The organism is Sphingobacterium sp. GW821-FHT03E03 (assembly GCF_059420745.1).
On sequence record NZ_JBWKUH010000029.1, the window covers coordinates 1 to 57,205 of the forward strand.

At 35.9% G+C, this 57,205-nt stretch carries 62 protein-coding genes and 2 pseudogenes (1 of these 64 cut by a window edge); 36 read left to right on the forward strand and 28 right to left on the reverse strand.

Annotation, left to right across the window (positions count from 1 at the left end; translation table 11 throughout):
• Positions 1–246 precede the first annotated feature (246 nt).
• The 15 genes and pseudogenes from AC07UV_RS21880 (at position 247) to AC07UV_RS21950 (ending at position 16,355) form a co-directional block, all read left to right on the forward strand.
• Positions 247–495 carry a class I lanthipeptide gene (locus tag AC07UV_RS21880; RefSeq protein WP_495185287.1) on the forward strand — a complete coding sequence of 83 codons (249 nt, stop codon included), beginning with the start codon at positions 247–249 and terminating at the stop codon, positions 493–495.
• Between the two features lie 126 nt (positions 496–621).
• A complete protein-coding gene (locus tag AC07UV_RS21885; RefSeq protein WP_495185288.1) occupies positions 622–957 on the forward strand; it encodes a class I lanthipeptide in 336 nt (111 codons plus the stop codon).
• Positions 958–981: 24 nt separating this feature from the next.
• A pseudogene (locus AC07UV_RS21890) lies at positions 982–1,053 on the forward strand (hypothetical protein); the annotation flags it as partial.
• Between the two features lie 94 nt (positions 1,054–1,147).
• Entirely contained in the window at positions 1,148–1,324 is a 177-nt protein-coding gene (locus tag AC07UV_RS21895; protein ID WP_495185352.1) for a hypothetical protein, read from the forward strand.
• A 27-nt stretch (positions 1,325–1,351) separates the two neighbouring features.
• On the forward strand, positions 1,352–1,753 hold the full coding sequence (locus tag AC07UV_RS21900) for a hypothetical protein (RefSeq protein WP_495185289.1): 402 nt from the start codon (positions 1,352–1,354) through the stop codon (positions 1,751–1,753).
• 22 nt (positions 1,754–1,775) lie between these two features.
• Entirely contained in the window at positions 1,776–3,980 is a 2,205-nt protein-coding gene (locus AC07UV_RS21905) for a peptidase domain-containing ABC transporter (protein ID WP_495185290.1), read from the forward strand.
• Positions 3,958–5,241, forward strand: a complete 1,284-nt coding sequence (locus tag AC07UV_RS21910; protein ID WP_495185291.1) for an HlyD family secretion protein — start codon at positions 3,958–3,960, stop codon at positions 5,239–5,241. The genes AC07UV_RS21905 and AC07UV_RS21910 overlap by 23 nt, the downstream gene beginning before the upstream one ends.
• Entirely contained in the window at positions 5,231–6,010 is a 780-nt protein-coding gene (locus AC07UV_RS21915; RefSeq protein WP_495185292.1) for a hypothetical protein, read from the forward strand. Before AC07UV_RS21910 ends, AC07UV_RS21915 begins: the two co-directional genes overlap by 11 nt.
• Complete coding sequence (locus tag AC07UV_RS21920) at positions 5,988–7,154, forward strand: glycosyltransferase family 4 protein (RefSeq protein ID WP_495185293.1); 1,167 nt, start codon at positions 5,988–5,990, stop codon at positions 7,152–7,154. Before AC07UV_RS21915 ends, AC07UV_RS21920 begins: the two co-directional genes overlap by 23 nt.
• Complete coding sequence (locus AC07UV_RS21925) at positions 7,123–8,328, forward strand: lanthionine synthetase LanC family protein (RefSeq protein ID WP_495185294.1); 1,206 nt, start codon at positions 7,123–7,125, stop codon at positions 8,326–8,328. The genes AC07UV_RS21920 and AC07UV_RS21925 overlap by 32 nt, the downstream gene beginning before the upstream one ends.
• A 3-nt stretch (positions 8,329–8,331) precedes the next feature.
• Positions 8,332–11,337 (forward strand): lantibiotic dehydratase, encoded by a 3,006-nt coding sequence (locus AC07UV_RS21930; protein ID WP_495185295.1) that lies wholly within the window; start codon positions 8,332–8,334, stop codon positions 11,335–11,337.
• Positions 11,334–13,460, forward strand: a complete 2,127-nt coding sequence (locus AC07UV_RS21935; protein WP_495185296.1) for a S41 family peptidase — start codon at positions 11,334–11,336, stop codon at positions 13,458–13,460. Before AC07UV_RS21930 ends, AC07UV_RS21935 begins: the two co-directional genes overlap by 4 nt.
• Positions 13,457–14,755 (forward strand): TolC family protein, encoded by a 1,299-nt coding sequence (locus AC07UV_RS21940; RefSeq protein WP_495185297.1) that lies wholly within the window; start codon positions 13,457–13,459, stop codon positions 14,753–14,755. Before AC07UV_RS21935 ends, AC07UV_RS21940 begins: the two co-directional genes overlap by 4 nt.
• Before the next feature lie 2 nt (positions 14,756–14,757).
• Positions 14,758–15,633 carry a glycosyltransferase family 2 protein gene (locus tag AC07UV_RS21945; protein ID WP_495185298.1) on the forward strand — a complete coding sequence of 292 codons (876 nt, stop codon included), beginning with the start codon at positions 14,758–14,760 and terminating at the stop codon, positions 15,631–15,633.
• A gap of 80 nt (positions 15,634–15,713) precedes the next feature.
• A complete protein-coding gene (locus AC07UV_RS21950; RefSeq protein WP_495185299.1) occupies positions 15,714–16,355 on the forward strand; it encodes a glycosyltransferase family 32 protein in 642 nt (213 codons plus the stop codon).
• Positions 16,356–16,364: 9 nt separating this feature from the next.
• On the opposite strand, the gene AC07UV_RS21955 is transcribed toward AC07UV_RS21950, so the two are convergent.
• From AC07UV_RS21955 to AC07UV_RS21965, 3 genes are all read right to left on the reverse strand, one after another.
• On the reverse strand, positions 16,365–16,517 hold the full coding sequence (locus AC07UV_RS21955; RefSeq protein ID WP_495185300.1) for a hypothetical protein: 153 nt from the start codon (positions 16,515–16,517) through the stop codon (positions 16,365–16,367).
• Between the two features lie 126 nt (positions 16,518–16,643).
• On the reverse strand, positions 16,644–16,796 hold the full coding sequence (locus tag AC07UV_RS21960; RefSeq protein WP_495185351.1) for a hypothetical protein: 153 nt from the start codon (positions 16,794–16,796) through the stop codon (positions 16,644–16,646).
• A 19-nt stretch (positions 16,797–16,815) separates the two neighbouring features.
• Positions 16,816–16,965, reverse strand: a complete 150-nt coding sequence (locus AC07UV_RS21965) for a heavy metal-binding domain-containing protein (RefSeq protein WP_495185301.1) — start codon at positions 16,963–16,965, stop codon at positions 16,816–16,818.
• 431 nt (positions 16,966–17,396) lie between these two features.
• On the opposite strand from AC07UV_RS21965, the gene AC07UV_RS21970 reads away from it, so the two are divergent.
• On the forward strand, positions 17,397–18,578 hold the full coding sequence (locus AC07UV_RS21970; RefSeq protein WP_495185302.1) for a transglutaminase-like domain-containing protein: 1,182 nt from the start codon (positions 17,397–17,399) through the stop codon (positions 18,576–18,578).
• A gap of 218 nt (positions 18,579–18,796) precedes the next feature.
• On the opposite strand, the gene AC07UV_RS21975 is transcribed toward AC07UV_RS21970, so the two are convergent.
• The 6 genes from AC07UV_RS21975 to AC07UV_RS22000 form a co-directional block, all read right to left on the reverse strand.
• Entirely contained in the window at positions 18,797–19,960 is a 1,164-nt protein-coding gene (locus AC07UV_RS21975; protein ID WP_495185303.1) for a transposase, read from the reverse strand.
• 161 nt (positions 19,961–20,121) lie between these two features.
• Positions 20,122–20,502: a DUF7674 family protein gene (locus AC07UV_RS21980; protein WP_495185304.1), complete on the reverse strand. Its 381-nt coding sequence runs from the start codon at positions 20,500–20,502 to the stop codon at positions 20,122–20,124.
• A 9-nt stretch (positions 20,503–20,511) separates the two neighbouring features.
• Complete coding sequence (locus tag AC07UV_RS21985; RefSeq protein ID WP_495185305.1) at positions 20,512–20,733, reverse strand: polymorphic toxin type 28 domain-containing protein; 222 nt, start codon at positions 20,731–20,733, stop codon at positions 20,512–20,514.
• Positions 20,711–21,253 (reverse strand): DUF6443 domain-containing protein, encoded by a 543-nt coding sequence (locus AC07UV_RS21990; protein WP_495185306.1) that lies wholly within the window; start codon positions 21,251–21,253, stop codon positions 20,711–20,713. Before AC07UV_RS21990 ends, AC07UV_RS21985 begins: the two co-directional genes overlap by 23 nt.
• A gap of 11 nt (positions 21,254–21,264) precedes the next feature.
• A complete protein-coding gene (locus AC07UV_RS21995) occupies positions 21,265–24,444 on the reverse strand; it encodes a hypothetical protein (protein WP_495185307.1) in 3,180 nt (1,059 codons plus the stop codon).
• A gap of 403 nt (positions 24,445–24,847) precedes the next feature.
• Positions 24,848–25,213, reverse strand: coding sequence for a hypothetical protein (locus AC07UV_RS22000; protein ID WP_495185308.1), 366 nt, complete (start codon positions 25,211–25,213; stop codon positions 24,848–24,850).
• Between the two features lie 272 nt (positions 25,214–25,485).
• On the opposite strand from AC07UV_RS22000, the gene AC07UV_RS22005 reads away from it, so the two are divergent.
• Positions 25,486–26,034 carry a hypothetical protein gene (locus AC07UV_RS22005; RefSeq protein WP_495185309.1) on the forward strand — a complete coding sequence of 183 codons (549 nt, stop codon included), beginning with the start codon at positions 25,486–25,488 and terminating at the stop codon, positions 26,032–26,034.
• 24 nt (positions 26,035–26,058) lie between these two features.
• On the forward strand, positions 26,059–26,835 hold the full coding sequence (locus AC07UV_RS22010; protein WP_495185310.1) for a DUF4241 domain-containing protein: 777 nt from the start codon (positions 26,059–26,061) through the stop codon (positions 26,833–26,835).
• Between the two features lie 12 nt (positions 26,836–26,847).
• Here the strand turns inward: AC07UV_RS22010 and AC07UV_RS22015 are convergent, their stop codons facing one another.
• The 6 genes from AC07UV_RS22015 to AC07UV_RS22040 form a co-directional block, all read right to left on the reverse strand.
• Positions 26,848–27,258 carry a hypothetical protein gene (locus AC07UV_RS22015; RefSeq protein ID WP_495185311.1) on the reverse strand — a complete coding sequence of 137 codons (411 nt, stop codon included), beginning with the start codon at positions 27,256–27,258 and terminating at the stop codon, positions 26,848–26,850.
• Positions 27,255–27,872 (reverse strand): hypothetical protein, encoded by a 618-nt coding sequence (locus AC07UV_RS22020; protein WP_495185312.1) that lies wholly within the window; start codon positions 27,870–27,872, stop codon positions 27,255–27,257. The genes AC07UV_RS22015 and AC07UV_RS22020 overlap by 4 nt, the downstream gene beginning before the upstream one ends.
• Before the next feature lie 13 nt (positions 27,873–27,885).
• Positions 27,886–28,650: a hypothetical protein gene (locus tag AC07UV_RS22025; protein ID WP_495185313.1), complete on the reverse strand. Its 765-nt coding sequence runs from the start codon at positions 28,648–28,650 to the stop codon at positions 27,886–27,888.
• 25 nt (positions 28,651–28,675) lie between these two features.
• The gene (locus tag AC07UV_RS22030) at positions 28,676–29,176 is read right to left on the reverse strand and encodes a hypothetical protein (protein ID WP_495185314.1); all 501 of its coding nucleotides are present in this window, start codon (positions 29,174–29,176) and stop codon (positions 28,676–28,678) included.
• Positions 29,177–29,257: 81 nt separating this feature from the next.
• Positions 29,258–29,644 (reverse strand): DUF7674 family protein, encoded by a 387-nt coding sequence (locus AC07UV_RS22035; protein ID WP_495185315.1) that lies wholly within the window; start codon positions 29,642–29,644, stop codon positions 29,258–29,260.
• A gap of 37 nt (positions 29,645–29,681) precedes the next feature.
• A complete protein-coding gene (locus AC07UV_RS22040) occupies positions 29,682–30,077 on the reverse strand; it encodes a DUF6896 domain-containing protein (protein WP_495185316.1) in 396 nt (131 codons plus the stop codon).
• Between the two features lie 183 nt (positions 30,078–30,260).
• Here AC07UV_RS22040 and AC07UV_RS22045 point away from each other — a divergent pair, with 183 nt between their 5' ends.
• The 7 genes from AC07UV_RS22045 (at position 30,261) to AC07UV_RS22075 (ending at position 34,549) form a co-directional block, all read left to right on the forward strand.
• On the forward strand, positions 30,261–30,707 hold the full coding sequence (locus AC07UV_RS22045; RefSeq protein WP_495185317.1) for a hypothetical protein: 447 nt from the start codon (positions 30,261–30,263) through the stop codon (positions 30,705–30,707).
• Complete coding sequence (locus AC07UV_RS22050; RefSeq protein WP_495185318.1) at positions 30,697–31,467, forward strand: tRNA(His) guanylyltransferase Thg1 family protein; 771 nt, start codon at positions 30,697–30,699, stop codon at positions 31,465–31,467. The genes AC07UV_RS22045 and AC07UV_RS22050 overlap by 11 nt, the downstream gene beginning before the upstream one ends.
• Positions 31,468–31,519: 52 nt before the next feature.
• On the forward strand, positions 31,520–32,254 hold the full coding sequence (locus AC07UV_RS22055; protein WP_495185319.1) for an energy transducer TonB: 735 nt from the start codon (positions 31,520–31,522) through the stop codon (positions 32,252–32,254).
• Entirely contained in the window at positions 32,251–32,997 is a 747-nt protein-coding gene (locus AC07UV_RS22060) for a metallophosphoesterase (RefSeq protein ID WP_495185320.1), read from the forward strand. The genes AC07UV_RS22055 and AC07UV_RS22060 overlap by 4 nt, the downstream gene beginning before the upstream one ends.
• 72 nt (positions 32,998–33,069) lie before the next feature.
• Entirely contained in the window at positions 33,070–33,657 is a 588-nt protein-coding gene (locus AC07UV_RS22065; protein ID WP_495185321.1) for a hypothetical protein, read from the forward strand.
• Complete coding sequence (locus tag AC07UV_RS22070) at positions 33,644–34,132, forward strand: hypothetical protein (protein ID WP_495185322.1); 489 nt, start codon at positions 33,644–33,646, stop codon at positions 34,130–34,132. The genes AC07UV_RS22065 and AC07UV_RS22070 overlap by 14 nt, the downstream gene beginning before the upstream one ends.
• Before the next feature lie 6 nt (positions 34,133–34,138).
• Positions 34,139–34,549, forward strand: coding sequence for a hypothetical protein (locus AC07UV_RS22075; protein ID WP_495185323.1), 411 nt, complete (start codon positions 34,139–34,141; stop codon positions 34,547–34,549).
• Between the two features lie 98 nt (positions 34,550–34,647).
• Here the strand turns inward: AC07UV_RS22075 and AC07UV_RS22080 are convergent, their stop codons facing one another.
• Both AC07UV_RS22080 and AC07UV_RS22085 read right to left on the reverse strand, forming a co-directional pair.
• The gene (locus AC07UV_RS22080; RefSeq protein ID WP_282254640.1) at positions 34,648–35,559 is read right to left on the reverse strand and encodes an Rpn family recombination-promoting nuclease/putative transposase; all 912 of its coding nucleotides are present in this window, start codon (positions 35,557–35,559) and stop codon (positions 34,648–34,650) included.
• A 346-nt stretch (positions 35,560–35,905) separates the two neighbouring features.
• Positions 35,906–36,562 (reverse strand): CPBP family intramembrane glutamic endopeptidase, encoded by a 657-nt coding sequence (locus AC07UV_RS22085; protein ID WP_282254641.1) that lies wholly within the window; start codon positions 36,560–36,562, stop codon positions 35,906–35,908.
• Between the two features lie 637 nt (positions 36,563–37,199).
• Here AC07UV_RS22085 and AC07UV_RS22090 point away from each other — a divergent pair.
• The 3 genes from AC07UV_RS22090 (at position 37,200) to AC07UV_RS22100 (ending at position 39,798) form a co-directional block, all read left to right on the forward strand.
• Positions 37,200–37,754 carry an SMI1/KNR4 family protein gene (locus tag AC07UV_RS22090; RefSeq protein ID WP_282254642.1) on the forward strand — a complete coding sequence of 185 codons (555 nt, stop codon included), beginning with the start codon at positions 37,200–37,202 and terminating at the stop codon, positions 37,752–37,754.
• 131 nt (positions 37,755–37,885) lie between these two features.
• Complete coding sequence (locus AC07UV_RS22095) at positions 37,886–38,698, forward strand: tetratricopeptide repeat protein (protein ID WP_282254643.1); 813 nt, start codon at positions 37,886–37,888, stop codon at positions 38,696–38,698.
• A 311-nt stretch (positions 38,699–39,009) separates the two neighbouring features.
• Entirely contained in the window at positions 39,010–39,798 is a 789-nt protein-coding gene (locus AC07UV_RS22100) for a DUF2711 family protein (protein ID WP_282254644.1), read from the forward strand.
• A gap of 174 nt (positions 39,799–39,972) precedes the next feature.
• On the opposite strand, the gene AC07UV_RS22105 is transcribed toward AC07UV_RS22100, so the two are convergent.
• The 3 genes from AC07UV_RS22105 to AC07UV_RS22115 all read right to left on the reverse strand — a co-directional run bounded on the left by AC07UV_RS22105 (position 39,973) and on the right by AC07UV_RS22115 (position 42,327).
• Positions 39,973–40,623: a hypothetical protein gene (locus AC07UV_RS22105; protein ID WP_495185324.1), complete on the reverse strand. Its 651-nt coding sequence runs from the start codon at positions 40,621–40,623 to the stop codon at positions 39,973–39,975.
• Positions 40,624–40,633: 10 nt separating this feature from the next.
• Positions 40,634–41,677, reverse strand: coding sequence for an SMI1/KNR4 family protein (locus tag AC07UV_RS22110; protein WP_495185325.1), 1,044 nt, complete (start codon positions 41,675–41,677; stop codon positions 40,634–40,636).
• A gap of 335 nt (positions 41,678–42,012) precedes the next feature.
• Positions 42,013–42,327, reverse strand: a complete 315-nt coding sequence (locus tag AC07UV_RS22115; protein ID WP_282254647.1) for a hypothetical protein — start codon at positions 42,325–42,327, stop codon at positions 42,013–42,015.
• Positions 42,328–42,642: 315 nt separating this feature from the next.
• Between AC07UV_RS22115 and AC07UV_RS22120 the strand changes: the two genes are divergently transcribed.
• Positions 42,643–43,491, forward strand: coding sequence for a DUF5694 domain-containing protein (locus tag AC07UV_RS22120; RefSeq protein WP_495185326.1), 849 nt, complete (start codon positions 42,643–42,645; stop codon positions 43,489–43,491).
• 122 nt (positions 43,492–43,613) lie between these two features.
• Here the strand turns inward: AC07UV_RS22120 and AC07UV_RS22125 are convergent, their stop codons facing one another.
• The 3 genes from AC07UV_RS22125 to AC07UV_RS22135 form a co-directional block, all read right to left on the reverse strand.
• The gene (locus AC07UV_RS22125) at positions 43,614–43,751 is read right to left on the reverse strand and encodes a hypothetical protein (RefSeq protein WP_495185327.1); all 138 of its coding nucleotides are present in this window, start codon (positions 43,749–43,751) and stop codon (positions 43,614–43,616) included.
• Between the two features lie 538 nt (positions 43,752–44,289).
• A complete protein-coding gene (locus tag AC07UV_RS22130; protein WP_282254650.1) occupies positions 44,290–45,207 on the reverse strand; it encodes a helix-turn-helix domain-containing protein in 918 nt (305 codons plus the stop codon).
• Between the two features lie 38 nt (positions 45,208–45,245).
• The gene (locus AC07UV_RS22135) at positions 45,246–46,148 is read right to left on the reverse strand and encodes an SDR family oxidoreductase (protein ID WP_495185328.1); all 903 of its coding nucleotides are present in this window, start codon (positions 46,146–46,148) and stop codon (positions 45,246–45,248) included.
• Between the two features lie 339 nt (positions 46,149–46,487).
• On the opposite strand from AC07UV_RS22135, the gene AC07UV_RS22140 reads away from it, so the two are divergent.
• Positions 46,488–47,396, forward strand: coding sequence for an SMP-30/gluconolactonase/LRE family protein (locus tag AC07UV_RS22140; RefSeq protein ID WP_495185329.1), 909 nt, complete (start codon positions 46,488–46,490; stop codon positions 47,394–47,396).
• Positions 47,397–47,798: 402 nt separating this feature from the next.
• On the opposite strand, the gene AC07UV_RS22145 is transcribed toward AC07UV_RS22140, so the two are convergent.
• Positions 47,799–48,545 (reverse strand): SDR family oxidoreductase, encoded by a 747-nt coding sequence (locus AC07UV_RS22145; protein ID WP_282254653.1) that lies wholly within the window; start codon positions 48,543–48,545, stop codon positions 47,799–47,801.
• Between the two features lie 101 nt (positions 48,546–48,646).
• Between AC07UV_RS22145 and AC07UV_RS22150 the strand changes: the two genes are divergently transcribed.
• Both AC07UV_RS22150 and AC07UV_RS22155 read left to right on the forward strand, forming a co-directional pair.
• Positions 48,647–48,985, forward strand: coding sequence for a winged helix-turn-helix transcriptional regulator (locus AC07UV_RS22150; RefSeq protein ID WP_495185330.1), 339 nt, complete (start codon positions 48,647–48,649; stop codon positions 48,983–48,985).
• A 154-nt stretch (positions 48,986–49,139) separates the two neighbouring features.
• Positions 49,140–49,862: an MBL fold metallo-hydrolase gene (locus AC07UV_RS22155; protein ID WP_495185331.1), complete on the forward strand. Its 723-nt coding sequence runs from the start codon at positions 49,140–49,142 to the stop codon at positions 49,860–49,862.
• 87 nt (positions 49,863–49,949) lie between these two features.
• Here the strand turns inward: AC07UV_RS22155 and AC07UV_RS22160 are convergent, their stop codons facing one another.
• Positions 49,950–52,166 carry a S41 family peptidase gene (locus AC07UV_RS22160; RefSeq protein ID WP_495185332.1) on the reverse strand — a complete coding sequence of 739 codons (2,217 nt, stop codon included), beginning with the start codon at positions 52,164–52,166 and terminating at the stop codon, positions 49,950–49,952.
• A gap of 475 nt (positions 52,167–52,641) precedes the next feature.
• Between AC07UV_RS22160 and AC07UV_RS22165 the strand changes: the two genes are divergently transcribed.
• The 3 genes and pseudogenes from AC07UV_RS22165 to AC07UV_RS22175 all read left to right on the forward strand — a co-directional run bounded on the left by AC07UV_RS22165 (position 52,642) and on the right by AC07UV_RS22175 (position 54,876).
• Positions 52,642–53,046, forward strand: a complete 405-nt coding sequence (locus AC07UV_RS22165) for a hypothetical protein (protein ID WP_495185333.1) — start codon at positions 52,642–52,644, stop codon at positions 53,044–53,046.
• A 56-nt stretch (positions 53,047–53,102) separates the two neighbouring features.
• Positions 53,103–53,543 carry a DUF4241 domain-containing protein gene (locus AC07UV_RS22170; protein ID WP_495185334.1) on the forward strand — a complete coding sequence of 147 codons (441 nt, stop codon included), beginning with the start codon at positions 53,103–53,105 and terminating at the stop codon, positions 53,541–53,543.
• 168 nt (positions 53,544–53,711) lie between these two features.
• A pseudogene (locus tag AC07UV_RS22175) lies at positions 53,712–54,876 on the forward strand (IS3 family transposase).
• Here the strand turns inward: AC07UV_RS22175 and AC07UV_RS22180 are convergent.
• Entirely contained in the window at positions 54,873–55,250 is a 378-nt protein-coding gene (locus AC07UV_RS22180; protein WP_495185335.1) for a winged helix-turn-helix transcriptional regulator, read from the reverse strand. The pseudogene AC07UV_RS22175 and the gene AC07UV_RS22180 overlap by 4 nt on opposite strands.
• A gap of 95 nt (positions 55,251–55,345) precedes the next feature.
• On the opposite strand from AC07UV_RS22180, the gene AC07UV_RS22185 reads away from it, so the two are divergent.
• The gene (locus AC07UV_RS22185; protein WP_282254661.1) at positions 55,346–56,170 is read left to right on the forward strand and encodes an alpha/beta hydrolase; all 825 of its coding nucleotides are present in this window, start codon (positions 55,346–55,348) and stop codon (positions 56,168–56,170) included.
• Between the two features lie 135 nt (positions 56,171–56,305).
• Here AC07UV_RS22185 and AC07UV_RS22190 read toward each other — a convergent pair whose 3' ends face one another.
• Positions 56,306–56,581 carry a hypothetical protein gene (locus AC07UV_RS22190; RefSeq protein ID WP_495185336.1) on the reverse strand — a complete coding sequence of 92 codons (276 nt, stop codon included), beginning with the start codon at positions 56,579–56,581 and terminating at the stop codon, positions 56,306–56,308.
• Between the two features lie 292 nt (positions 56,582–56,873).
• Positions 56,874–57,205, reverse strand: partial view of a winged helix-turn-helix transcriptional regulator gene (locus AC07UV_RS22195; protein WP_495185337.1) — the 3' portion only. It continues 16 nt past the right edge of the window; only the last 332 of its 348 coding nucleotides appear in the window; its start codon lies beyond the right edge, outside the window; it ends in the stop codon at positions 56,874–56,876.

Here is a 57,205-nt window from a genome sequence, read left to right on the forward strand (position 1 = left end):
AATTTTTTCAAGTAAAGTATCTCTTGAGGCAATTTAGTTAAAAAAAATTTGCATTACTCAAAAAATGATTTTAACTTTAAGATATTGCAATTATAAACTTTTACAAAATAGATGTTTCTGCTTATTTGAAACTAAAAATAGTTATTTAATATCGAGGATATTTGCCATTTTTTTTAGCCAATACTGATTTTTTTCGCGCGAAGTAAGATCTTATAAAGATAAAAACTTAATTGAACTTCAGTTATTATGATCAGAAAAAAAAAGTTAACCTTCACTCGGCAAGACATTGCCAATTTAACAAAAGAAGAACAGAAAAAGGTAATTGGGGGTCAGACCCCAACCATCATCTGCGGTGAGTCTGAAAACTGTGGTACTATAACCTGTGTAGCGTATGGAGAATGCTTTAATATTACCGCTCCAACTGGATGTGATCCCTATCCATGTGCTCCCGAAACAGAAAATGGGTATCAATGTATGACATTCAAATGCTATTGAACCGATTAATTTTTTCAAAAATCTTCTAAAATTCATTAGAAGGCATGATTTTATTTTTTTTGGGAATTCATTTAGTATAAACAGAATGATATTGTTAACACTTTAAATTAATAATCATTTACAAACATGAAATCAAAAAAAGTCTTAAAATTCAATAAGCAAGACATTGCTGATTTGACAAATGAGGAGCAGAAAAAAGTAATAGGCGGACTTGCTCCAACAATAGGTCCCAATTGTACCAATACTTGCGAGGGGCCCAACGAATGCTGGACAGTTGATTATGTCACTGATGGTTGCCTAAGTCGCTATGGTGGATTCGAATGTGATCCCGCTTCACATTATAAGAATATTACCTGCGGGATGTCAGCTCTTCAACAGTGCCATACGGATCAGGAATGCACCTATGGATTATGCACTGATACATGCCCCAATACGTATCGTGATGCCTCATGTGCGTGTTAACCGACCAAATTTATTATAATAAATATGAAAGCAAAAAAAATTTTAAAGTTCAACAAGCAAGATATTGCTGATTTAACAAAGGAAGAGCAAAAACAAGTAATTGGTGGAGATGGTGGAACTGTAGGAGGTAATTGTACTATTACATGCAAAGGCAAAGATACCTGTGATGATCTGACATTTGTATTGTGTTATGGTGTCACAGATTGGTGTCCCAGTTTTTATGGCGGAACGGGTCCTTGCTCACCTGAATCAGAACCGGACGCCGCAACCTGTGTTCCAAGTATTCAAAAATGGTGCCATACAGATCGCGAATGCACCTATGCAAACTGTACTGAATTTGGGTGCCCGAGATCGTATCACGAAGTGACATGCACATGCTAATACTCAGCTATTAATGAATAGCTTTAATTATTTACCATTTCTAAATCAAAAAAAAATGAAATCAAAAAAAATCTTAAAATTCACTAAGCAAGATATTGCTGATTTGACCAAAGAAGAGCAAAGAAGATTGGTTGGTGGACTTGCCCCCACAGTAGGGCCCAATTGTACGGTGACCTGTCAAGGTAAAGATACATGTGAAGACACCTACGGAGATACAGGTTCAGATTGTCTTTCTTTTTATAGGGGAGGTTGTAATCCAGAATCAAATCCTGCGGTAGCCACCTGCTATATGACTGCTATGGAAATGTGTCATACCGATCATGAGTGTACGTTCGGCAATTGTACTGATACATGTGTAGTTAAAACATACGGAGATCAAACCTGTCTGAAAGCCACCTGCGGCTGTCCTAAGTAAGTTATATCTATAATGCATATTTGTGAAAAGCATAAAGCCTATTCTTCAGTTAAATTCCAGTGATTGCGGACAAACCTGTATTCGGATAATTGCAAATTATTTCGGAAAAAATTACGATCTGTCATTCTTAAAAGAGAAATCAGGGTATACAAAGTCTGGAACTTCCTTTTTTTCATTATGTCATTTAGCAGAAGAACTACATTTAAAAGCAAGAGCGGTACGAATTTCTTTTGATGCCTTAAAATCGATTACTCAACCTACCATATTACACTGGAAGGGCAATCATTATGTTGTGCTTGAAAAAATATCAAATTCAGATAGGATTAAGGTTATAGACCCTGCTGTAGGGCGGCTAGTGTACTCAAAAGATGAATTTTTAGAGGGATGGGCTATTTCTGAAGAATTTAATGGCCATGCTATTTTGATAGAAACCACGCCAAAATTCTATGAAACACAGGTATTAGAGAATGACCGAAAGGTGAAACTTGCTTTTTATTTTCAGTATCTAAGAAATTGTAAGAAACAGATTTACACGATATTGACATCGTTCGTATTCGCTCTTTTTGTACAAGGGGTTACCCCTTTTATTATGAAAAGTACAGTAGATATTGGTATTGAAGGTCGCGATTTCAATTTCATAATATTAATCACAATAGCCCAAATTGTCTTAACCATTAGTTCTACTATCGTAGGATTCATCAATACCAGGATATCGACCAGAATGTCCAACATTTTAAATATCTCCATTTTATCTGACTTCTGGAAAAAGTTGACTCTTTTGCCGATATCATATTTTGACAAATACCATACCGGCGATACACTAAAAAGATTGGGGGACCATAGTGTCATCCAATCTTTTATTACCAATACATCGTTAAACTTAGTTACCTCAATCGTAACATTCTGTTTGTATACAGTTATACTTCTCTCCTTTAACTATACATTGTTCATCATCTTTATCATCGGGCATGCATTTTATCTACTTTGGATATGGGCATTCATGGGGATAAGAAGAAAGTTGAATTATCAGAGTTTCGAAATTGGCTCTAGAAATCAGAACAACATCATCCAATTCATTGAAGGGATGCAGGACATCAAACTGAATAATGCAGAACTTTCGAAAAGATGGCAATGGGAAAAATTACAGATTGACACATTCAACTTTGTTTTTAAAACAATTGACTATAACCAGATCCAATCCAGTGGAGCATTACTTATAACACATATCAAGAATATCACAATAAGCTTACTTGTCGCTAAGCAAGTGATAGATGGGGAAATATCATTCGGAACAATGATATCTGTTCAATTTATAATCGGTCAGCTTAGTGGTCCTTTATCCGCTTTTCTAGGATTTGTCCAACAAACGCAAGATACTAAAATCAGCTTAGAACGTTTAAATGACATACATACGATAAAAGAAGAATATAATTTTTCACCTATAACCATTGAAAATCAATTAATACGTACCGATGGCCACATTAAAATAAAAGATTTACATTTTAAATACCCTGGACAAGATAAATGCGTATTAAAAAATATCAGCCTTGAAATACCTTTAAGGAAGACTACAGCCATAATTGGGTCGAGCGGCTGTGGAAAGTCTACTCTACTCAAAATATTAATGAGATCATACTCTGAGTACGAAGGAGAAATCTATTTAGAGGACATCCCATTTCATAAAATCTCTCCGATGTTATGGAGAGATTATTCAGGTTTCGTTACACACAATGGCTTCATCTTTAACGAGACCATACTCAATAATATTGCATTGGGTGATATTGACCCAAATATTGAAAGAGCAATGGACTGTTGCAAAATTGCAAATATACATGATTTTGTAATGGACCAACCAAAAGGGATACATTCTACCATTGGAACTGAGGGTATCGGATTGAGTCAAGGTCAAAGGCAAAGGATCTTAATAGCTCGTTCGCTATACAAAGATCCTCAGTTTCTATTTTTAGATGAACCCACAAACTCTCTTGATTCTAAAAATGAGAATGAAATAATACAGAATATCAAGACATACTCCTACAATAAAACAACGATCATTATTTCGCATAGGCTAAGTACGATCAAAAATGCAGATTTAATAATTGTTTTAGATGATGGGGAGATAATGGAATCTGGCACACACAATGAACTATTGCAAAAGAAAGCCAAATATTGGCATCTTATAAAGGAACAATTGGAAGTATCAAATGAAGAAAAAGTTTCATCATAATCAAGCATCAGACGAAGTATTGGAATTTGTCCATAGGAGCCCTGGATTCTTGGAAAGAAACGGCATTTATATAATCGTTACCATTTGTATAATATTGCTTTTTTCGTCCATATTTGTTCGATATCCAGATAAAATAGTACAACAGGCTCATTTGTCAAATCAAAACTCCATTAAACCTATAACCTCAGACAAAGATGGCATCATTTATCAATTTGTTAAAAAAGATAATGACACTGTAACAGTAGGTGATCCATTGATATGGCTTCAATCCCCTATCCATAAGGACACAATATTAGCAATTGACCGAACCCTAAGATTTACTATAGGCCGAAAGATAATGGAAAAGAGAATTACAATTGCAGACTATAATTTGTTGTATTCATATTTGGAACAAATAGAAGGAAGTGAAATTTTCCAAGATTATAAATTATTCTTGAACGATTTAGGGAAGTATCAACAGACAAATTATTACAATGAGAAAGCGAAAAAAATCACAGCTTTAGAGCAGAATATCTCTACTAAAAGAAGGAATATAGTTAAAAGTGAACTACAAGAACTTCAGGCCGATAGTACAAATAAAAATGAAGACGAAGAATTTTTATACCGTAATAGACTTATCACTTACGATCAATATGTGTCATACAAAAGCCAAAAAACAGCTAAAAACATATCGGTGAGTACGGCGAAAGACAGGCTATTAAACTCCGATCTATCGGAAACCTCGGCAGCGAGTAGACTATCCGATCTCCAAAACAACGATGAGCAAGCCTATTTAAACCTAGTCAATTCATTTATCACTGTGAAAAATGCTATCAAAAAATGGATTATTAGCAGCACAGTCCCTGCCTCACAAAATGGTATAGTTGAACTCAATCCTTTGCTTCAAGTTGGCGATCGAATAATGAAAAATAGTAATATTGGCTACATCATTCCAAAACAATCTGGTTTTTTACTTAAGTGCTACTTCAAACAGACCTCTCTTACGAAAATCAAGAAAAATACACCAGTAGAGATTCGATTGGATGCCTACCCTTATAAGGAGTATGGGGTACTTTCTGGGAAAATAGTCAGTTTATCTGAAGTCGTAACTGACAGCGGAGCCATGAGTAGCGTGTATATTGCTAATGGCTTAACTACCAGCTTAGGTAAAAAATTACAATACAAAGAAAACTTAAGGGCGGAGGTGGTCGTCACTTCGGATAATAAAAGTCTATTTGAAAGAATAATAACAAGTCTAGTAAAAGGCCAAGATGAAAAATAAAGTAATAAAGACAATAAACCAGTTAGTAACAAATGTTTTTTTAGAGAACAATATAAAATCAAAATTACATGTTTGTCATTTCTTATTTTCTTCATATATTCTGACGGAGAACATCCAAAGCTTGGATTTTGCAATCGCACTACTTAAAGAAACTCTTAAGTTCTCATATGCAAGAAAAAAATACTCTGAACTATATTTCATAATAGACTATTCAATCTGTATTACATCTCTAACAGATATCGATCTAGAGATAGATGAATTAGTAAGCACATTAGGCACCATACCTTCTAAATCTAAAGGGCAAACTTATTTGTATGAACATCAAAATTTAGATTTTCTGGTTGACGCGACCTACACTAAAGGACCCATCGTTATAGAAAATCATAAACCATGTCTACTTCTATTATTGATTCAATTGAAGAATGAAACAATAAATTCGACCAACTATGTTCATTACATTCAAACATTCAATGATAAGTACAACACGTTCAATGATAGCATTTACCTTATTTTCATCAGCATCATTGCCTACAAACGGAACCGTAAAGATATCTTGCTTTCCACATTTAGTAAGTTAAAGAGTAAAAAGTTAAAATCAATTCCGAATGACATATTCAATTTTATCTATGGAGAGAAAAATAAAATTATAAAAAATGAAGATGATCTAAGCATCATCATGCAAAAATTAAGCAATAAAAAAATGGATCTAGATATCATGCTTTTACAAAAATTATTAATAAACGGACATGCAAAATATCATATTGGTTAACTCGCAAGGTATTAGCAAAGCATATGGAATAGGTGCTTATGTAGAGTATTTAACAAAAGCGCTAGCCAAACAAAATTGTATCAATTTGATATATGTAGAAGTGGGATATGCAGATAAAGGTGAAATTGAGGTTACAAAAAACCATTTTACAACTATTAAAATCACTTTAAAAGGATCCTACTCCAATATCAATTCTTCATCTGCACAAATAATTTTCAATTCAATTCTTTTGAACTCAAATATTGAAAGCGGGATATTTCATCTAAATCTAACTTGTGACATAGATCTGGCCAGAATAGCAAAGCAGTCGGGTTTTAAGATTGTATTAACACAACATACGAGTTTAACGACAGCATCGTCTGATCAGAACTATACATTAAATTACTTAGGAAAGATTGACAGAGAGATGTATTCTATAATAGACGGTTGTATTTTTTTATCAGAGGAGACAAAAAAAATTGCAAATACATACTTTTTGTTCCCAAGTTCAAAATCCACTGTCATATATAATGGTATACAATGGAAACCCAGCAGGAAATCAAAACATATTTTAAAAAAGCAACTGGGTTTCCATCGAGACGATTTCATAGCAATTTTTGTTGGACGACTGGAAAAATCGAAAGGAATCTATGATCTAGTTGAGGCTTTTATAAAATTTGCCAAAGGTGATCCATCGAAGAAACTTATTGTTGTTGGATCTGGCAATTTCCATGAAATTCTTAAAAAATCAAAAAAAAGCCTAAACAATGTACTCTTTACTGGTTATGTGAATAGAGACGAATTGGCCGAATATTATAAAATTGCAGATATCGGAATTCTTCCCTCATTTTCAGAGCAATCAAGTCTTGCAGTAGTTGAAATGATCCATAATGATATTCCACTTATTCTAACAGATATTAATGGCTTCAAAGTTTTCAAAGATGATCAAGTGTTAAAAACACCAATAAACGATGATAATAATACGAGAACAATTGATATGGGTAAGTTAACCAGCAATATACAAACCCTTTTTAAAAACGAAAATATCAGAAAGGAATTGGTGGAAAAAACTTATGATTACAAGAACGAATTAATGAATATAAATTTTACAACCCTTAAAACAATAGAGTTTTATGACTACATCAGCACATCGAAAACTTCTTGAAAAATCAATCTTAGACGTAAAAAAGATAATTATTTCTAATCTTCATAATATTCCTTTGGATAATGGAGCTTTATTAAATAGTGCTGGTATATCCATTTTTTTACTTCACTATGGGAGCTTATTTCATGACAAACAGGCATTACTTCTTTCTAAGGAAATAATGGATAGGCTTACTCAAAAAAATATATCGTATTCTGAGGAAATAACATCCACTGTATCGTTCTGTTCAGGAATTTTGGGTACAGGATGGTTGTATACCTATATGGATAACAAAGGATTATGGATAAATGAATTTGATTTGAGTGATTTAGATGAAATCGCCCTTAACTTTTTCAATAGAACCATCAGTATAGACTATCATGATTTCTTGCATGGTGCTTCTGGTGCACTCTACTATATGTCGCATAGAGAAGGAAAGCGATCAGCAACTATACAAAAAAAGATGATGTCCTCCCTTTTTGAAAAAGCTTATTACGATGATGATCGTTTTTTTTGGGAACACTATCAATTTGAGGAAAAAAAGATTGAGCCACAGACTATAAATCTGGGTTTGTCTCATGGGACACCTGCCATACTCTCAGTATTATGCAAGATAAATTCTGAAAAAGATCAAAAACATCAAGCCGAAATAATAAGTAAAATCGCAAAAACGCTATTGCAATATAAAAATAATGATAACTATACCTCTATTTTTCCATACACAGCGAACTTAAATTCTAACAACTATTCAACTAATAGTCGTCTAGGATGGTGTTATGGAGATCTGGGGGTTGCAATCTCTATATGGAATGCAGCTGTCAGATTGAAGGATGAGAATCTACGGAAGGAAGCTTTGAATATTTTAAAGCACTCGACAGATAGAACCATTGAAAACTCATCTATTAGAGATGCGGGGATATGTCATGGCGCAGCTGGCATTGCCCATATTTTCTATATTTTCTATCAAAGAACAATGGAAAATAGCTTCCTAGAATGTTCAAACAAATGGTTAAAAATAGGTTTAAGTATGATGAATCAAAAATCCAGTTTAATTACTGGAGAAACAAAATGGACAAATGACAACGGATACGTAGATAGCTTCTCTCTATTGGATGGAATCTCTGGAGTGGGCCTAAGCTTACTTAGCAGATTTGACAAAGGGAAATTGAATTGGGAATCCTCTATACTTATCTAAACTATGTTACAACATAATTATATTACACCGTTCTTCATACTAAGAACGCCTTTACTTCCCATCTCCTTTATAGAGAAAACTGATTTTTCTTATGGAGGTGACATAAATAAAATAGTAGATTCTCTAAGTGATACTTTTCTAGAGGCTTTATACCTAGCATCTCCCCCTCTTTATAACGAATTAATGAGAATAAAAAAGGACGATGTAAAGTTATCGAGAGATAAGCATGAAAAATTGCTGATTTCACTATTTAAATATATAAATAGAGCTTCAAATAGATGTACACCATTTGGATTATTTTCGTCCTGTTCGATCGGTACGATATCTGATGCGAAAGATCTAAATATAGATAAGCAGAAATACATTAAGCATCTAAGATTGGATATGGATATATTATGCAGGCTTTCAAAGAAAATATCCTTATTACCTTCAATAAGACTAAATTTAAAATACAGGTCGAACTCATCCATTTATAAAGCCAATGGCAGTTTAAAATATTTTGAATATAAATATTCACCGAATGGACATAGAACATTTCACTTAAGTGGAACAGAAAACAATCAGATTATTTTAAAAATCATATCATTCTGTCGAGACCATAAGTCAATAGATCAAATCATTGAATATGTATTGTCTTTACATGATTTCGATAAGGAAGAAGTTGTAGTGTATATCAATGATTTAATAGATAATAGCATTTTACTCTCTAACATTGAACCCAATGTCACCGGAAACGAATTTTTTTATATATTGAAAGATATCATAGGAAAGATAAAGCCTTCAACCGATGAAATAAGAAATCTACAACAGCTCATCCTAAATATAGACCAAAAATTACAATTGTCGCGTGATTCTATTGATCCAATCGAACATTATTTAACAATACATAGACTGATTAAGTCATTTCTAGAAACGGACGATTTAACTAAAGACAGTGTTTTATTTCAGGTTGATACAATTGAAAAGAATGAAAACTTATCATTACCACATGATTTAGTAAATAGCATTATTGACAATATTCAAATTGTCAATAATTTCACCAAGCATGAGACTTATGAATCACAATACTTAAAATCTTTCAAACGAGCTTTTTACGAAAAGTATGATAAGCAAGCTGTGCGATTAGTGGATGTGTTTGATAAAGAAAATGGTCTCGGATACAGGGATTTACACCATGATACAAGGCATTTCTCCGAGAAAAACATTCAAAATAATCTTTCAGAAATTGAGAAATTAGCCTTCAAACATTATAAACAATATTTAATTAATGAAAATAAAGAGATTGTACTCACGAAAGATGATTTTCAGTCACATAGGATGAACCCTCTTCCGGATAATTTCTCCTTAATGGGCAACTTGCACGGTGAGAAATTCAATATTATCAGTTTACCTATCTCGACAACGAACTTAATTGGTCGATTCTGCCATGCCGACCAAGATCTCGAAAACTTGGTGAAGGATAAATTATCTCCTCATGAGCAAGAAGGTACTATCTACGCCGAAATTGCTCACTTACCCGAATCCAGAATAGGTAATGTTTTATCTCGTCCACATCTATTAGATTGGGAAATAGAATTCTTAGCCAATAGCAGCATCAATCTAGAAAAAAGGATTTCCATTACTGATCTCTATATCTGTATGGAAAAAAATGAAGTAATCTTGTTCTCGAAAAGACATAATAAGAGAGTGATTCCCAGGCTTTCTTCCGCACATAATTTTACAAATAAAAGTTTGGAGATATATCATTTTCTTTGTGAAATACAAAATCAAAACTCCCCAATGATTAACCTTTGGAAGTGGCCACGACTGCTAATGGAGGAAACCTTTTTACCTAGAGTTACTTATGAAAATTTAATCCTCTCCTCAGCAAGATGGTTGATAACGCAAGAGGAAATAACCAATCAACAGAAAGAACTAAATTTAGATTTTAAAGATAGCTTTATCCTATTGATGGAAAAATATTGCATTTCCAATGTATTTCTATTGAAAAAACACGATAATTTCCTAGTCATAAATACTGATATCGAAATTTGCTTCAATGTACTGGAAAAAGAATTCAAAAAGAATCGAACAGTAGAACTCACTGAATATGTCTTTGATTCTTTGGGCACAGAGATATTGGATGACGGAAATAACATATATACCAACGAAATAATTATTCCTGTTTTAAAGAGAAAAGATACTAATGAGGTTCCGCTGAACATGCCAAAAGCAGTCAGCGCGAAAAGGGACTATCTTTTGGGTGAAGATTGGCTGTATGTAAAAGTATATTGCAGAACTAAAATATCAAACCAAGTGCTTACAAAAATCTATTCAAAAGTTAAAAACTACCTAAAAGCTGATGAGACCTTCTTCTTCATCAGATATAATGATCCTCTGCCTCATATTAGGATAAGATTTCAATCTAAAAACCGTCAGTTTGAATTTTTGTCGATATTATCTGGTGCTCTTAAATATTTCATTAAAAATAATAAGATTGATAACATTATGACAGATAAGTATGTGAGAGAGATCGAACGATATGAAAGTCAAGATATAGACTTAAGTGAGAAAATATTCCATCTAAATAGCATAATCGTATTGGAGTATCTAAAGCATAATGAAAGCATAGATCCTTATGTTTTTGCATTTACAGTCATCGAATCGACTTTAGATGCTATGCAACTCAGGAAAGATGAAAAATTTGAGATTTATAGGACCGGCTTCAACAATTTCGCTCATGAATTTTCATTTAAAAAAAACAAGATTGTACAAAATCATCTAAAAAATTTATTTAAAGAAAAGTTAAATAGCCTGCAAACATGCGATTCGCACTCAGCGATTACGTCATATCAAAAAAACTTAGCTATTTTATTAGATGGAAAATCCAATAATTACAATTCTTCGTTCGTTTTAAGTCATATTCATATGTTTATAAATAGGCTTTTCAATCAGAATCAGAGGTTCGAAGAACTTGCTATATTTTATATAACTGAAAAATATTATTTATTTAGAAAAAACACAATATGAGATTGTCCATTACACTCCTATTTATATTTATCTACAATATAAATTTTGCGCAAGAAGTCATATATTCATCAGACTGGGCAACCGGTATAAAACAACAGGTAGTACTCAAAAACCGCAATCTAGTCTTAGACAATGGAAATATACAGGATAGCGTTATGTATTCGAAATATTACAAATTGAGAAAAGTAGACAAAGGCCAACTGACGCTGGATATAATGTTAAAAAAAGTGCGCCCTCTCTCTGTAAATCCTGCAAAATTTGAAATCATCGTTATCGGTGGAAATAAAGGATACACGTCGCTCTATTATAAAAATTCTATACCATTTGACAAAATTTCTTCGAAACTATATATTCCCTTTGACTCGGAGGTCGATTCCCTATCCGTCTTTTTTATTGCTTCAGGAAGCTCAAGTTTTTCAAAAATCGAGGTCCATCCGGAAATACAATTTGGGAAAACATTGAGAAAATGGGAAGATAGATTTTCGGCGAAGATCAAAAATCGGGAAATGGTATCTAATCTTGCAGAGTTGGCCCAAACCTGGGGCGCTATTAAATATAACGAACCGTCAATTTCAGAAAAGAATATCGATTGGGATGAGATCCTATTTGATCGACTGTACAATATATTTGATGATATAGAAACACCTAAGCAGAGTATAGATATCTTGTTGAGTTATGCTTCTTCGGAAACCAACCGGGATTCCACGGCTCTAAAATCAGACAGTCTTATATGGGACAATCTTGACAACTCATGGATCAAGAAGGCTTCATTGCTTACCTCCGCACAAAAAGAAAGGTTACAAGCGATAGTGGACAATCCTCCTGCTTTTAAGAACAAATATATAGATCGATCTGATAATTTCGTCTATACAAAACTCCAAGAGAAAACACTACACAAAAATGTATTGCCCAATGTATACGAACGACTTTTAAACCTATTCAGATATTGCAATATCATAAAATATCTATATCCATATAAGTACACACTATCAGGGCAATTTGATAACGGATCCATTTTAGAAGAACTGATACCACAATTTGTCAAGGCAACGGCATCAATGGAATATAACAAGAATCTGCTCGCATTGAATGCATCTATTGAAGATGGGCATAGCGCCATACCAACATCGCCAATAGAATTTGCGCACAGCATATATGGGAATTTTGTTATAGGCCTTCCGATGTATATAAAAAAATTCAAGCAAGATTTTATAGTGACAAATGTTGATAAATCATTCTCAAGAACAACAGGGATAGAAATAGGCAGCACCATACATAAAATAAATGGCATAGCAATAAATGATTTATACAAAAAAATAGCATCATATATAGGTAGCCCTCGGTCAGACGTACATGAGTACTTCGTCAATAAAGAAAAATTCTTGAGCCTCGTACCCATATCGGACTCCATCGATATCGTCTATGCCACGGATAAAATCGAAAAAAACATAAAAATAAAGGGCGATATTAGTCTTTCTCGACTCTTTAGTAAACTTAAAGACAACAATACAACCCTTCAAAAGTCGATTGAACATCATGGAATCTACATTATCGAAGATAGTATTACCTATCTGAATCCAGCACATATTGACACATCAGCCGCTGTCAATGCATTGATTAGTCAAAGTGAAAAAATAATACTGGATCTACGAAATTATCCAAACGGTAAATTTGATATACAATCATTCATTTCTTCGGATCTGTTGTTTGCAAAAACACAAAAGCTCTCTCATTATCCTCAACGTCTAATTGAGTCTGATATGACCACAACGGATGGGAGCAATCACCGTCCCAACAGAAAGATCGTGGCGTTGATTTCGGAGGCATCAAGAAGTAATCCAGAATTTCTAGCTATGGCATTGAGAGCTGCTCAGAGAGCAGATGATATCACAATAATAGGACGGAATTCGATGGGGGCAGATGGTAACGTTGTGAAAATCCCATTAATAGGGAGCCCTACGTTTAGCTTATGGTACACTGGAATTCGAATACTTTACCCAGATCATGGAGAAACCCAAGGTATCGGAATTAAACCTGACGTCTATGTTCCACTTACCGAAGAGGAAGTGACCAAGGGAGTAGATAACATACTTAATAACGCTATTGATATTATTAGGAAGTGAAAACATCAGTACTTTTAATTTTAATATTTTTACCCGGCTTTGCTACTGGTCAAACAACAATTACTTTAGATAATTTTTTAAGGATGACCACTGAAGTTCTAACTTTAAAAAGCTCGAACTACGATAAATTAATTTATAAAATTAAGCTGAAAGGAGAAAAGGCGAAAAGGATTCCGACTTTAAATTTCAATATGTCAGGAGGTCTCTTAACGGGACGATCAATAAATCCAACAACAAATGCATATGATATAAATAGTCTAGCATATCAAAACATAGGATTGCAATCAAATATACCCATATATGATTGGGGACAAACCAGTAATAATATAAAAAGACTGACTCACGAGGCCAACGATAAAGATTTTGTCAGCAAAAATGAATTATTAAAGGCAAAGGAGACAGTTATCAATCTATATTGTGACTTACTTATAGATCAAAAAAAAATTGAAAATCAGCTCATTACGTTAGAAAAGTTATCCGAGGGAAAGCGTATTGTAATTGAGCTTCTAAAGAAAAATAGACGCACAATACTAGATTCGCTTGAGGTTGAGAATCAAATTTTTGCGGATAGTACATTGATGCTAAATCTAAGAAATTCATTTAATCAGAAAAAAAGAGATCTCTTTGATTTCTTCAACCTTTCAGTACATGATTCGATTAAATTTTCATTCGACTCTATACCTGTACCTTATGAAATATTTGACAATGAAGCAAAAATAACGGAATATGCCATTGCTAGAAATCCATCCTATTTATCTGAATTAGAAAAGCTAAGGGCTATTGAATATAACATCAAGAATATTAAAAAAGCAAGATATCCAAAGATTTCACTTAGTTTTAATGTCAATACAAACTATTCTAGACCTTTAAATGGATCTGAATCTCCTGACTATTTTAACACCTTATACAATAATATTGGTAATACAATTTTTTTAGGACTTAGCTTGCCAATATTGGATCAGAGTCAGACCAGATACAGTCGTCAAATTTTGGCGCTTGAAGAAGAGCGACAAAAAGATAATATTGAAATTAAAAATAATTCAATAAATACATATCTCACAAATATGATCGAATCTATCAAATATCATCAACAACAAATTTTATTAATTAAAAATCACATAGACAATGAAGCCACTATCCTTGAACAAAAGAAGATATTATATAAATATGGTAGAATTACGACATTAGAGATGGTGAATGCGATACAGAGACAAAAAGAGTTGATTAACAATGAAATAGAGATAAAATATACATTATCTAAACAATTAAAAATTCTTCAACTTTATATGGAATAACTATGTCTAAAATAAGTGTGATCTTGCCAGCATACAATGCAAGTAAATATATCAAAGAAAGTATCTCTTCTATATTGAATCAAACATTTGCGGATTTTGAATTAATAATTATTGATGATGGTTCAACGGACTCAACTCAGGATATCATAACGTCTTTTCGAGACTCACGCATAAAAAATATACAAGTAAAAAAAAATCGAGGAATAGTACGTTCTCTCAATTATGGGCTGTATATTTCGCAAGCCCCGATTATAGCTAGAATGGATGCTGATGATATATCGCTACCGAATCGACTAGAAGAACAATACTCCTATCTAAAAGAAAACAAAGACATTGATATCCTTAGCTCAGCTGTATTCACAAAACAAAAGGGGAAAATGGGTGGGGTACTATACGACTCTCACATTACATTGTTATTACTTTTCTTTAACCCGATTGCACACCCAACAGTCATGCTTAGAAAAGATAATTTACAAAGTATGAAATTGTACTATGATAAAAATGCAACACATTGTGAAGATTATAAACTATGGATAGATTGTAAAATCAACAACTTTAAGTTTCACAAACTGGATGATATACACCTTAATTATAATTTTGATAATGAAAGAATATCATATAAATATAGAGATATGCAAATCCAATCTTTTGCCGAATATGCCTACCAATACAACTTGGTTTTCTTTAAAGAAATAATTGGTGGACACAAAAATGCTTTTATTTCTTTTCTAAGGGAGAGATGTGTACCCGAGGAAGTACAGGTAATTTTTGCTTTGTGTAATCGATTAAAAGAGTATAACAAGAAGTATAGGCTTTTTGATCCTGAAGCGTATGATAGTATAATAGACATGAAACTAAGATCCGTTGAAATCATCTGAAAGGAAGATATTATCTTGCTCCTCATATAAAGCAATACAGATATAACCTAATTTATCATTTTATCTTAAATACTTAAGTTATGAATGTACCCAAAATAATTCATCACATCATACTAGGTGAGATACCTTCTAATACAATACATTATTGTCTGAAATCATGGTTGGAAATGGAAAATCATGGTTTTGAAATATGTTATTGGGACGAGGAACAACTTGAGGATTTTTTAAATGCTAACTATAAGTTCGCAGTAGATACATATCTGACAGCCCGAAATCACGCAGAGCGAGCAGATATAGCACGTTATCTATTAGTTTACCATTATGGCGGCTACTATGTAGACTGGGATATCAGTTTGAATAATCCAAACCGGTTTTTACATATAGTACAAAAGGAAGAAAAAGGGTATTTTGTAATTGATCCGACAAATGGTACTTTAGCTTCAGAACACTTTTCTTCAAATAAGTATAATCCTTATTTATTTCAGCTAGTAAAAGATATCGTAGCAACTTTTGAACGGGGAGAACGGGAACTAATGGGTACACCGCAGTACTCTGGGCCTTTTCGGATGCGAGCTACCCTACAAAAAATCAAGCATTTGGAACAGACCAAAATTTCTGTCAAAGACATCTTTGAATACTCCTATGACGAGATAAGAGGAAAAAGAGAATATTGCAAATCAGGAATACTTACTCATTTTTGGGAGCACTCATGGCTAAAATAACAAAATGTCTTATCCGTCTGTAGTGTCAACACCGGAGCGGCTGAGTTCCTGTTGAAAATAAGAAAGTCGCTCTTTGAAATCCTCAAAATGGGCATCATGGTAGGCTGGATTTTCTGCATTAAGAAGTCCACTACCGAAAAATTGAAATACAAGCAATAACATGAAACTGATCGATCAATAAATATACTAAGTTTAAAGGTTGAAAAGCTCCTAAACAAAATTAAGAAAGAAACAGTTGTGTATTGATGAAAGAGATGTTCAGTGATAAGTAATAGAGCAATGAGACAATTAATTACGGCTATAGTACAAAAACACGAGAAGGATTGAATTGACATCTATCCTGGAACTATGCAGTCGGATACCAATACGGATTGAGGGTATAACTTCCTTGGTAATCCATTTTCTGAATTTTAACGCAGAATCCTTCCTACTTTTGAACACCAGTGCATATAAGCCGCTTTCACTTACCAGCTTGGCCTCCAAAGAAGTCTACATAGACTGCTCCGATATCGCTAAAGATATGGGTGCCGATGACAACATTGGCAGCTATTGGATCATTATATCGTGAAATCTCCCTCCCTTCGATGGAATTGGTAGTGGTTACTATCATGGCTTTACTCTTTTCAATCGGGCAAGGTTAATACCCAAGCCTAATATAATTATTTATTTTGAATTAATATGTTTGTCAATATTAACTATCTAGATTATTACACACTTTGTAAGGCTAAGCTAGTGGCTTATAAAGCTGATTGCTTACGGGAAACCGTAGAAAAGTTTAAAGGTTGTGTAAAGTGTCCGCTTTTAGAGAGCAATTGTCCGGTATTGAACAGTTGTGTTAATTCAAAGTTTTTATTTTCAGCATGATAGCTTTTTGGCAAGTACCTTGTCTGTCTAGCGAAGATATTAATTGACTTGATGAATATATGTCGGATAGTTAACAACGGATTTAATAGATTATGAATAAAACGATATTTAACTAAAAACCTCCAATGAAACCATTATTTAACCTTCTTTTGTTCGTATTCCTGACAGCCACTGCATTTGCGCAAACAAATTCGGCGACATGGAATAAGTTCCTTTTCAGACTTTAAGAAATTAGAACAGGATTATAATTCCTATTATCCGGCAAAGGATTATCAAAAAGCCACTACAGTATTAAATTCCATTGCGGCAAAAATGGACAGCTTACAGCTGTCTGAAAAAGAAAAGCAGGAATTCCAAGCAACTATCAAGGGAATTAATGCGAATATTTACTACAACCTTGCTTGCTTACACTCATTGCTTGATCAAAAAAAACAGGCCATTACAAGTTTTGAAAAGGCTATTTTGTGGGGATATACGGACTATAATAATGTGCTAAATGATACTAGTTTAGACAATATCCGTCAGGAAAATAAATTTGTAAAAGCATTCGGTCAATTGAAGCAATATGATAAATTGGTCTTATTACAGCGGTCAGGAGAATATGTTAAGGAAAGTAATGCCGCTTTGCCTCCATTTACCTACCAAGCAGCAAGCAATGGTAATTTAGTAGCGGTCAAAAATTTTTTCAAACTAGACTCGATAGCTGGTCATGGTGATGAAATTTCTAAAATCCGTAATATTATGTTTTTTGTTGCCAATAATATCAAATATGATGGCAGCAATTGGGCGCTATGTGAATTTGACGCGATTGATTTTTACAACTACCATAAAGCAACAGGAAAAGGTATAAACTGTCGGCATAAAGCGATGACGTTGAATGAAATGTACCTCGCAATGGGATTTAAGTCGCGCTACGTTACATGCATGCCAAAAGACGACAAAGATACTGACTGCCATGTGATCAATAGTGTCTATTCTGAAACCTTAAAAAAATGGCTATGGATGGACCCCTCCCATGGTACATTTGTGATGGACGACAACAACAATTTACTGAGTATTGAAGAAGTCAGGGCACATTTGATAAATAATCAACCTCTCCGGCTAAACGCCGAGTCCAAAGTAAGTAAACCTTGGTACCTGGACTATTATATGGCCAAGAATTTATATTGGATTCAATGCACGAATAAGAGCCAGTTTAACACAGAGAGTAGATATAGGTCTGTCGATGCTGATCTGCAGTACATTTCTTTAATTCCGAGCGGATTTGACAAAAGCAGCAATAAATATTTAAAAAACAATGTTATTACGCTTGATCCTGCCAACTTCTGGACATCCCCCGAAAAAAATACAGCACAATAATCGTGAAATAAATGGGATGTTTACTTGGTGTGATTCAGTATGAAAATCAGCCAGATAACTTAAGTTATCTGGCTGAAGAGTGGTAAGCAATTTTATTATAAGGAGAAATTGACTATTAATTAGCTATTTAGTTGACACTTTGTATACATATACTGGTATTTCCCCTTGTTTGCCGACAGGCAATTCAAGTTCAAGTGAATTGCTATCCTGTTTCCATTTTAATTTTTAGAACTGCCCAATAATTTGACATTTTCAATTTCGATCTTGCCTTTTGCCATATTTGCAATACTGAAACTTGAAGTATTGGGGCTCCTCACAAATACATAGATGTATTTATCTTTTGTTGTAAACCTTACATCAGATACAATTTCCTTTGGCGTCGCATCATTGACAGCATCTTTCATGGTGCCATTGTCATTTTGATTCCCTTTGGTCACCTGCTTCGGAGATGGATCCTCCCCAGCTACTTTCCACGGAAAGGTACCATAAAGTGCTTCGCCATTAACTTTCATCCAGTTACCTATTGCCCGTAGATTGTTAAGACTTTCCTGAGGCCAGGTACCATCACCCTTAGAGCCAATATTAAGCAATAGATTACCGCCTTTACTAACGACTTCTACCAAATTTCGAACCAATAATTCGGGGCTTTTCCATTCTTTATCATGTCTGTTATACCCCCAATTTTCACTCATGGTGATGCAGGCCTCCCAGTTTTTCCGTGCCTGTGATACCAAGGACTGTTCTACCACTGTATAATCTCCCAGACCATTGCCCAAACGTCTATTAATGATACATTCCGGTTGAAGGGAATGTATCAAATCGCGAATTTCGGTGCTCTGTTTCTTGGTCACCATCTCAGGAGTATCTGACCTTAAAAACATGCCATCCATCCAGACAATCAGATATACGTTGTCCAGCGGGCGGTTTTGCCAGGCGATCACATCACCCGCCACACGGTCGGTAATCCGGGAAATCGTCGATTCAGAAAGGTCAAATCCATACACATCGCGCATCATATTTTCTTTATCCGAAACACTCATGCCTTTGGCATACAGCGAAACGATCACGTTCTCCACTCCGTCAATCATGTTCTTGTGTTTAGGGACAATGATCGGATTGAATGAACCATCGCGATCTCGGGGAACCTGAATTTCCAGATCTCCCTGATCGCCACGGACCTTTTTGCTCGTATGTCCGTTGCGTGAATTACCCTGACCACTGCGTTCATGCTTTTCATAGCCAAGGTGGCCGTCCATTTCTCCTTCAAGCATTTGCGATACTGCACGTGCCTGTAACTCGCGGAAAAACGATTGCAGCTCCAAACCGTCCTTAAAACTCTTTAAGAACTCCTTGTCGTTTAATAGTGAATCCTTGTCAATCACACTCTTATAAAGTTAAGTAAATAAAAAATGCGAAGTCCTTTCCAACTCCGCATTTTTATAACTTACACACTTTATGAGACAGTGTCATAAGTTTTTTTAATACAATGACACAGTTGGTGTTACACTCCCCTTTTAATAAGAAAATCACTAAAGCTTGTAAATCAAAATTGCCTTAAAAATTTCTCTATTTCTTGACTTACTGGTTCATTATAGTATCTTTCTAAATCAGCACGAGCTCTTCCTAAGGCCCCGACTAACTTCTGTTTAAATTTAGGTGTACCTGAGAAGTCTAATTTCCCTAAAAAGCTAATAAAAATTGCATTTTGCACCTTCTCATCAACCAAAGGTAAATTTTCTACAAAAAAAACTATCATAGAATCAAATATATCTGAGTTATTCTCATCTATAGCATTCTGAATATACCGTTTAAGACGTCCCATTTGTAATGTAATAGAAAAGCTATAATCTTCATCCAGCATTTCTTCCTTCACTTCTGGGAATACTTTGATCAAATCATCAATAAATAAATCTTTATTTTTCATTACACAATATTAAAACATATTATTCATTTCTCTTCTGGCTCTATTTAAAACATCTTGAACTCGATCTTTTTCTTTTTGAAGATGCTTTCGTAAATTTTTTGCCTCTTTTAAAACATCACCTGTAAATTCATCTGTACTTATTGATTTATTGAGCTTCTGAATTTGATTCTTAATTCCAGTAAGAGCATCGGAAACTTCACCTAAGTGATTATACGGTGTTTGAGGTAGCATAGTAAGCCTGCTGATCGGTTTTCGCCGCAGGCTTGAAAGATCCATCTCCCACCTGATTTTTAACATGTGGAAGATACTTGGTACTCTCCCTGTCAAATCCGTCGTACTCGATATGCTGCACGATATCCTTATAGCTCGGGCTGGCCATCAGCTGCACCGTCTGACTCGGCCTTCCGAGCCCGTCGAAGTACTGAATGACCTGGTTTTCCTCGCCGATGGTACGCTGGGCATTCAGCGTGGCCAGCGTCACCCCGGGTGTTCGAAATGTTTTGGTCAAGATATAGTTCTGCCCTGCTGTGGGCGTGCTGACAATGTTCTGAAAGCCTGCAATGCTGATCGTGACGGTCTTGCCAGCAGGCTGCACCGGGATGTAAAAACCGTTGCTCAGCGTAATGCTCTTGAGGGCATGAATGCTGGTCTGGTTGCCATAGGTTACAAGGGAAAGGTTATCCACCAGGGCCTGTCCTTGTACAGATCCCAATGTGGCTAATGACAGTAAAGTTAAAAAGTTCTTTTTCATAACTGTTAGGCTTAATTGGGTCTATAATGATAATCAAAGGACTTGCTCACATAATTCAGATGATCAAGGATCGCCTGCAGCCGTTGCATACCGTCGTACGTATACGTCTCTTTTATTCCCCTAGGATCGGTCTTGCTGGTCATACCAACCAACGGTTTATAGGTGTAGCTGGTCACCATAGCCTTGGCCAGTCTCGGGTCGCTACGGAGCTTATCCGCAGCATTCTTGATCAGCGTCTCTATCGTTGTTTCAGTGTGCGTTGATATGTTGAGGTTATCGATCGCTGCTTGAGTAAGCACGGTGGAAACCTCTGCATAGGTCGCATTTTTTATTTCAACAACAGGGTATTGGCCTCCATAGCCCCAAAGGTAGACTGATGGGGAATTTATTAGATCCTTAAACTCTCTGGGATTTCCGTAAGTATCGTATAAAGAGATTTCCAGCAATGAATATTCATCGGCTCCGCCATTTTTTTGATAAACCTTATTTAACCTGATGTTATTGCTTCCATAGTTCTTGAACTCCAATCGTTGATCTATCTTTGAATTCAATCCTGTACTATCAGAAGATAAAACTAACTGTTCCATTCGGTGTTGGCTTTTTAGCAAGGCTGTTTCGGCTGTTTTCAGATTATCTGGGATACTAGAGGTATAATATAGCAGCTTACTCTGTACCTTGCCTTCGCTATTGGTGATCTTGATTCGAGTTGGCTTAAAATTATAGAGGTCTCCATAACTCATGATTGATTCTGTTTTGGCATTATGCGGTATATTGAAAATGGTTGTAATAACAGAATCCTGACGGAGCCATTTCGAAATCATTCGATATTCGTTGACAAAAAAAGTCGCATTTTTTTTAATTAAGCCATTTATATAAGGAGGCGAAGCATAAGCTATTACGTATCCTATTCCTCGGATAGCATCAAATGATGGTTTGGTATTAGGTGAAAAATGGTAATTCCAAAAGCTGTCTTCATTTTGAATCGAATAGGTATTTCTAAGTTCTTTTACAGCTGAAAATGTACCATTATTATCAACATAAGAGGTTTCTTTCAATAATAATCCATTTGCCCAATCCATGCTGATTACGGGAGGTAGAGGGTAAGAATATCGTCCGCCATAATCCTTATAATAAGAAAATTCGGAATCTATCCTTATTTTTTTAGAAGCATTTGATTGTACTTTAGACACAAAAGTATAACCTACATTACCGCCTTGCAAGGTGTTTAAAGGATCAATACTGTTCGAGTTTTGAATATAAAACTTATGAGGAACAAAATTGTCCGTATTGGCGACTAGAAAATACTTTTCCATCAGATAGGTATACTTCGGTTTATAATTTATTTGACCGGTAGATTTCCCGTCAATGGAATATATATAGCTTTCCACCAATGGTGTCGGATCCGAAGCGCTGGCATAACTGGTCTGGCTTTTTAACCGAAGACCTCCTGCATATCTGTTCCCTTCAAAATACTGTTTTGTTGTCACATCATAACTCAGTGTCACATTGGTATTTCTAGTGCCGATACTGGAAAACCGCATGCTATAATTCCCAGGTGTCAGAGTCAATCCAAGCGTCTGATTCTGATAGGCTGTATAATCCGCCTGGAAGCCATTGTTTCCCTCAATAGAAACAATGTAATTCTGCGGATCTTCGGGCTCGTTACCTATCCCTCCTCCAGAACTCGACCCACTTACCTGAATCTTGAGCAAAGATTGGTTAACTGTAGCTCCCGGAGGAATCGAGAAATTTATTGTTTGTGTACTTGGACTATTTAAATAATGATCAGAGTGTGATACAGTACTTGTCGTATCTTTCGTGTAGTAATCATTTGGTTCATAGACGAAATCGGTATATCCTTTGGTCGGATAAACAATTCTGGTTAAAATATTTGCCTGTAAATATATTGGATCAACATCGCGATTTGCTCCCGCTGTAAATCCAAATTCTGGTTCAATAGGCAACAAGGTAGCGTTATTCTTGCCATTGTAGTATCCCCAATGATCCTGAGAAAATGAATATCGACTTGGCAGGTTCACCTGTTCATTATACTTAAAACTGTAGGTTCCGCCTTGATGATTTTTTACACTATCCAATTTCAGCCGCATAGACTCGCCGCCAGAACCAAAATAGCTATAATAAAAGTATGTATTCTGGGCCACATCAGCTTTTTTTGTTTCTATCCTATCCAATACTTTTGTCCCTACGAGATCATTACGGTTTGCTCCATAATAGAATTTGACCTCTGCCCCATCCGAACTAATGATCCGACTGATTACCTTTGAATTGACTGTCATATCGGTATTGGTATTGATACAATCTAAACCGAAATTTTGCGTGCCCAAAGGCCTGTTTCGGCTCAATGGCTGCTGAATTCTCTGTGTATAGGTTAACGCAACATATTCAAACTGAATAGTTGATCCAGTTGGTAGAGCAATTTTAGTCAGTAACATCGTCTGACTCGGAAATGATGGCCCGGCCCCACAATTACTTTCCAGAACAGAAAATTCGGATTCGGCAAAGGTATATTTCACTCCTTTTAGGTCCGTAATGGAGATGTTATTTCCGAAGCCCGATTGTTCGATCTTAAAGCCATTAAAGGGAATGGTGTGAGGTTGGCCAAATTGGTCAAAATAAAATTTTCCGCTATAACCATTTATTGCGTACGAGTAGGTATCTGGCTGCGTGTCTATAGTCCCTTCTGCGCTCCCCATCCCCAAACGATACATAACACCTCCTTGATACTCTTCAGGTTTATAAGAAAGTACGTTTGTTAAATAGTTGTCAGGCAGCTTAAACTCTGTGGAGGCCAGTGTCGCAAAACCGTTGTTCTGGAAGTCTCCAAATCCATTTACCCCAACCGATATATTGCCGTAAGCATTTAAGGACCAGCCCAATCCAACACTGGCGGCTACTTCTTCCACTTTAATTCCACTGGCATTATAATTTATCGAAATTGGAAATTCATAATCCCGCAGTTTCAAACTTGAAATAGGAATGTTAATATTCGGCTTTCCTGTATACAGACCTACTGGTATATGGCTTACCCTATTAAATGCCATGACATCTGGACTTGAGGGCAGATATTGCTTGGGATGAACATAATTGGGTTCAGCGGACTGTCCATAAATGTTCGAAAAGGATAGTGCTAAAATTCCGAGTAATAATATTTTGATTAGTCTACTTTTCATTAATTTGCGAGTTTATAATATTATTCAATTGCTTAAGTAAAATGATTCATATTATCAATAATAGCCTTTAGCTCAGCATATCGTCATATTTGTAGTAGCTACAGTGGTCAAGGATGGCCTGCAAAAGTTGCATGCGATTGCTACAGAAATCGAGCAAGGTTAATACCTAAGTCTAATATACATTATTTATTTTGAATTAATATATTTGTTAATATTAATTTTAAAGATTATTACAAATTATTTATGACTAAGGTATCTGTTTAAATGGGGGCTGGTTACGGGAAACCGTATTAAGATACAGGAAGCTAGAAATCCGTTGAATGAGAATAAGTTCCGCAAAACAGATTTATAACGCTCTTTATTAAAACTAAGGAGACAGAGTTTCTCGAATGTTTTTATTGGGTCAAAAGTAGAAGTAAACACCTGTTTTCCTTGACCTCGCTTCTTGGAATAAATAAATCATTTTTTTTAGTAGTTTTCTGGCAACTTCGTCCTTTACATTTATAGCATTTAGGTAGTTTAAGCCCATCTCAAGCTGTCTCTCATCGGTGATCGACTCGTCCTCAAAATCATCAATGCTACATCCTAGAATTTCATTTAAGGTGGAAAAAACATTACGGTAATTTAATGTGTTAAATTGCTCCTCTGTCAAGGTCAATTCAATTAAGTCGTTATCAGTAGCCTTATTATAATCCAATAATTCTTCAGCTTCTTTATTTTTTGGAGTGACTATATAACGGTTTTTCATATGATAACTATTTCTATTCATCTAAGTTATTAAAATTGATAAGTTTACTAGATCCCCTTAGACTTTTACCAACCCCAACTCTAAATATTCATCATATCATATAAGAATCTATCTCAGATGCGATCTCAGCTAAAAGATCCTCATCAATATTTGGAGGATCTATTGCTTCAAGGCCTTTAGGATTTTCCAAAATTCTAATTGATCTCGCTTAATCATATTTTTATTAGCAATTAATAGTCCTTTTTTATATTTTTATTTTTAGTATTTAGAGAAATAACCACTCAGTTTTAACGATGAAAAGTATCACTAATTCAGTCACATCTTCTCATTATATTAAGGACTTAGCATTTGACTACTTTGAAACCTACTCTCTTCAAAGAGGAGATGCATATGAAGCTTCGTCTAAAGTGCTAAAACCGGAACTACATAATTTAAAAGTAAGAAAAGAGAAACGCAATAATCTGACCGACACCGAAGAAATTCGGTTGAAAGAACTGGACGCGCTATTAAGTGTAACCCAGTACTTATTTGATGATACAGGTCGATTTCATTTTTCTAGTCAAAGAACCAATACTTTTCAGTATGGTAATGAGGCAATCAGTCTACTAAAGAATATTTTGCTTACAAAAACAACTGATGTGTCCAATTGGATGTGTGCCCCTATTTACAGGGATGCTATCGTGTTCTATAAAAGCTCGGGCGAAATTGTATCTGCGATGAATATCTGTTTAAGTTGTGAAGTAATGGCGATAGATAGTTCCTGCCAGGTTGTCGCTGATTGCAGCACATATGAAATGCTCAGAAAGTTCTTTAAGGATATTGGTCATCCTGTAGAGTCATGAATTAAAGAAGAAGAATTATTCCATATGTACAATAGAACAATAGCAATATGTATGATGGCCGTGATGCTATTTTCATGTACTTCGAAGAACAAAGTTACAAGTAACGCTAAAAACATCCTTGGACCAACAAACGAATTTGACCTCGCAGATAGCATACCGAAAATAACCATTCAGGATATATCGCTGACATTCCCACAGCTGTTTGAAGGCAGTTTCGTGAAGGGAACAAAAGTAACGCAATTCGGCGCGGAAATTACTTTTGATAAGATAGCTGTAGGAAATCTAAAGGTATCGTCAGGCCAGATTATCGCTACCGACCCCGTTATGCTAAGCGATGCGATAGCTTTTAATGAAAAGTTTCCTGTTGGTGAGTTTCCGGTGGAATTGGCAATGGCAAATATCAACGCTAATAAGGATAGAAGGATCGCATTTGCACGAATAAAATTCTCAGATAAGCCTATCCGTAAATGGGAGTTTGCGTTATTACCGGGACAGACTCCAATTCCCATCAAATCCAAAGAAATATATGGATATGGAGTAGATGCAGGAATAGGTCTTTTCGTTGATCAGGAAGCAAAGAATAGTCTGAACACGCTGCTCGACAAAAACTGGGACAATATATTCTCCGAAAAACTCAAGGATTATTTAAATTACAGTTTTCAGAATCAAAATGCCGTCTTTTTCTCCACGGGCTATGGAGATGGTTTTTATGCTACTTACATCGGAAGGGACAGTGAGGGTAAAATTTGTCAGCTATTGACTGACTTTGATATTGTACTGTGGCGGAATGTTGCAAGGTAGCATTCATACCTGTCAAGAATCTTCAAAACTTCTAACCTCATCTTTACTAAGCCATCGAAAGGTGGCTGGCTCATCTGATAGTACCTCAATTGCATTGTCTAAATTGTAAATAACAAAATGTTCGATATTTTTCCTTTCTAAAATGTCATAACTTCCCTCAATGATTGAGTTTAAATAACTCGAAGAAGTGGATCGGGCAAAACCTCTAAAATCTGCATTATCGTTAACCATTTTCATTAAGGCCAAGTCTACTGTGACTTTATAGGAAAGAAAATACTCAAATTTTATCTCAACTATTTGTGTATGGTCAACCAAACTCTTCAACAGGATAGTTATCTCATAATACTCCACATTCATTTTATAAAAAAATAGATCTTGTGGCAGGGGTAAATCAATGTCCCAATTTTCGTATTTATCTATCATTTCCAGAAATAACTTAAGTAATTATTTATCTTATTTCGGTTTCTCAAATCGATTAATTCCATCCTATTCCAATCGACCAAAATCATTTCACATTCTTCACCTAAACTATATAAAACTGACTTGATCAATTCAAATTTTTCTACCGAAATTTCCGCTAATGAAACTAGCGTGCTAATCGAAATCCAAATGTGTTTGACGAACTCCCCTTCTGTTTCAAAGAAAAGAGTGAAGTTTGAGAAACCATACGCTTTAGTCTGTCCTGTTGTGCAGTCAATAATTTTATCGCAATTATAATCTATGTGCGTTGCTCTTTCAAATCCAAAACCTTTTAATAGCCACGTTAAATACTCTTCTCGGATTTCTTTTGAAATGGTGGTTATAGGCATTTCTCCATGTTCAAATATTTCAGTAAATCCAAAATCCGTTCGTGACGCTTCAGACAGTGGTTCTATTTCTGCGATCGATTTTAATACATATGCTGTATTTTCTAATGGAACAATTACAACTTGACAATAATCGTCTTCCCAGAGAAGTGGTAAATAGCCGTCTGCCTCAAGGTTCCTTCTTGCTGTTGTCTTTCGTTTAAATATTTTGAAAAAGTCTAATAATTTCATTCAAGCGCATTTGTTAATTATTTTCATATTTGATATTATCAATCATAAACTCTTTTAATTGCGTTAAAAATGAAAGTCTCTTGGCCATTTCCCTATTGTCAAACCGAAAATAAGCAATTTCAAATGTTTTAAGTTTTGCTAGGTTTTCGATTCCTGATAAATCGTCAAGGCTTACTTTTTTGTTACTTTCTGTTGTTGATGCAAAGAGCGATAAGTGTTCAAGGTTTTCGAACTTATCAATCCCATTCAAACTTTTAAGATTTGATGTATAAGTTAACGAAAGGTTTTTAATTCTAGATTTTGTAGCGTTTGGCAAGAAATTGAAGTCTGCTACTTTGTTTAGACTTAAAAGACAAAGCGTGTTCAAATTCGTTAGCTCGTCTAAGCGGTTAAATGAAAAGTCAGCTTTTTTGACATGTGAAATTAATAAATGTGTCAAATTTGGAAACAATGAAATTAAATCCAGATCATTTTGTTTGATGTTCCAAATATGTAAATGGCTAACATTTATTAAATTATCCTTATACTTTTTTAATGCATCAAGATTTTTACTATCAATCTTATAGTTATTGATGGTGATAAACTTCAGACTGTCATAGAACCTGATATTTTCCAATGTTTCAGTCGATGGTAAAACATACAGAATTTCAGATCTGAAATCTGTTCCGCAAATTGTTTTTGAATAATTGGAATCATCAGATTGAACAAAATTTTCATTCTTTTGTTGAAACAGAAATCTCTGGAAATCTTGTATATTTTTTATTTCATTTAATTCCATAGGTGCTGGTTAGCGTTATGTTTATTTATCCAATAATTATGTCAATCGAAGGTTTATCAAAGTTTAATGCTTTCAAAATTTTTATTGCTTTTGCCTTATCTTCAATTAAAGCCTTCTCATACTCAAATACAAGTCCGGTGGTAAATAATCTCTGGTCACCTGTAAGTCCGTCAAAACTTATACATTTCTCTGGTATTTCATAGTCAACCCACTGTCCTCTAACAAATCGTTGTAGATGTCCAAAAACAGGCTTTCCGACTTCCCTACCTTTTATCCTTGTTGGAATAATAAAGTCCTGTTGACAATGTATAGGTTGGTCTGCAATTATTATCCAATCCTCTTCATTAATAGCATACTCTTCAATGCAACATTCACTCGCGTCTTCCATAGTGCAAAAGAAGTGATCCCAATCTGCAGAACTGTCCTGTAAGCTGTAATATCCAAAAAGATAAACTCCGCCTTTTGCCTGGCAAAGCATAAGTTTTTTTGTTTTGCCGTCTATGTCTTTAAATACTACTTTTCTCATTATATTTTTAAAAGTGAATGTCTTACTATGGGAAAAAGTAATTCTACCAGATATTTTTTTGGTTCGTTTGTTACAATATAATTACCTGTAATATTTTGACCAGGCTTCAAAATAAGGCTGTAACTTCTCGCTCAGATTCATCTTGACCCATTCCCAATCAACTCCCTCCTCCGTGTATAATATTTCGAGGATACCGACATGTACGATATTGATGATTTCACAGTTGTGGCTTTGCCCAATATAATTGATATAATCAAAGGAACTTTCAACAAAAGAGCTTGTGCGATCAGCTATGATCTGGCCACCAAGATATACCGTAAATTCGTTCATAAACAGATATGTTGATCGATCTGAGAAAAAACTATTCTCTCCCATATCAACAACTTCCTTATACTCCGGTACTTTATCAAATAAAATACCTGTTAATGTATCAAAAATAAAAATATCTATTTCTTCTAATGGCTTCATGTGGAGCTTTAAATATAAGTAAACATATGAATTTGCTTTAAACCTGGTATATCTCCCAAACTACACCACCCAATACCAATTTGACAAGAGTCCCATCTTCAACCAACGGATGTAGCAGCTCATGCAATTCCGATTCCTCTAATTTATCTATTCCATATGCTTTACTGGTCAAAATAAATTCCCTCATTTCCCATGTCGAAAACTTAATGGGGTATTCATTGGTAGGCATAAAATCAAATTCACATACAATAGCGTCTTTCTCTAAACGGCAGCCCGCACCATGAAACTGGTAATTGAATCCACCAATATGTCCCGAACGATTCCGGTTGCTCCTTTGTTCAAATTCATCCATATTTGGAGAGAACTGATATCTGAAGTCATCTATGAAAGCGACATAATCATTCAATACTTTCCTTATAACTAGATTAACCATATTGTTTCAAGATACAAAATAGTCATGGAAATTATAGCTACGGAGTTATATATTTTGTCTATTTAAAACCTCTTTTGTAAATTCAGCAAGTAGTTAGCCAAATCCCATATAAAGTTAAGAGATGGCCTTTAAAAAAGACTATTATTTGATGCTTCAATATGGGAGAGATTTATTTTTTATGAGATGGAAATGATCATTTATTGTGGGATCCAGGCTAGCGGAAAGAGCTCTTTCTACAAAGAAAATCACTTTAATAGCCATGTTCGGATTTCGATGGATCTCCTGAATACACGCAATAAGGAAAGTCGGTTCATCAAAACGTGTTTGGAAACACAGCAAGCCTTTGTAGTAGATAATACAAATCCAACAAAGGTAGAACGGACAAAGTATATTGAAATAGCTAAAGCTTATAAATACAAAGTTATCGGCTACTATTTTAGCTCTAGCCTGGAGTCCTCGCTGGAAAGAAATAGCATGAGGATAAATAAAGAAAGAATTCCTGATATCGGCATCCGGGGAACGCATAAGAAGTTACAGATACCTGCTCTTGAGGAGGGTTTTCACGAATTATATTATGTGACATTACATGCAGAAGGATTTATAATTAAAGACTGGCAAAATGAAGTTTGATGATTTAGATAAGAAATTACGTATTTATGAGACTTATCAGGACAGGCAAGTCTTACCTGGGATGTATATCGTAGCACGGATAGATGGTCGGAATTTTACGAAACTGACAAAAGAAAAACATGCTTTCCAGGCACCATTTGATGAGAAGTTTAGGGATATGATGGTCGAAACCGCCAAGCACCTCATGTGCTGCGGGTTTAATATGATATATGGGTTTACAGAAAGTGATGAAATCTCTTTGCTATTCCACTTGCATGAGAATACATTCGGGCGAAAAACCAGAAAATTGATTTCTATATTGGCAGGTGAAGCAAGTGCCAAATTCTCATCTATGCTGGGTGATGTCGCTGCTTTCGATTGTAGAATCTCCGAATTGCCAAATGCGCTACTTGTGGAGGACTATTTCAGATGGCGGAATGAAGATGCTCACCGGAATGCATTAAATGCACATTGTTACTGGAATCTAAGGCGAGATGGACTTAATAAAAATGAAGCTACCAAACAAATTGAAGGTCTCAATGTTTCGATGAAGAACGAATTGCTACATACCTTTGGTATAAATTTCAACGACCTGCCTAACTGGCAAAAAAGAGGGATCGGGATATACTGGGAAAATGTAAAATCAACAGGTGTCAATCCACTTTCGAATGAAACAGTTGAGGTGGTCCGTAGACAATTGACCGTGGACATGGAGCTGCCCATGGGAGACGCTTATAATCGTTATATCGCTGAGCTGATTCAAAAGAATGAAACGCTATGACGGGGAATATAGCTATTTAAATAACAGGAGGGGATTATCAATTACTCATAGGATGAAAATTTTCTGGGTCCATAAGTTATCATTTATATGTATTTTATCAATAGGCCTGTTATCTCAGGCTGTCTGCCAATCCCCTATTTTGGACTCCATACGTAATAACTTAGTTTTAATCAATCATGAAGCATTGATTGACTTCTTGCACGCTGATCCAAAGACAGCATTTGTCATAGACGGGATCGGCTATCCAATCAATCACGGAGATAAACTCAATAAAAAATTGGCTGCCATAGAAAGCCAGATTGTTTCTTTTGATTATATAAAAAATGAAGGACAAATCGGTTGTAATCCAAATGATATCCTTGTTATCTGCACAAAGGATTACTTTAAAAAGCAACAAGAAAAATCGAAAATAGTACAGCAGGACACAATCACGGATTCTCTTCCAGAAATGAACGAGGTATTTCCTGAGCCCCCCGATGGCCCAGTTGGGTTCAAAAATTGGGTTATTAGTAATTATAAAGTGCCAACGGCTGCCAAGAAGGCAAAAGTAAACGGTAAACTGATCATCAATTTTACGGTTGGAGAAGATGGTAAGCTCAGTAATTTCCGGATAGCCAAAGATATTGGTTATCAAACTGGTGAAGCGTTAATAGAATTGATCAAGAGATCCAGTCCCTGGAAACCGGGGTATCAAAATGGACGTGCTGTAAAATGTGGATACACCTACCCGCTATCTTTTAGTAATGGTGATTTAAAATTAGAATCTGAGACAAAAAGACAAAGATGAAAATTCATATCGTTAGCGACCTGCATAGAGAATTTGGATACAATGATTTCGACCTGAGCGTAGCAGATGTGCTTGTACTGGCGGGAGATACTGATTTAGGAGTAAAAGGGATCAGCTGGCTCATATCACTTTCATTGGATATACCGATCATTTATGTGCTGGGCAATCATGAGTATTATAAAGGAACCTATCCGAAAACACTAATTAAGATCAAGGACGCTGCAAGCAATTCCAATATCCATGTGTTGGAAAATGAATCTTTGGAGATTGATAATGTCTGTTTCCACGGTTGTACATTATGGACTGATTTTTCCTTAAAGGGCAATCCTGCAGTATATGGATCGCTATGCCAAAGCCATATGAATGATTATAAGAAGATCAGACTAGGTGACAATTATGCCAAATTGAGAAGTATTGATACGTTTAAGATCCATCAAACTTCCAGACAATGGCTCGAGAAAAGTCTTAGCACCAGCCAAGCGAAACATAATATCGTAGTAACACACCATGCGCCAAGTATAAGATCCCTTCCTAAGAGATATTTAGACGATCCCATTAGCTCCGCATACGCCTCGGATATGGAAGAATTTATCTTAAAGCATCAACCCTCCTACTGGATCCATGGTCATATACATGATCCAGCACGCTATACAATAGGTGACACCGAAATCATTTGCAACCCGCATGGTTATATTAATGAAGCTTATAACGGATTTAATAACAGTCTTATTATTGAGATATAAATCACCTTCCTAAATCAATAACTTCTTGTAGTCTTCAGCCGGATTTTGTAGATTCAAAGCATAAGCCATAGCATGAAACAGATCATAAAATTATTCCACATTTCTACCCTTACGATCCTCGTTGTTGGGTGCAAAGATCCATCTCGCACAAAGACAATGGATTTTGGTCTATTTACCATTGATGTCCCTTATAAATGGCAGCAGGTCACACAAAACGGAATAGACAGTTATGTAGGCGCTATTGCTGTAGATAAAACAGATACGCTTTACTTTGATCTGGGCATGTATTCAAATAGTTTGACAGAGCATAACATAGAGGTCATTACGAGACAAATGATGGAGGAAAGCGCAACAGACTCTTCGGACTATATTATTGTAAAAGATATGCCGATACTGGATTTTGATCTCGATGCCGATATGTACAGAAAACAAAATGTATCCTGGGATACCATCGATAACAGAAGAGCCAAAATCGTATTTCCTAGGATATCCGGGAAAGGTACGACTGGGATATACATCGGCAGCCTATGGGGAGATTCTCCAAAAGTCCGATTTAATCTTTACGGAGCAAACCTAAAAGCGCAAACAGAAGAGGATCTTCTCAAAGCGATAAAAACATTGAAATTCTACAAACGTAATATAGATAATGAAGAGAATTAACGCTCCCCTATTTTTGCATCTCTGTTTTATGGCTTTGACATTTTATGCATTATTAACAGACGGTGATTGGCTGAGGTATTTTACGGAGAGTTTAGATTTTAACTTGATTATTTTTGGATTGCAAGTTGCCGGACTTATTTATGCAGGATACTTACAGTCGCAAAGAAATAGAAAGGTAATCTCAATATTCTGGCCAGCATTGATTGGGTTGATCATACTTGTATCGTGTGTACTCATCACGGGAAATTATCAGTTTAATAAAAATATCGGAATTACAATCGTGTGGATTATCTTAGAAGCTTATTATATATGCTATGAAATTTTAATCGATGATCTTATTGAGAAAATACCTTTTTTATTAAATCTCAACTACGGTTTCCAAGCTCAATGCATTTATGTTATTCTTTCCGGCGTATTTCCATTGATTGGCTATACTGGCTTTAAATTGAAGAGAGTACTTTCAACACCTAAATAGGAATCTATGGAAGATAATTGCGATAAATATGGATTTTCATGTACTATGGGACCAAAGTTAAGGGAACTAGTGCAAATCCAACTTGTTGATGAACTAAATAGTTTATTGGGCATGAGCATCAAATTTGATTTCGACTGGTCGAAATCCTGTATCGAGGGACATAATGGAATGTTTCTGGATGGTAGTCCGGAAAATTATTCAGGTATTATATTGATCGACAAACAAGCATCAATTAAAGCAGATGGTTGGATGGACTTTATTCAGGAAGGAGATTTCTTCCTGGCTTATTGGGATCAAATAACAGTTTGGCATAATAATAAGGAGCTATTCTCAAAAGATTTTGAGATCTCTCACTTTGCCTTTGATTTAGTTCCTGAGGAATTGCACTGGCATCTGAAAGAGGTCAGAAAACACTAAAGAAATGGAAAACTTAAACGAAAAAGTTTGGTATGCATGTTATGACTCCAACCTACTGCAAGATAGATTTCATTTATAGACATGCCGGCCCTGATGTACTAGAGCTTTTCGACCTCTTCGACAGAAAGTCCTGTGCCCCTAGCAATATCAGCTATAGGCAGCCCCATTTCCTTAAATGCTCTAGCAGTCTCAAGAGCTTTTTTACGCTCTCCTTCCGCTAGACCTTTAGCGTGACCTAAAGCTTCTCCGGATTTCTTGGCCGAATTGAATACGCTCTCAGCATCACGCTTATGTTTTAAACTTGCCTCGTATGACATTAGTTCCTCCTCCGTTAATTTACCTATCTCTCCTATCTCAAAGATAAGACCAAATATTCTTTTATCCAAAAATGTTGGCAATCTATCCATGGTACTCAAGTGTTTAAGTAAGTACAACCACTGATCCATAACTGTCTTTAGTTGCTCTGGCTGTTTATTGAACAATGGAAGCGAAATCATCTTGTACCCCAATTTATCATAAAATATTTCTTTGGTCAATTTGTCACAAAGCGCGACATCATAAAAATAAGGACGCTCTGTGACACGGGATACACCAGAACTTCCATTTCCATCCATGTTAAACTCCAGAATACCGATAAAGTAAACTTCCGGCAGGTAATAATCACTGCCCTTCTTTCCTCGCGCTAATTGCTTATTGATGAGACGCGAGGTATAATACACGGCGCGATCTTTAAAAAACTCCTGGAAGAGCTGCTGCATCTCGATGATGAAAACCTCGCCATCGCTGCTCATACAATGTAAATCAAATACAACGCGACGCATTTCTTCATAATCGCCATCATGCTCTACAGGCTTGTATCTCAGATCTGAAATTATCTTCTCTCCCTGAAACAAGCTATTGAGAAATTCAATTAGTAAGACTTTGTTCTCCTCTCTACCGAAGTAAAATTTCCAACCGAAATCGGTACGCGGATCTACATACTTACCAAGGTGTTTTTTTGATCTTGCCATAATTTTTATCAATTGGTTATCAGTCAAATATACAACAATAAATCAAAAAACTAAAATAATTAGCAGAATAAATATTAGGGGAAATCAATAATTGGGTTTCATGTGTCTAACTAATAACTAGAAAGATTACAATCAATTTCGGACATGCTTATTCATAATATTCGATTTTTCTTTTTATTAAAAGTCCACCTTCAAATTCGTCCTTAAGATTTCTTTTAATCATTTGTTTTTGTTCAATCCAATTTCCGTAATTATCGTATGAGCCTGTTTTATTTTTTTTGATTACATTATTCCGAATTACAGTTTTAAATCTACGTGGTCATGATAGCTCTTTAACACGAATAGATCAATACGTGATAGCTCCAAATGCACCTTTATAAATAAGGATAAGTGTAACAGTGTCAAATAACGCATGGGAAATTATAGGAATCCAAAGGTTGCCAAACTTCTTAGATAAAATAGCCCAATACATCCCTCCCATAAATGCCGCTATAACTGCGAAGATGTCTTGCTGCACATGGTAAATACCAAAAAGTAAACTTGTTAAAAGCATACTGATTAAAGGATTGAAACCTTTAAAAATCCTCTTCTCAAACACGCTTTGTATATAGCCACGAAATACGATCTCTTCATAAAATCCGCCAATAACGATAGCTGCGAATACCGTCATTATCAGCATAGTCATATTGCTTTTGATAAAATTATATTCCGTATAATCTGAAACTTCAAAAAAGTATTTAATACTTGGAATATATACGAATTGCATAAAAGCAACCCAGGTTAATCCTGTAAAAACTCCTAAGATAATTGCTCTTGAAGTAAATTTTCCCTTTATAAGCCCAATATCCCTAAAGGTCTTTCCTTCTTTTCTTAGCATCAGGAAAATTGCTCCAAAACAAACAAGAGCATAAGAATAAAAAGGTAATGGTACAAAGTGCGGAAATATAACAAGAAATACAACAAATCCTAGTTTTCCAATTGCTGAAACTATCTTTTTCTCCATAAGCTGGTAAAATGAAATGTTTTATTTAATGTGCAGATTTTTGAACAGTTACCAATTTTGATAAAATAAAGTTATACAATTTATGGGCTATTTGTATTTTTGCTGGCTTTTGAAATTGTCTTTTGCATGACTAAGTTCTTTATATTCACTTTTTCCAAAGAGATAATATGATTTCCTTATTGATTGAAATCATATTTTAACAAACTTGTTGGACAGAAATGAAGACCTATCAATTTCATTTTAATAACAGTAGCCCCTCCCCCTGCTTTTCTCTTTTGTTTTTTTCCCACATTGCTTTGTATTACATTAACGATCATCATTCTTCCTATGGTTACTGATCATCTCATTCCCGTTTATGTTAATATCGCTGAACAGTTTTTTAAGGTTATATGTTCCCGTCAGTATGTAATCTCACGGTAGCTAGGGTGAGATTACACAAATCAAATATTTTTTAACGAATTTTAAACCAAACCCAGCGAATTGTAAACTGCTTGTTTTGCAATGCCCAATATTTTTACATTTGAAAAATTGGAATAAAGTTCGCCAACACATCTTAAAATGGTATATATACGAAAGTTTATCGCATATAAATTAAGTTAGCAAGTAATGCTACAGAACTGAAATACAGACTACACGAATGGACGAAATAATTCAAAAATTAGACAACTATTTATCGACATTAAGACCTGAATTTTATCGACAGCTTAATGAGCCTTTGGACAATTCTCAATTAAACAAATTAGAAGAATATTATAAGATTAAAATACCAAAGGATTTACGAATACTATACAAATGGAAGAACGGACAACAACCGAACTGTTATGAACCTTTTGTAAACAATTCTTGTTTTATTCCTTTGCATCAAGCACTTTATGACGCTTCCGAACTTACACCAATGATTGGGTTTGATTTCGAAATCGAAAATTGGTGGAACGAAAACTGGATACCAATTTTTCAAAATGGAGGTGGCGACAGTATTTGCTTCGACTTGAAAGGAATTTTCACTGAACAAAAAGGACAATTAATAGAATTTTGGCACGCCGACAACGACCGAAATGTAATTGCACCGACACTTGAGATGTTTTTTGGAAAAATAATCGACTTTTATGAAACCAAACAAATGGAAGAATTTGACGAATATTTTAAAGTTGAAAAAATTGACAATTATCCCCAAAAATTTATATTGAAATAACCAGAAAAAGATCTCACCAATAATACAAAGCAATGTTACTTAAGATTTTATAAACTCTGTAATCAATTGTATTTCAATACCAAAATTTACATACTATATTAGTAAGCGTCCTATATTCAATAAATAAAAAAATGAAATTACTTTCCTTGCTCCTATCTTTACTCGTGTTTTCATCTGGTTGCAGTCAGACCAAACAGGAAATCACTATAGAAAAATATCTAAAGAACGGTGCTTACAGATATCATTATACCTTACAGGGATGGGAAGATAATATTAACAAAGGAATTCAAAAGGATTCGACAATTGCTATATTATGGCAAAGTAAGGCTCTTCCTTATTGGAAAATGAAGAAATATGATCTGGCATTACAATGCTATAATAAAGCCGTTATCTATGACCGTGAAAGCTATCTTGGAAGAAGAGGTTATTTAAAATGTATCTTTCAAAAAGACTATAAAAGCGCTATTGTGGATATGGAAACGGCCGAAAAAGAGTTTGGGTACGGTTATCAAAACGATCATTCTTATCAGTTTTACATTTCACTGTGTCGCTTGCAACAGAACGATTTTGCTAAAGCGGAGCAAATTTTGGAAAGAGACTTCGAAAAAACTATAAAAGAGCGCGGAGAGAATTGGATCCACTTTTTGGAATTATTTTATATGGGAATCATCCAATATGAATTAAGGGATTATGACAAGGCTATTTTATATTTTGACAAATCTATGGCTGACTATTCCAATTTTTCTGACGCCAAATATTACAAGGGACTATGTCTATTACAAAAAAAAGATATCGTCAATGCAGAAACGATAATGAGAGAAGCCAAAACAAATTTTGAACAGGGATTTACGATAACGGAAGATGATTCATTTTATGAACCATATCCATATCAGGTAAATTGGCATATGGCAAAATGGACCATACCAAATTACGTAGAGGATTAACTGTGTGACTTATAAAGATCCTTTCAATACATTGAAATAGATGAGTATTATATTCTGAAATTTCGTGGATATCTATAATCGTAATAATCATTTGTGACAATGCCAAGTGAACTCCTCTTATTTTTTACGATCTATATCCTATAAATTGACAACTGTATCCACACGACATCACTTCTCATCATTGAATTGTTCGTAATTCTTCTGCGCATATTTCGTTCGAAGTTGTGACGCCTATTTCCAATTTTCAGATCTCTCCGAAATTACATATATTGGATTTGAAATAAAGGCTATTCATATTTAATCAATATCTTATGGGAAACATATTTGACGATGAAAAGTTATACCCCTACCAAGGGGCAATAAAAGAGCATTTCAAAGACCATTATGACGCCGTTTTCATCGCATTGCTCCCCTTCTTTCAACTTGACAGAGAGGAAACTGATAAAACTAATCTAAAAAAGTCTAAGCTACTATCTCATGAAGAAGCGTTGAAGAAAATTGATTTTTTAAAAAACCTTCCCGAGGCGAATAGGGATATCTATAGTTACGACAATGAACGATATCCTGCCGATGAAGAAATTTTTAGGGGAGCTAAAGCAATACCTTGGAAAAATATCGTGAATGGCTCAACCCTGACGTGCTATGCGGAACTTAATACAGCTCTAAGGACTTCAATAGGTGCGCTAAACCGAAATTTTACTAGACCGGAGCTCATGGAGCAGCTTAACAATTATACAGACAGCGAAAGTATCTACCACCCGACTGAAGGGTCGTTTGGTATGCTTTCAAAGATAACTATCCATAAAGCTTTCAAACTCATGGGAAAGAATCAGATCATGATAACGGACGAGTTTTATGAAAATACCACAACTGTGGATCTTGATCAATTAACCGAATATGAATTCTGCGATGAGATTGGCGGTAAAGATTATTACCTATACTCGGCTGATAAAGAAGCTCTGTTTACCATTGAGTGGGATAGCTTCTTCTTTTTAATTGCAACTGATCAAAATAAAATAGACCAGCTTATCGCAAGCAATTTGTTTGAAGGTTTTCTCTGTAATGACGATACAGATCATTATTGGGAATACACCACTTAGATATAAAATAAAGTTATAATCCGAAAAAAGGTCTATGCCTGCCCTATCGTTTGATATTCATTCTTGAGTATATAGCTCAAAACCTTTACAATATCAACTAATGTCCTGAATTTGTTATCAGCCAGTTCAAGCTGTCGATCAGCAAACCTGATGCAAGATCTATTTCCATAATAATTATTCTTCTCGCCATTCAATCCCGGGATACATTCCTCCTGCTAATAAGTAAAATTGCAGTATTTCTAAACCATCTTTATTATCAACAAGCAATGCCGTAGGGTACTCATCCCTTTGTCCATTTGTCAACATAAAGTCTTTCATTTCAATAGTTGTCCCTTTTGGATTATGCGTAGTGCAACCTGCATCGCCATTGAATCGGAGATATATTGCAAATGAATGAGTTGAATTTCTCAATAATATAATTGTAGTTTCATCATGTCCGCTAAGGGTATATTCAACAACTGTGGTTTCATTAAACTGTGCAACCACAGTTTTCAATTCTGCCAACTTAGTAACGATAAACTCCTTTCCATTGGCAACCAAGCTTAGCGCTGTAGGATTTGAGTGAACTTCAATTCCATTGAAGACACTTGAAACATTTTCCATTTGTAATACAAAATTTTGGACAGCAATTTTTTCGTCCTCATTGTCAGTGATGCCACTTATTGAAATCGCATGGTCTGCTGTAGCAGAAACACTCAGATTACAAATATGAAATGAGCCCGAAATCTTATCGCTGATTTCTCGTGCTTGAAGAAAAGCCTGTCTGGATTTTATAATTTTTTCCTTAAGTTCATCAGGTAAATGGTCGAATTCTGTTGTATCCATAGTGTCAATATTATTTTTCCGCAATTTCTTTTAAAAAGGTTAGGAAGTTGTCTGCATATAATTCAAATTCCCACTCACCACTCCCGTGTATACTTGTATAAATTGGTGCATCATTTTCTGTTATTTCATTAATGTCTATGCAATACGGGTCAGCTCCTGCATCTGCAATTACAACAAAATTATTTGGCCAATCCTCAATTGACTTGTTAGTTACCGAATTAAATGAATAGCCTTCCTGTCTATTTATCAGGTCAGAAGCTCCATACAAATGTAAACCTTGAAAGTATTTTTCGTTGTCAATAAATACGTTTAAAGGCGAGAAGTGTTTAAGGAACAACAAATAATTTTCCGGTAATTTCCATTTTTTCTCTATGTTTAAAATGTCGGTTTCGTCTGCAATAACGAGCCAGTTTGTCGGGTTTGATAAGTCTAGGTTTTTAGCTCTTTGTGCTTCGAGTTTTTTGTTAAGTTTTGAAGCAATTTTTTCAAGTTCTGTTTTTGTGTTTTCTAGCGAAATATGCGTTTTCGGTTTAGGATAGCCACCACCGTCTTGAAAGCCGTTTTTCTGCCAGATTTCTATTTCTTCTATTCTTAAATCTGCTACTTTCCAATGTCCTGGATCTTTAGGTAGTTCTCGGTCAAAAGGTTGTTTACTAAATAATGAGATACTTTTAATTGCTTTTGCACGGATTGAAGTATTAAAACTTTCGTTTTTTAGAATTTCGATTAGTGCCGGAAATGATTTTTTGCCGCTGGTTTTTAATAGTCCGTCAATGCCCCAATACGTTAATTCAGACTGAGTGATGCACCATTCGAAAAAGTCAGCGTAGTTAGCTTCATCTTCGTTTACAAGTTCTATAATATCAGTCAGTAGAAAATTTCGCCAATGCAAAATTTGTCCATTCCTTGCGTAATCTGTTAAGATATTCAAAACATATTCTCTGTCAGTTGATGAATATTTTTTCAATAATTTTTCTGCCAGTTTGGAAAATCTACCCCCATCTGTTTCATCAACTATTTGTTGTCTTAATTTTTGTAAGTTTTTGTCTGTCATAAAATTACTATCAAACTTTGGGAGATTTTTTATAAGTTGTAAATTATATCTGTCTCGTCGTCTTTAAAGATAATTTGTATAGGATTTTTTGAATTTGATTTCTAGGCAGCTAATTCATTTGCTTTATCCAGAAATTCGCTCTCTATGAATATTATAAAGGTCAAATTTAGGATTTTTCCAAAATTTCTCTAATCCAAGTGTGGAGATAACATAATATTTATGCACGCTATTTAGTTTGGAAAAATTGGGGAGTGTATCCTCCCCGCTTCAATACGCACTTTATTTAACTTCTAAAGAGCCGCCACAATCACAAGGTGGACAGGTGTCGACTGGAATTAAACACCGGCATTTGCCCTACAGGCCCTGAAAAAATCTCCACAACTGCCATTTGTATAGGTCTCTGAAACAATTGTGCCTACCACACTAAGATCATCATAACTTAATAAGGTCAATACAAAGCGACAGCGTGTAAGTCCGTTCTTCATTTCAGTTGCCTCTTCGGTAACCTTCGCAATAGTGTTTGTTTTGGGAAGGCGATAAGTACTTGTTTTTACCGTAGCATTTTTGTGGGACGCATTTTCCGTTGTCTTAGCCGAGGCAGCGGATGATAGTATCACAAGGGCTACCAGACTCATCATTATTTTTTTCATTGTTTTGTTATTTATTTGTGTTAAACCATCGCATGATTTTGAAGCATGCCTTTATTCTACGACAGTAAAAGTAAAAACAACAATAATTAATCATATAATGATTAATTATCCGTGGTTGATCATTTGGTATTCGTAGCAGGTAGGTGATTATTCGTTATGTCAATGGCGATTACTAAACAACATTGCTGGGCATCTCCTTAAAAAAACGCCTTTGCGATCCAGGTATATCACTGGGTTTACTATGTAGATTAAAGGCTTTGTGTTATCAATTCTTATTTATTAAATTCGTGAATTATTTAATTTATAACACTAATTATGCGAAATTCTAATTTCACTAAAATTTTCACAATCATTTTCTTGGTCCTTTTTCAATTTTTTTCTGTCTCCGCTCAGCAGAAAATAAAAGTTATTTTATTGGGAACCTATCATTTCAATAATCCCGGAAACGATATCATTAAAACACAGGATAGAAATATATTATCTAAAGAAAATCAGCAGGATTTGGATAATATAGTGGAAAAAATTTATTCATCTGATTATAAACCTGACCAGATATTTGTTGAAAGCAATTTTAATGAAAAGAAACAATTGGATGCAAATTACCAGACATATTTAAAGAATCAATATCACGAGTTCACCGATACAATAAAAAACAAAAGGATGAAAAGATTTTTTAAGGAAGGTGAAACGGCCCAACTGGGATTTCGATTGGCAAAAAAATTGAAACATCAGGAATTATATCCCATTGATAGCCTGATAGAAATGAGATTCGATATTTTGATGAAAGAGATTAATTCCAATCCTACCCTAAAAAAAGAATTTGATGAACTAAAATTATCATTATCGGATAACTGTTTGGAAGGAAAGAATTTGACTCAAATTTTTTTATGCATGAATGAAAAATCGAAATTGGACAACAATATTGGCTTTTATTTTTCATTCGCAAACAAAATTATGATCGGGCAGGATTATTTTGGTGCTAGACTCGTTACCGACTGGTATAAAAGAAATTTAATCATGTACGCCAATATTCAAAATCAAATAAAACCTGGTACCAAAACCATCTTTATTTTGGTTGGGACCGGGCATGCTGCAATCTTTAGAACATTTTTTGAGGTTGATAAAAGCTTTGAATTGGTAGATCTAACAAAAGTCCTCAATTGAAATTAGGAAATCAGTGTTTACAATTTTAAACTTCTTCCATGGTGAAATCATCTATAGTTTTAACTTCACCATGGAGTTACGTGCCTTTCTACTCTTAAGATTGAGTAGTAACCCGGGAAATATTAAAGCTCTGTAATGCCTGGTAAAATAATATCACAGCCCAGTTTATTCAATTCTACACAAGCTTCATAGACGTATTCCAGCGCAAGTCCATCAAAATAGCCGTTTTTGATGCCTTGTTCTCCGTAAATAGTTTCCATCAGTTGTTCTTGTTGCGTTGGAAATAATAGGTCGTAATCCTTAAAACAACTGTTCAACAGTTGATTAGCCTTAACATAGCCAGTCCGCCAGTCAAGATAAATAAACTTGCCTACTTTAGTCGATTTGCCTTACATCGTTTTTTTCATTTTTAGAATAGGTTTTGTTGAACATATAATCTTTCCCTACTTTCCTTTAAAAACTTTTACTTCGGCAGTCTTTGGCTGATACGCAAAATCACCTTGCCATTTCATAAAAAATAGATTCATCCACCGATTTCACCATTCTTTGTTCTCATATATGGCATAATTGTAATCCTCTCCAAAAGACATTATGAAGAAAGGCGCATCTACCTTAGCACGATCCCATGTAACGAATTGCCGCGCGTTAAAAATGTTTGTAAGGGCCGTCTATGGTAAAAAGTCCCAAACATCTTTGAGATGGACTTGATCATATCCATAAATGCAAGTTCTAGTACTACCGCAAATGATAAAAATCCTATTATCCATTTGTTCGTGAGATATTCAGTCCGCCAATTTTTCAATTAAAGGATTTACGAAATTCCATAGGGGAAATATTGGTTTTGGCCTTAAATAGTTTGTTGAATGATTGAGAGTGTTCAAAGCCTAGCTCGTAAGCGATCACACTTATGGTAAGTTCCGTTGTAGAAAGCCTCTCTTTGGCTTTTTCGATTACCTTCTCGTGGATGATCTGTTGCGTGGTTTGCCCTGTCAGCGATTTGAGCAAACCCCGCATATATTGGGTTGACATATTTAGCTTTTCTGACAGCAGCTGTACCGTCGGCAACCCATTCCGTAGGATATATTCTCCTTCAAAATATTCATTAAGAAAGATCTCCAGCGTTTCCAAAAACTGATGACTAGCTTTCTTGCGTGTTATAAACTGGCGTTGATAAAATCGTTGCGAATAATTTAGCAGTGTCTCCAATTGCGAGACAATAATGTCCTGGCTGAACTGATCTATATTGTTCTGATATTCCTGCTTGATGTTTTCGATAATCTGCTGCATTTTCAGTTCCTCGTCCTCAGATAGAAACAGGGCTTCATTCACCGAATAATCAAAGAACTCATATTTTTTAATCGATTTGGACAGCGGGGTATTCCAGAGAAAATCCGGATGGATCATCAGCATCCATCCGGAGGGATTTTTGCCCTGTTCTTCACGTATTACACTTAAAACCTGGTGCGGTGCCATACAAAACATCACACCTTCATCAAAATCATAATCCTTCTGCCCGTACCCGTACTTGTGGTCCATATCACGTTTTACCGAAATCATATAAAAATCGAACAGCAGGCTCTGTTTTCCGACCTTGGTATGCTCGGTCATATCTTCAAAATTGATCACGCTGATCAGCGGATGCTTTGGCGTCGGCAATCCTCGTAGCTTATGGAACTCGGAAATAGTCTTTAATCTTAACGGTTTGCTATAGGACATGATGTTACGGATTAAACGTATAAATACAAAAATACAAATTATTGATGCTCAGAAAAATAATACGGACCTTTTAAATCTTCCAGTAAAGTTGGATGAACCGGGTTCCAGTCCAAAGCTTTCTTTGTCTGCGCACCAGAGCTTTGATTATCCAGCTTTGCAAAATGTGTAAACCAGGAAAAGTGCTGTTCGGCGTCCTGAGAGGTTAAGGAAGCTAAAGGTATATTGAGACGTTCGGCAATCTCAGCAGCCACCTTTTTGAGCTGAATCCCCTCTTCGGCTACAGCATGATATCTGGTTCCTTTTTCAAATGGATTTTCCAAAGCCAAACGGTAAAGCCTTACAGCATCCAAACGGTGAACAGCTGGCCAGTGGTTATTTCCATCATTGATGATGGCTGAAATACCTTTTTCCCTTGCTATTTTTATGAACAATGGAACAAAACCTATTTTATCGCCATCACCGTGCACGGAAGGTGATAATCTGATAACGGCAACATTGATGCCTCTGGCAACCTGTTCGTCTGCTGCATTTTCGGTAGCAATCCTTGGATGCGGGTGATTAACACGGCAATCTTTCTCGGTAGTAATTCCATCTTTTGAAAACAGCGCAGTGCCAGAAGTGATCAGAAAGGGTTTTTCAGTTCCGCTCAGCGCATCACCGATAACTCCGATCACCTCACCATCTAAAATGCACATTTCCTGAAAACGCCCAAAATCGTGTACAAATCCCAGATGGATAACAGCGTCAGAAAGTCTGGCTCCTGACTTTAAGCTTTCAAAATCTGTCAGATCGCCGCGGTGGGCCTCTGCTCCTGCCTCAATTAATTTCTTTACTGATTCTTCCGATCTTGCCAGTCCCAAAACCTGATAACCGGCACTCAATAATTCCTGTACTACAGCTGTTCCGACGAAACCTGTAGCGCCTGTAACAAATACTTTCATGTTGAATTTTATTTATAAAGCAAAGTTCAGGCTTGAGGGTCTAAAAAATGTAGCCAAAAGTGACTTTATTGTAGCCAGATCTATCATAACACATAAGACTGGCAGTTCATCAACAAAACTACCAGGTAGTTCATCAATCTCTGTGTCGGCATCAGCGGTATGCGGCGGAAATCAAACTCAGAATAGCGATATGCATCAATTAATGAAGACGGCTAGAGGTAATATTTTCAGGTCTTTATAAAATTATATATATTAGGCTTGAAATAGAGACTATCCATACTTAAATACCATTCCTTGAATTTTTTTGGAAAAACAATAATTTAGTTAATTACTTTTACTATGCTACATTTAATTAATTCCAGTAAGTACTATCCGGCATTCTTGCTAATATTACTCTTCTCATTAAGGGGCTTAGATGTAAGGGCGCAATTGTTTAATCAGGACAGCCTGAAATTGATATCTCGGCAGTTTGCCTTTACAGAAGGACCGGCAGTGGACAAGGATGGGAATATCTATTTTACTGACCAGCCCAATAACAAAATCTGGAAATACAACACGGAAGGTCATCTTTCTCTTTTTAAAGATTCAGCCGGCCGTGCAAATGGACTGTACTTTAACAATCGCGGTCAGCTACTTGCCTGCGCAGACGAAAAAAACGAAATTTGGTCTATAAGCAATGATGGCAAAGTTACGGTCCTGCTGTCAGATGTAGATGGCAGGAAACTGAATGGTCCAAATGATCTTTGGGCAGATAAGAAAGGAGGTATCTATTTTACAGATCCCTATTATCAGCGTGACTACTGGACCAGAAAAAAACCAGAGATAGAAGGGCAGAAAGTTTATTACCTCCCTCCGGGAAAAGGTAAAAAGCCAATTGTAGTGGCTGATGATGTAGCTAAGCCTAATGGCATTGTAGGATCGCCTGATGGAAAATACCTATATGTAGCGGATAGGGTGCGAAATAAAACTTACAGGTATACCATTGAATCTAGCGGTAAGCTTAGCGGGCAGAAGGCGGTCATCGACCAAGGTTCAGATGGGATGACATTAGACAATCAGGGAAATATTTACCTTACGGGGAAAGGTGTTTCTATCTATAGTCCGATAGGCGTACTGATAGGACATATTGAGGTAAAAGAACCATGGACATCGAATGTTTGTTTTGGTGGCAAAGATCGAACTGATCTATTTATCACAGCTTCAACAGCGATTTATTGCCTCCCCATGCGTACAAAAGGAGTTGATTAAATTGTCTGTCTTCAGCAGTTGGCGTAAACGGCAATTTAGTAAGCTCTTCTGACTATATGAACAGTTTCGCATTTGACTACATCAAAAGAGAGACGATTTTAACATAGTTCTACCCCTTGCAGAAAAATAAATAATCGTAGGATGAGTAAGCTGTGTATTATCATGATATTCCATTAGAACATCATCATTTGCTAGGACTTTCTCCAAGGGAGGCAAGATCTAGCTCTTCTCCAATTTTCAGATCTCTATAAAATTACATATATGAGATTTGAAACAAAGGCTATTCATACTTAACCGATATCTTATGGACAACATATTTGACGATGAAAAGTTATACACTTACCAAGATGCTGGAAGTTTTTCAGGCTTCCAGCATTCATATTCCAAAAAATAAAGCCCGAATTATAAAACCATGCCGCCGTCGATAAGGATTTCCGTTCCGGTCATGAAGCTTGCCACATTGTTATCTGACAGGTAAATAACAGCTTTGGCAACATCTTCCGCAGTTCCCATTTTTTGTAAAGGAATTTCGCTGATTAACCATTCATCAAGACCTTCTAATGTTTTTTCATCCAATCCCGCTTTGGTCATAATTTCCGTTTTTGTAGGCCCCGGACTTACTAAATTTACTCTGATTTTTCTTGGTGCCAATTCTGCAGCAGCGGTTTTTGCAATGGAATTCAATGCTGCTTTGCTTGCCTGGTAAATCGAACTATTTGGTTTAGAAGTCGTCGCGACGTTGGATGAAAGGAACACTACTGAAGCACCATCGTTCAACAGGGGGATAAATTTGCTTAAGGTAAAATAAGCTCCTCTGAAATTAATACCCATGACCTTGTCAAAATTTTCGTTACTCATAGTCTCGATCGAACCTAAGGTTCCGGTGATTCCTGCATTAATAAACAGGATGTCAACTTTTCCGAATTGCTTTTCAACTTCGGTTTTGAAATTATCAATGTCATCCAATTTTCCCTGATCCGCCACAAAAGAAATAGCTCCTAACTCTTCAGCAGCCTTTTCAATGGCTTCTTTTCGCCTGCCGGTGATAATTACTCTTGCTCCTTCGGCGATTAACTCTTTTGCGGTGGCATACCCTATTCCGCTGTTTCCACCTGTTACGATGGCTAATTTATTATTCAACTTTTTCATTTCTTTAATTTTTTTACAAAGTTATAAGGGAATGATATACTTTTGTTACCAGTATCACAGCGTATATCAGTATCATCAATTATATCATTTAACTTTGCAACATGGAAAGAGATCAGACAGAAGAACTTAGAGCTTTGCAGGATACCCTTTATTTCATCGGAGGAAAATGGAGAATTCCTGTCATTAATTCGCTTTGCAATGGCAACCGACGTTTTCGCGAAATTGAAAGAAGTATCCCTGGCATTACCACTAGAATGCTTTCAAAAGAACTGAAAGACATGGAGTTAAATATGTTGGTTAAACGTACTGTTTATCCCGAAACTCCTGTTTTAATTGAATATGAACCCACTGAATATTGCAGGACTTTCGGGAATATTATTTCGGAAATGATAAACTGGGGCAGAGAACATCGAAGAATAATTGTGGAGGATAAGATTTAGTACGCAGACTATTAAAGTTCGTCTATATCTAAACGGGAAGCCGTAAGTAATGCGATAAAATGAGAATTTTCCATATTTTACTTTTGGGATGCGTAGTTTTGTTATCCTATGTTTTATCCATCAGTAGAATAACTGAAATTAAATAATAACAAAAATGAATATATATCCTTTAAAAGACGGTGATTTCAGTGTTGATAAGAACAAAAATTTCACTTATCTGGAGGATACAGATAACGGTAAAAACTTAAAAATGGCGGTGCAGCCTTTACTTATTGAAACATCTGGTAATCTAGTATTGTTAGATGCAGGATTAGGCTGGATGGAAAACGGAATTCCAAAAATTCATAATAACATAATAAAAGCAGGTTTTCAACCAGAAGATGTAAAGCTAGTCATGCTTTCTCATTTGCACAAAGACCACATTAGCGGACTGGTGAATAGCGCAGAAAATGATTGGTCGCTTAATTTCCCAAATGCTGAGGTTTATATACAAAAGCGTGAATATGATTTTGCGCTTTCAAAAGATGGGAGTCCTTCCTTTGATCTGGATGTTTTGAAGTTCATGGTTGAGCATGCCAATATTGTCTGGATGGATTCTGATAAAGGAAGTATTACTTCAGAATGTGATTTCGAAGTTACCGGCGGACATACTCCTTATCATCAGGTTTTCTGGATTAAGGAAAACGGAGAGACAGCTTTTTATGGTGCAGACAATCTTCCTCAAATGGGATATTTAAACTATCAAATAGCATTTAAAACTGATTATGACGGCAAAAAAGCGATGGAAGAACGAATCATTTGGAAGAAAAGAGCAAAAGAAGAACAATGGAAAATCCTTCTTTATCATGATATGGAAAATGAAATAATTACGTTCTAGTAATTAATACCTATTTTTTGCACAAAGATCTAATTCTTGCAATTATGCTTTGTTGTATCTGCGATCGGATGGAATGAGAGCTTTTGCCTATTGTTTTATTATCAAATCAATACCTGCCTGTAGCACCTCATCCTGATGCTTCCGGATCCCCTCAATTGTGGGATATACAATCTTATCGGGTACAATACCTATGCCTTGCGTTTCGCTTTTATCAGGATAATATACTCCTATACCCGAAAAAGCAGTTGAATAGCCCAGTGGAAGTGGAAGCCAACTGATATTGCCGTCCGCTCCTGCTGTCTGAGAGCCAACAACCTGAGATCCGGGTATGGTACGAAATGCCATCACCTGAAATTCAGATGCGCTCTGAGCTCTCTCGTTAACCAAAATAACGACTTTACCGCTAAAGGCTTTCGGATTTACCGCGCCCGCCTTGACCGGATCAGTATATTTAAACAGTCCGGGACGCATACCTTTACTCGTCGAAAATATTACAAAGTCTTTTTCTGATGGAAAGATCATATCACGCAATTCATCATGCATGCTCGCCGAAGGATAATTACGATAGTCCAAAATAAGCCCACGTTGTCCTTGCAGGCTATCTTTTAGCCGTTGGGTGTCTGAATCCTTAAACACACCGATATCCACTACCAAAATGCCGTCTTTCATTTTCCGAATCGCGGGCTTTGGTTCTGCATCCGTATCCTTTATTGACTCGATAGCACGCGTGGGTATATAAAAAACCGATTCCCTACCCTCGCGGTGAATCTTCAACATTAACAGGGAATCCGCAGTTTTTAACATCCGTCCCGGAAGGTCACGCATTAGAGCACTTTCATTGGAAGCAGCGACGTATTGTTTCAATGAATAAATCATACCGGAAACGGGCTTTCCGCCAATCTCCATAATAATATCTCCGACCTGTAACTCCTGCCCTTTTTTGAACTGATCGTCTGAAAGCTCTGTGACCACCAGCTGATTCTGAATAAAACCGCTCTTAAATCCTACAGCACGAGGGCCAAATATATCTTTATGATAATAGTCTGAAAGGTAAGAAAATGCATGGGTATCATTGATTTTTGAAAAAAGCTTGAGATAAGTTCCATCCAGCGAAGCTTTGGTTTTCGCTCCGACAAATAGCGGTATAAAATCTGTCAATACTTTATCCCATGGTTGTGCGGAGAGCTTTTGGTTCGGGTTAAAATATTGCATGGCATTCCAATATCGGAATAATCCTAAAAGTCGAAAACCCATATCGGAAAGCGGAACAGTTTTGTAACTGTATTCATAAAACTGGGGGTTGCCGGCTCCTTCAGAATAGTCTATATATTGGTTTGGCATTACTGGTATCACATGAGACAGCGCGGTAAGCTTTTCTTTGAGCTTATTGGAATAGGGCAATTTATCTATCCATTTATCGTGGGCTGCAGCTGCAATTTTTTCTGCAGCAATAGTCGATTGCTGCACAGATGGTTCAAAGGGACCAAAATGCTGGACCCATTCACTTAAAAGATGTTCGGTAGCAGCAGGATCTTTACTTGCCAGCAGGTTTGGAATAAATTTAAAAAGCTCAGTATCCATATCCCATTTCCCCGAAGTAACGGCAGGGTGAAAATATTTTAACATCCCCCAAATCTGAGCTGTATGGGCTAACTTAGCAATATTATCAGTCGTTAATGAAATTTCTTTCAACTGTGAATTAAAATTATAAATAGTATCTGCTTTGTTTATGCTCGGGTATTGCAGCGCCTTGGTATAGTCCTTACCATCTATTTTAAGGGTAAGATCAGCGAACCAGGCTGTCCCTTTACCAACGATATAGGTCCCAATGGCAATACTCCGTGTTTCTTTTGGTTTTAACTTAAGCCTGACACCAAATGTTTCCCAGTCATGCGTTCCATTCAATTTCTGGGACTCCATATTCTCGACGTCAACTTTGGGTTTTAATTGGATAAATAATCCTGCGAATCCGTCAGGAGCTATATTCTCTGTCTTGATTTTTCCTTCAAAAGCAATTTCCTTCCCTTCTAGGTTTTCAGGGATATTCAGCATCAAAACACCTGAATACCCATTGTTATCGCGTACACTACTAATTTTTAACTGTGTTTTATCGGCGTACTTGCTATGTCTTTCAACGGTGAAAGAGTAGCCTCGGGATTCTGCTAAGAACCAAGCTGCCGGTAGCCCATTTTTAATAACCTGCTGATCAACGTTATAGGATTTGATCTGTTGCGCATAGGTAAAAACTGAAAGAAAAACAGTCAAAACAAAGGTCAACAGAAAAGGTAATATTACTTTCTTCATAATACAGGTTTATTATTGAATACAATATAGATAATATACTTATGTTGTAATGTTAAATAGTATTAAATTAGAAGTCAAACACCTTAAATTAATAGGGCACTTCTTTTAACGTTTAAAAACTTCTATTTTATCTACTTTCAATTCTGTCTATACCTCATAAGCCCTATTGTGCAAACACAGTCCTACTGCAATAGTAAGATGAACAATCCTTTAGCGGTTTACTTATGATGCTAATGGATAGCTTTTATTAAGATTTTTGTTAGCGATTAATATCCCTTTTCTATATTTTTATTGTTAGTATTTAGAGAAATAACCACTCACTTTTAACAATGAAAAGTATCACGAATTCAATCACATCTTCTCATTATATAAAGAGTTTATAGCATTTGACTACATCGAAACATATTCCCTCCAACGTGGGCCGGAATACGATGCTGCGCTCCAAGTGCTAAAACCAGAACTTAATAGGTTAAAAGTGAGAAAGGAAAAACGAAATAATCTCACCGAAACCGAAGAAATTCGCCTGAGCGAACTAGACGCGCTATTAGGAGTAACACAATACTTAATTGATGATAATGGACAGTTTCATTTTTCCAGTCAGAGAATCAATACTTTTCAATATGATGATGAAGCAGTTAGTCTGCTACAGAAGATTTTAATCAGAGAAACAACTGAAGTCTCTAATTGGATGTGTGCTCCTATCTATAGGGATGCTATCGTATTCTATAAAAGCTCGGGCGAAATTGTATCTGTTTTGAATGTTTGTTTAAGTTGCGAAGCTATGGTTATAGAAAGCTCCAATCAGGTTGTCGCGGATTACGACACTTATGGGATGCTTCGAAAGTTCTTTAAGGAGATAGGTCATCCCTTAGAGTCATGAATTAAACAAAGACCATTATACATCCTATGCACAAAAGTACAATAACAATGTGTATTATGGCCGTCGTGCTATTTTCATGTATTTCGGAAAACAAAGTTCTAAGTAATAATAACGATATCATTGTACCAACAGAAGAGTTCGATCTGACAGATACCATACCGAAAATAACCATTAAGGACACATCACTAGCATTCCCACAGCTGTTTGAGGGGAGTTTCTTGACGGGCACAAAAATAGCGCAATTCGGCACGGAAATAACTTTTGAAAAGATAGCTGTAGGAAATCTAAAAGTATCATCGGGCCAGGTTATCGCCACTGCCCCCGTTACATTAAGTGATGCGATAGCTTTTAATGAAAAGTTTCCTGTTGGTGAGTTTCCGTTGGAATTGGCAATGGCAAATATCAACGCCAATAAGGATCGAAGGGTCGCATTTGAACGAGTAAAATTCTCAGATAAGCCTGTTGGTAAATGGGAGTTTGCGTTATTACCTGAATAGGCTCCCATCCCCCTCAATTCGACAAAAATATATGGATATGGAGTAGATGCAGGACTAGGTCTTTTCGTTGATCAAGCAGCAAAGAATTGACCTCTCCCCTAAAAACTGGAGCATTTAAAAGTAGAGAATTCGGACTTGAATTACTAATTTTAAAAGGGAGGAAAAGCGATGAAAAAATCAAAGTTCACCGAAGCACAGATCGCATTTGCGATCAAACAGTCCGAGACCGGTACCCGCGTGGAAGAGGTCTGCAGAAAAATGGATATCAGCGAGGCTACATTCTACAACTGGAAGAAGAAATATGGCGATCTGGGCGTGCCGGAGTTGCGTAAGCTTCGTCAACTGGAAGAAGAAAATGCACAGCTGAAAAAGCTTGTGGCAGATCTTAGTCTGGACAAACAGATGCTCCAGGATGTATTAAAAAAAAGTTTTAAAGCCTTCGCAGCGTAGAACAATGGTTACGGGACTCATTTCTGATTATCGAATTTCCCTACGCAGAGCATGCGAGGTATCTCTGCTGAGCACTTCAGTTTGGTATTATAAACACAATAGGCGCGATGATGGTCCGTTAGCCTGCGCATAAAAAGCATTGCTGAAACACGTGTCCGTTACGGCATAGAACGGATCGTTGTTCTATTGAAACGTGAAGGCTGGCGTGATAATCCAAAACGGATTTATCGTATTTATAAGGAAGAAGGCTTAAATCTACGGGTGAAAAGGCCCCGATGCTGCCGCACCGCCGCGCATCGATCCGAAAGACCCGTTTTTCCAATTTAAATGACTGCTGGAGTATGGACTTTGTCGCCGATGCGCTGTTCGATGGCAGGAAAATCCGCTGCTTAACTATAGTGGATAACTATAGCCGTAAATGCATGGCTATTGAGGTCGGACAGGGGCTTAAAGGAAGTGATGTGGTCGCTGTTTTGGAAGAACTCCGCCTATTCCAGCAGGCAATGCCCAGGAAAATCCAAGTGGATAACGGATCAGAATTGCGGAGCAATCATGAACACCAAATAAAACAAACACTAGTGAATAATTTATTTCCAAGGAAGTCGATAGGTGGGCATATGAACATCAGGTGGAATTAGTTTTTTCCAGACCAGGAAAACCAACAGATAATCCGTATATTGAGTCATTCAATGGAAGTTTTCGGGACGAATGCCTAAACGCGCATTGGTTCCTGTCACTGGAAGATGCGAAGGGAAAAATTGAAATCTGGAGGGAAGAGTATAACACCTTCAGACCTCACAGCTGTTTAGGGGATATGACACCTGAAATGTTTATCGAAAAACAGGTCGAAACAGCGGAATTTTCTACTTTAGAATACTCCTAAATTCGGGGAGAGGTCACTATTTCCTTTCCCTCTGCATATGCCTTACCCCAACCACATAAACTTTCCAATATGGGTATAAGATCCAAACCTTTGCTGGTTAAAATATAGGCCACCCCCGGTGGTACAGTACCTTGAATATCTGCTTTTAGCAAAATAGCATGTGTTTCTAATTCTTTTAGCTGCCTAGCTAAAACCTGCTCAGAAATATTGGGTAGTTCCTTCTGTAGCAAATGGAACCTATTGTTCCCCTGACTAATTGAATAAACAATCTGGGATTTCCACCGCCCACTGATCATAGCGATCGCAGAATTTAGCTCACAGACCTGAAAAAGGAACTTCTCATTAATGGCGTTGGTCGAATTACTTTTACGCATAACTGTTGAATTAAAACCTAACAATTTTGTTAGTCATTGACTGCAGTAAAATATCAGTTGATATTTGTAGTACAAAGTTAAGAAATCCAAACAACATGAAATATCTTATTACAGTTATCACACTTCTTTACTCGTGGGGCCTTAGTGCTCAGGAACAGTTTGTCATTCAATCAAAATATCTTCAGAAACAGGATACTGTCCTCGTTTTTAAGCCGAAAACTTATAATAAGAATACGAAGTATCCCATAGTTTATTTATTGCATGGCTATAGCGAAAATTACAAGCAATGGAACCATACTGTCGATCTTCAGCAGATGGCTGATCAATATGGTTTTATTGTTGTCACTCCAGATGGTTATACATCTTTTTACCTTAATAGTCCATTGGGAAATGAAATGCAATATGATGACTTTTTCTTCAAGGAACTCAGTCCCACAATACATCAGGCTTATAATGTTGACAGAGACAATATCTTTATCAGTGGATTGAGCATGGGTGGGTATGGCGCATTAAGACTTTTTGTACTGCATGACGACTATTTTAATACCGCTGGTTGCAGCAGTGGTGCACTAAAAATAGATTTTAACATTTTTCAAAAGGTCAGTCAACATTTTTGGAAAAATAACAGATTGGTAGATGACACAAAAAAACTACTGGGTGGGGCAGAAAACAATTATATAAACTGGAATGACTACAGCATATTGGAGATCATCAGTAAAAGGCCCAACTTTAAACGGAACTTTATCTTTGATTGTGGCAGCGAGGATATTTTATACCCTGCCAGCATGGAATTAAAGCAGCTGGTGGATAGTATTGGTATTCCTGCGACATTCATCAGTCGGCCCGGTGATCATAATACGGCTTATTGGAACAGTTCTATTGCCTATCATTTTATTTACTTTAAACAACATATGAAGTAAATTCTTTGACGCACTTAGCATTTTCAACTTATTGTTTTGTTCCTTCCAATGTACTTATACTTTTGGCTGGGATGGAGATCGAATAAGCTCCTTATCTCTATTGCCATACCGGCTTTTGAAATGGTACCAAATTGATTAGATATCAGTAATTGTCAAACGATCAGGACTTCCAGTGCTCAATAGTTTGGAATTTGACGCATCGGCTTGATATAAAATTTTATCAAATGTTGTGTCTTTTGGCGCTGTACAGGTTGATAGATCACAATTGTCGAAACTTACGAAATCTCCAAAAATAGAACTAGAGAAATCGCAATGTTGCAAACATGCTTTTGAATCACGATTAGTATCATAGAGCCCATTAAAGGTAACATCCTTGAATTTACCATAAAAAATTCCACCTGTAATTGGCATACATTCTCCCCTCCGATTCTTTTCTAATAGCCGATACCCGTATAACAGTATCTATCAAATTTTTTATCAACTAAATTAATGGCGCTCTTAACTGAAATTGTAAAATCACAGAACCGTAAATATCTGGAAATTATCCTTCTCAGACTTCAAGACTTAATCCCAATGTAATCCGTCTTCCATTTTTCTATGAAACCAACTATAAGAATTCTCTAAATGTAAGCATCTAACAGTGAGGAGTTATCATCACTGGATCAATGTAACCTAGCTCCCGCAGCTGTTTAAAATAGAAACCTCATTTTGCTTTAATTTTATCTCTATGCATTAGACCAAATTTAATCAAAGCATTGACAACTTCCTCCGTTTCTATGGCATATGTGGTAAGCGCATAAGAAACGGTCACAGGTCTGGTGTCATTAACCATCCTGCTAATCAGCAAATTATCTTCTAATTCCTGAAGTTCTTTGGATAGTACTTTCGGGGATATTCCGTGAGCCATCTCTTGCAGATCTTTAAACCGCATTATGCCGTGTTTCTGTAAATTGTGCAGGATACAAAATTTCCATTTACCACTGAGCAATTCAATGCCATCTTTTAATGCCAATATAGTTTCTTTATCAATATCAC

What these genes read in the sequence shown, in the direction of transcription:
- AC07UV_RS21880 (WP_495185287.1), top strand. Translation starts at nt 247, where the DNA reads ATGATCAGAAAAAAAAAGTTAACCTTCACTCGGCAAGACATTGCCAAT.
- AC07UV_RS21885 (WP_495185288.1), top strand. Translation starts at nt 622, where the DNA reads ATGAAATCAAAAAAAGTCTTAAAATTCAATAAGCAAGACATTGCTGAT.
- AC07UV_RS21895 (WP_495185352.1), top strand. Translation starts at nt 1,148, where the DNA reads ATGGTGTCACAGATTGGTGTCCCAGTTTTTATGGCGGAACGGGTCCTT.
- AC07UV_RS21900 (WP_495185289.1), top strand. Translation starts at nt 1,352, where the DNA reads ATGAATAGCTTTAATTATTTACCATTTCTAAATCAAAAAAAAATGAAA.
- AC07UV_RS21910 (WP_495185291.1), top strand. Translation starts at nt 3,958, where the DNA reads ATGAAGAAAAAGTTTCATCATAATCAAGCATCAGACGAAGTATTGGAA.
- AC07UV_RS21915 (WP_495185292.1), top strand. Translation starts at nt 5,231, where the DNA reads ATGAAAAATAAAGTAATAAAGACAATAAACCAGTTAGTAACAAATGTT.
- AC07UV_RS21920 (WP_495185293.1), top strand. Translation starts at nt 5,988, where the DNA reads ATGCAAAATATCATATTGGTTAACTCGCAAGGTATTAGCAAAGCATAT.
- AC07UV_RS21925 (WP_495185294.1), top strand. Translation starts at nt 7,123, where the DNA reads ATGACTACATCAGCACATCGAAAACTTCTTGAAAAATCAATCTTAGAC.
- AC07UV_RS21930 (WP_495185295.1), top strand. Translation starts at nt 8,332, where the DNA reads ATGTTACAACATAATTATATTACACCGTTCTTCATACTAAGAACGCCT.
- AC07UV_RS21935 (WP_495185296.1), top strand. Translation starts at nt 11,334, where the DNA reads ATGAGATTGTCCATTACACTCCTATTTATATTTATCTACAATATAAAT.
- AC07UV_RS21945 (WP_495185298.1), top strand. Translation starts at nt 14,758, where the DNA reads ATGTCTAAAATAAGTGTGATCTTGCCAGCATACAATGCAAGTAAATAT.
- AC07UV_RS21950 (WP_495185299.1), top strand. Translation starts at nt 15,714, where the DNA reads ATGAATGTACCCAAAATAATTCATCACATCATACTAGGTGAGATACCT.
- AC07UV_RS21955 (WP_495185300.1), bottom strand. Translation starts at nt 16,517, where the DNA reads ATGTTATTGCTTGTATTTCAATTTTTCGGTAGTGGACTTCTTAATGCA.
- AC07UV_RS21965 (WP_495185301.1), bottom strand. Translation starts at nt 16,965, where the DNA reads ATGATAGTAACCACTACCAATTCCATCGAAGGGAGGGAGATTTCACGA.
- AC07UV_RS21980 (WP_495185304.1), bottom strand. Translation starts at nt 20,502, where the DNA reads ATGAAAAATAAAGATTTATTTATTGATGATTTGATCAAAGTATTCCCA.
- AC07UV_RS21985 (WP_495185305.1), bottom strand. Translation starts at nt 20,733, where the DNA reads ATGCTACCTCAAACACCGTATAATCACTTAGGTGAAGTTTCCGATGCT.
- AC07UV_RS21990 (WP_495185306.1), bottom strand. Translation starts at nt 21,253, where the DNA reads ATGAAAAAGAACTTTTTAACTTTACTGTCATTAGCCACATTGGGATCT.
- AC07UV_RS21995 (WP_495185307.1), bottom strand. Translation starts at nt 24,444, where the DNA reads ATGAAAAGTAGACTAATCAAAATATTATTACTCGGAATTTTAGCACTA.
- AC07UV_RS22000 (WP_495185308.1), bottom strand. Translation starts at nt 25,213, where the DNA reads ATGAATAGAAATAGTTATCATATGAAAAACCGTTATATAGTCACTCCA.
- AC07UV_RS22005 (WP_495185309.1), top strand. Translation starts at nt 25,486, where the DNA reads ATGAAAAGTATCACTAATTCAGTCACATCTTCTCATTATATTAAGGAC.
- AC07UV_RS22010 (WP_495185310.1), top strand. Translation starts at nt 26,059, where the DNA reads ATGTACAATAGAACAATAGCAATATGTATGATGGCCGTGATGCTATTT.
- AC07UV_RS22015 (WP_495185311.1), bottom strand. Translation starts at nt 27,258, where the DNA reads ATGATAGATAAATACGAAAATTGGGACATTGATTTACCCCTGCCACAA.
- AC07UV_RS22020 (WP_495185312.1), bottom strand. Translation starts at nt 27,872, where the DNA reads ATGAAATTATTAGACTTTTTCAAAATATTTAAACGAAAGACAACAGCA.
- AC07UV_RS22025 (WP_495185313.1), bottom strand. Translation starts at nt 28,650, where the DNA reads ATGGAATTAAATGAAATAAAAAATATACAAGATTTCCAGAGATTTCTG.
- AC07UV_RS22030 (WP_495185314.1), bottom strand. Translation starts at nt 29,176, where the DNA reads ATGAGAAAAGTAGTATTTAAAGACATAGACGGCAAAACAAAAAAACTT.
- AC07UV_RS22035 (WP_495185315.1), bottom strand. Translation starts at nt 29,644, where the DNA reads ATGAAGCCATTAGAAGAAATAGATATTTTTATTTTTGATACATTAACA.
- AC07UV_RS22040 (WP_495185316.1), bottom strand. Translation starts at nt 30,077, where the DNA reads ATGGTTAATCTAGTTATAAGGAAAGTATTGAATGATTATGTCGCTTTC.
- AC07UV_RS22045 (WP_495185317.1), top strand. Translation starts at nt 30,261, where the DNA reads ATGGAAATGATCATTTATTGTGGGATCCAGGCTAGCGGAAAGAGCTCT.
- AC07UV_RS22050 (WP_495185318.1), top strand. Translation starts at nt 30,697, where the DNA reads ATGAAGTTTGATGATTTAGATAAGAAATTACGTATTTATGAGACTTAT.
- AC07UV_RS22055 (WP_495185319.1), top strand. Translation starts at nt 31,520, where the DNA reads ATGAAAATTTTCTGGGTCCATAAGTTATCATTTATATGTATTTTATCA.
- AC07UV_RS22060 (WP_495185320.1), top strand. Translation starts at nt 32,251, where the DNA reads ATGAAAATTCATATCGTTAGCGACCTGCATAGAGAATTTGGATACAAT.
- AC07UV_RS22065 (WP_495185321.1), top strand. Translation starts at nt 33,070, where the DNA reads ATGAAACAGATCATAAAATTATTCCACATTTCTACCCTTACGATCCTC.
- AC07UV_RS22070 (WP_495185322.1), top strand. Translation starts at nt 33,644, where the DNA reads ATGAAGAGAATTAACGCTCCCCTATTTTTGCATCTCTGTTTTATGGCT.
- AC07UV_RS22075 (WP_495185323.1), top strand. Translation starts at nt 34,139, where the DNA reads ATGGAAGATAATTGCGATAAATATGGATTTTCATGTACTATGGGACCA.
- AC07UV_RS22080 (WP_282254640.1), bottom strand. Translation starts at nt 35,559, where the DNA reads ATGGCAAGATCAAAAAAACACCTTGGTAAGTATGTAGATCCGCGTACC.
- AC07UV_RS22085 (WP_282254641.1), bottom strand. Translation starts at nt 36,562, where the DNA reads ATGGAGAAAAAGATAGTTTCAGCAATTGGAAAACTAGGATTTGTTGTA.
- AC07UV_RS22090 (WP_282254642.1), top strand. Translation starts at nt 37,200, where the DNA reads ATGGACGAAATAATTCAAAAATTAGACAACTATTTATCGACATTAAGA.
- AC07UV_RS22095 (WP_282254643.1), top strand. Translation starts at nt 37,886, where the DNA reads ATGAAATTACTTTCCTTGCTCCTATCTTTACTCGTGTTTTCATCTGGT.
- AC07UV_RS22100 (WP_282254644.1), top strand. Translation starts at nt 39,010, where the DNA reads ATGGGAAACATATTTGACGATGAAAAGTTATACCCCTACCAAGGGGCA.
- AC07UV_RS22105 (WP_495185324.1), bottom strand. Translation starts at nt 40,623, where the DNA reads ATGGATACAACAGAATTCGACCATTTACCTGATGAACTTAAGGAAAAA.
- AC07UV_RS22110 (WP_495185325.1), bottom strand. Translation starts at nt 41,677, where the DNA reads ATGACAGACAAAAACTTACAAAAATTAAGACAACAAATAGTTGATGAA.
- AC07UV_RS22115 (WP_282254647.1), bottom strand. Translation starts at nt 42,327, where the DNA reads ATGAAAAAAATAATGATGAGTCTGGTAGCCCTTGTGATACTATCATCC.
- AC07UV_RS22120 (WP_495185326.1), top strand. Translation starts at nt 42,643, where the DNA reads ATGCGAAATTCTAATTTCACTAAAATTTTCACAATCATTTTCTTGGTC.
- AC07UV_RS22125 (WP_495185327.1), bottom strand. Translation starts at nt 43,751, where the DNA reads ATGGAAACTATTTACGGAGAACAAGGCATCAAAAACGGCTATTTTGAT.
- AC07UV_RS22130 (WP_282254650.1), bottom strand. Translation starts at nt 45,207, where the DNA reads ATGTCCTATAGCAAACCGTTAAGATTAAAGACTATTTCCGAGTTCCAT.
- AC07UV_RS22135 (WP_495185328.1), bottom strand. Translation starts at nt 46,148, where the DNA reads ATGAAAGTATTTGTTACAGGCGCTACAGGTTTCGTCGGAACAGCTGTA.
- AC07UV_RS22140 (WP_495185329.1), top strand. Translation starts at nt 46,488, where the DNA reads ATGCTACATTTAATTAATTCCAGTAAGTACTATCCGGCATTCTTGCTA.
- AC07UV_RS22145 (WP_282254653.1), bottom strand. Translation starts at nt 48,545, where the DNA reads ATGAAAAAGTTGAATAATAAATTAGCCATCGTAACAGGTGGAAACAGC.
- AC07UV_RS22150 (WP_495185330.1), top strand. Translation starts at nt 48,647, where the DNA reads ATGGAAAGAGATCAGACAGAAGAACTTAGAGCTTTGCAGGATACCCTT.
- AC07UV_RS22155 (WP_495185331.1), top strand. Translation starts at nt 49,140, where the DNA reads ATGAATATATATCCTTTAAAAGACGGTGATTTCAGTGTTGATAAGAAC.
- AC07UV_RS22160 (WP_495185332.1), bottom strand. Translation starts at nt 52,166, where the DNA reads ATGAAGAAAGTAATATTACCTTTTCTGTTGACCTTTGTTTTGACTGTT.
- AC07UV_RS22170 (WP_495185334.1), top strand. Translation starts at nt 53,103, where the DNA reads ATGGCCGTCGTGCTATTTTCATGTATTTCGGAAAACAAAGTTCTAAGT.
- AC07UV_RS22180 (WP_495185335.1), bottom strand. Translation starts at nt 55,250, where the DNA reads ATGCGTAAAAGTAATTCGACCAACGCCATTAATGAGAAGTTCCTTTTT.
- AC07UV_RS22185 (WP_282254661.1), top strand. Translation starts at nt 55,346, where the DNA reads ATGAAATATCTTATTACAGTTATCACACTTCTTTACTCGTGGGGCCTT.
- AC07UV_RS22190 (WP_495185336.1), bottom strand. Translation starts at nt 56,581, where the DNA reads ATGCCAATTACAGGTGGAATTTTTTATGGTAAATTCAAGGATGTTACC.